This window comes from Mycetocola saprophilus (assembly GCF_000718085.1).
In the GTDB taxonomy this organism is placed as follows: Bacteria; Actinomycetota; Actinomycetes; order Actinomycetales; family Microbacteriaceae; genus Mycetocola; species Mycetocola saprophilus.
This window is the reverse complement of the sequence record NZ_JOEC01000002.1, coordinates 1,379,844-1,435,624: the sequence shown is the minus strand read 5'-3', so window position 1 is coordinate 1,435,624 and position 55,781 is coordinate 1,379,844. Positions and strand designations below refer to the sequence as shown.

Annotated in this window: 56 protein-coding genes, 2 tRNA genes and 1 riboswitch (1 of these 59 only partly in view); of the genes, 23 read left to right on the top strand and 35 right to left on the bottom strand. The window is 67.0% G+C overall.

The features are described from left to right. Positions 1-262 precede the first annotated feature (262 nt). Positions 263-1,063, bottom strand: coding sequence for a GNAT family N-acetyltransferase (locus IE92_RS0112450; protein WP_030148822.1), 801 nt, complete (start codon positions 1,061-1,063; stop codon positions 263-265). A 91-nt stretch (positions 1,064-1,154) separates the two neighbouring features. On the opposite strand from IE92_RS0112450, the gene IE92_RS0112445 reads away from it, so the two are divergent. From IE92_RS0112445 to IE92_RS18405, 3 genes are all read left to right on the top strand, one after another. Further along, positions 1,155-1,829 (top strand): VOC family protein, encoded by a 675-nt coding sequence (locus tag IE92_RS0112445; RefSeq protein WP_051701544.1) that lies wholly within the window; start codon positions 1,155-1,157, stop codon positions 1,827-1,829. A 115-nt stretch (positions 1,830-1,944) separates the two neighbouring features. Beyond that, positions 1,945-2,511 carry a hypothetical protein gene (locus IE92_RS0112440; RefSeq protein WP_051701545.1) on the top strand — a complete coding sequence of 189 codons (567 nt, stop codon included), beginning with the start codon at positions 1,945-1,947 and terminating at the stop codon, positions 2,509-2,511. A 145-nt stretch (positions 2,512-2,656) separates the two neighbouring features. Beyond that, a complete protein-coding gene (locus IE92_RS18405; protein WP_156027526.1) occupies positions 2,657-2,827 on the top strand; it encodes a hypothetical protein in 171 nt (56 codons plus the stop codon). Positions 2,828-2,905: 78 nt separating this feature from the next. On the opposite strand, the gene IE92_RS0112430 is transcribed toward IE92_RS18405, so the two are convergent. Further along, positions 2,906-3,436 carry a gamma carbonic anhydrase family protein gene (locus IE92_RS0112430; protein WP_030148819.1) on the bottom strand — a complete coding sequence of 177 codons (531 nt, stop codon included), beginning with the start codon at positions 3,434-3,436 and terminating at the stop codon, positions 2,906-2,908. 224 nt (positions 3,437-3,660) lie between these two features. Between IE92_RS0112430 and IE92_RS0112425 the strand changes: the two genes are divergently transcribed. Continuing rightward, positions 3,661-4,146, top strand: a complete 486-nt coding sequence (locus IE92_RS0112425) for a Dps family protein (protein ID WP_030148818.1) — start codon at positions 3,661-3,663, stop codon at positions 4,144-4,146. Positions 4,147-4,296: 150 nt separating this feature from the next. Here the strand turns inward: IE92_RS0112425 and IE92_RS0112420 are convergent, their stop codons facing one another. After that, positions 4,297-5,664: a cation:dicarboxylate symporter family transporter gene (locus IE92_RS0112420; protein WP_051701546.1), complete on the bottom strand. Its 1,368-nt coding sequence runs from the start codon at positions 5,662-5,664 to the stop codon at positions 4,297-4,299. Between the two features lie 156 nt (positions 5,665-5,820). On the opposite strand from IE92_RS0112420, the gene IE92_RS0112415 reads away from it, so the two are divergent. From IE92_RS0112415 to IE92_RS0112400, 3 genes are all read left to right on the top strand, one after another. Further along, entirely contained in the window at positions 5,821-7,122 is a 1,302-nt protein-coding gene (locus IE92_RS0112415; RefSeq protein WP_030148816.1) for a sensor histidine kinase, read from the top strand. Next, the gene (locus IE92_RS0112410) at positions 7,119-7,823 is read left to right on the top strand and encodes a response regulator (protein ID WP_030148815.1); all 705 of its coding nucleotides are present in this window, start codon (positions 7,119-7,121) and stop codon (positions 7,821-7,823) included. The genes IE92_RS0112415 and IE92_RS0112410 overlap by 4 nt, the downstream gene beginning before the upstream one ends. 207 nt (positions 7,824-8,030) lie before the next feature. Then, on the top strand, positions 8,031-12,107 hold the full coding sequence (locus IE92_RS0112400) for an SCO7613 C-terminal domain-containing membrane protein (RefSeq protein ID WP_030148813.1): 4,077 nt from the start codon (positions 8,031-8,033) through the stop codon (positions 12,105-12,107). Positions 12,108-12,171: 64 nt separating this feature from the next. Here the strand turns inward: IE92_RS0112400 and IE92_RS0112395 are convergent, their stop codons facing one another. The 6 genes from IE92_RS0112395 to IE92_RS0112370 all read right to left on the bottom strand — a co-directional run bounded on the left by IE92_RS0112395 (position 12,172) and on the right by IE92_RS0112370 (position 16,636). Next, on the bottom strand, positions 12,172-13,170 hold the full coding sequence (locus tag IE92_RS0112395; protein WP_030148812.1) for an Fpg/Nei family DNA glycosylase: 999 nt from the start codon (positions 13,168-13,170) through the stop codon (positions 12,172-12,174). 6 nt (positions 13,171-13,176) lie between these two features. Then, positions 13,177-13,680, bottom strand: a complete 504-nt coding sequence (locus tag IE92_RS0112390) for a ribose-5-phosphate isomerase (protein WP_030148811.1) — start codon at positions 13,678-13,680, stop codon at positions 13,177-13,179. A 16-nt stretch (positions 13,681-13,696) separates the two neighbouring features. After that, on the bottom strand, positions 13,697-14,299 hold the full coding sequence (locus tag IE92_RS0112385) for a mycothiol-dependent nitroreductase Rv2466c family protein (protein WP_156027525.1): 603 nt from the start codon (positions 14,297-14,299) through the stop codon (positions 13,697-13,699). 80 nt (positions 14,300-14,379) lie between these two features. Continuing rightward, on the bottom strand, positions 14,380-14,901 hold the full coding sequence (locus tag IE92_RS0112380) for a hypothetical protein (RefSeq protein WP_030148809.1): 522 nt from the start codon (positions 14,899-14,901) through the stop codon (positions 14,380-14,382). A gap of 311 nt (positions 14,902-15,212) precedes the next feature. Continuing rightward, positions 15,213-16,259: a DUF1648 domain-containing protein gene (locus IE92_RS17410; RefSeq protein ID WP_030148808.1), complete on the bottom strand. Its 1,047-nt coding sequence runs from the start codon at positions 16,257-16,259 to the stop codon at positions 15,213-15,215. Then, entirely contained in the window at positions 16,256-16,636 is a 381-nt protein-coding gene (locus tag IE92_RS0112370) for a GntR family transcriptional regulator (protein ID WP_030148807.1), read from the bottom strand. Before IE92_RS0112370 ends, IE92_RS17410 begins: the two co-directional genes overlap by 4 nt. A gap of 159 nt (positions 16,637-16,795) precedes the next feature. Between IE92_RS0112370 and pepN the strand changes: the two genes are divergently transcribed. From pepN to IE92_RS0112355, 3 genes are all read left to right on the top strand, one after another. Then, complete coding sequence (pepN, locus tag IE92_RS0112365; protein WP_030148806.1) at positions 16,796-19,345, top strand: aminopeptidase N; 2,550 nt, start codon at positions 16,796-16,798, stop codon at positions 19,343-19,345. A 97-nt stretch (positions 19,346-19,442) separates the two neighbouring features. Beyond that, the gene (locus IE92_RS0112360) at positions 19,443-20,561 is read left to right on the top strand and encodes a mechanosensitive ion channel family protein (RefSeq protein ID WP_030148805.1); all 1,119 of its coding nucleotides are present in this window, start codon (positions 19,443-19,445) and stop codon (positions 20,559-20,561) included. Between the two features lie 59 nt (positions 20,562-20,620). Further along, on the top strand, positions 20,621-21,037 hold the full coding sequence (locus IE92_RS0112355) for a globin (protein WP_051701547.1): 417 nt from the start codon (positions 20,621-20,623) through the stop codon (positions 21,035-21,037). Between the two features lie 2 nt (positions 21,038-21,039). Here IE92_RS0112355 and IE92_RS0112350 read toward each other — a convergent pair whose 3' ends face one another. From IE92_RS0112350 to IE92_RS0112340, 3 genes are all read right to left on the bottom strand, one after another. Further along, complete coding sequence (locus IE92_RS0112350; RefSeq protein WP_051701548.1) at positions 21,040-21,588, bottom strand: GNAT family N-acetyltransferase; 549 nt, start codon at positions 21,586-21,588, stop codon at positions 21,040-21,042. Beyond that, entirely contained in the window at positions 21,585-22,148 is a 564-nt protein-coding gene (locus tag IE92_RS16775; protein ID WP_051701549.1) for a GNAT family N-acetyltransferase, read from the bottom strand. Before IE92_RS16775 ends, IE92_RS0112350 begins: the two co-directional genes overlap by 4 nt. A gap of 92 nt (positions 22,149-22,240) precedes the next feature. Beyond that, positions 22,241-22,918 (bottom strand): DUF8185 domain-containing protein, encoded by a 678-nt coding sequence (locus IE92_RS0112340; RefSeq protein ID WP_030148801.1) that lies wholly within the window; start codon positions 22,916-22,918, stop codon positions 22,241-22,243. 97 nt (positions 22,919-23,015) lie between these two features. Here IE92_RS0112340 and IE92_RS0112335 point away from each other — a divergent pair, with 97 nt between their 5' ends. Further along, positions 23,016-23,888: an acyl-CoA thioesterase gene (locus tag IE92_RS0112335; RefSeq protein WP_030148800.1), complete on the top strand. Its 873-nt coding sequence runs from the start codon at positions 23,016-23,018 to the stop codon at positions 23,886-23,888. A 51-nt stretch (positions 23,889-23,939) separates the two neighbouring features. Here IE92_RS0112335 and IE92_RS0112330 read toward each other — a convergent pair whose 3' ends face one another. From IE92_RS0112330 to msrA, 4 genes are all read right to left on the bottom strand, one after another. Beyond that, positions 23,940-24,410: an acyl-CoA thioesterase gene (locus IE92_RS0112330; RefSeq protein ID WP_030148799.1), complete on the bottom strand. Its 471-nt coding sequence runs from the start codon at positions 24,408-24,410 to the stop codon at positions 23,940-23,942. 73 nt (positions 24,411-24,483) lie between these two features. After that, positions 24,484-26,166 carry an energy-dependent translational throttle protein EttA gene (ettA, locus tag IE92_RS0112325; protein WP_030148798.1) on the bottom strand — a complete coding sequence of 561 codons (1,683 nt, stop codon included), beginning with the start codon at positions 26,164-26,166 and terminating at the stop codon, positions 24,484-24,486. A 103-nt stretch (positions 26,167-26,269) separates the two neighbouring features. Further along, on the bottom strand, positions 26,270-26,719 hold the full coding sequence (locus IE92_RS0112320) for a DUF6993 domain-containing protein (RefSeq protein WP_245601273.1): 450 nt from the start codon (positions 26,717-26,719) through the stop codon (positions 26,270-26,272). Positions 26,720-27,018: 299 nt separating this feature from the next. Then, positions 27,019-27,546, bottom strand: a complete 528-nt coding sequence (gene msrA, locus IE92_RS0112315; RefSeq protein WP_030148796.1) for a peptide-methionine (S)-S-oxide reductase MsrA — start codon at positions 27,544-27,546, stop codon at positions 27,019-27,021. A gap of 167 nt (positions 27,547-27,713) precedes the next feature. Between msrA and IE92_RS0112310 the strand changes: the two genes are divergently transcribed. The 3 genes from IE92_RS0112310 (at position 27,714) to IE92_RS0112300 (ending at position 31,543) form a co-directional block, all read left to right on the top strand. Then, a complete protein-coding gene (locus IE92_RS0112310) occupies positions 27,714-27,950 on the top strand; it encodes a hypothetical protein (protein WP_147441692.1) in 237 nt (78 codons plus the stop codon). A gap of 175 nt (positions 27,951-28,125) precedes the next feature. Then, positions 28,126-28,803, top strand: coding sequence for a hypothetical protein (locus IE92_RS0112305; RefSeq protein WP_081863858.1), 678 nt, complete (start codon positions 28,126-28,128; stop codon positions 28,801-28,803). Positions 28,804-28,849: 46 nt separating this feature from the next. Next, complete coding sequence (locus tag IE92_RS0112300; RefSeq protein ID WP_030148793.1) at positions 28,850-31,543, top strand: tetratricopeptide repeat protein; 2,694 nt, start codon at positions 28,850-28,852, stop codon at positions 31,541-31,543. Here the strand turns inward: IE92_RS0112300 and nadE are convergent. Further along, on the bottom strand, positions 31,540-32,367 hold the full coding sequence (nadE, locus tag IE92_RS0112295; RefSeq protein ID WP_030148792.1) for an ammonia-dependent NAD(+) synthetase: 828 nt from the start codon (positions 32,365-32,367) through the stop codon (positions 31,540-31,542). The genes IE92_RS0112300 and nadE overlap by 4 nt on opposite strands. A gap of 181 nt (positions 32,368-32,548) precedes the next feature. On the opposite strand from nadE, the gene IE92_RS0112290 reads away from it, so the two are divergent. Continuing rightward, complete coding sequence (locus IE92_RS0112290; protein WP_052367300.1) at positions 32,549-33,016, top strand: MarR family winged helix-turn-helix transcriptional regulator; 468 nt, start codon at positions 32,549-32,551, stop codon at positions 33,014-33,016. Then, a complete protein-coding gene (locus IE92_RS0112285) occupies positions 33,013-34,398 on the top strand; it encodes an MFS transporter (protein WP_030148790.1) in 1,386 nt (461 codons plus the stop codon). The genes IE92_RS0112290 and IE92_RS0112285 overlap by 4 nt, the downstream gene beginning before the upstream one ends. Before the next feature lie 66 nt (positions 34,399-34,464). On the opposite strand, the gene IE92_RS0112280 is transcribed toward IE92_RS0112285, so the two are convergent. From IE92_RS0112280 to IE92_RS0112255, 6 genes are all read right to left on the bottom strand, one after another. Beyond that, positions 34,465-35,463, bottom strand: coding sequence for a GlxA family transcriptional regulator (locus IE92_RS0112280; protein WP_051701551.1), 999 nt, complete (start codon positions 35,461-35,463; stop codon positions 34,465-34,467). After that, complete coding sequence (locus IE92_RS0112275) at positions 35,463-35,804, bottom strand: DMT family transporter (RefSeq protein ID WP_030148788.1); 342 nt, start codon at positions 35,802-35,804, stop codon at positions 35,463-35,465. Before IE92_RS0112275 ends, IE92_RS0112280 begins: the two co-directional genes overlap by 1 nt. After that, positions 35,801-36,271, bottom strand: coding sequence for an SMR family transporter (locus tag IE92_RS0112270; RefSeq protein WP_081863859.1), 471 nt, complete (start codon positions 36,269-36,271; stop codon positions 35,801-35,803). The genes IE92_RS0112275 and IE92_RS0112270 overlap by 4 nt, the downstream gene beginning before the upstream one ends. 143 nt (positions 36,272-36,414) lie before the next feature. Continuing rightward, complete coding sequence (locus tag IE92_RS0112265) at positions 36,415-37,536, bottom strand: magnesium and cobalt transport protein CorA (protein ID WP_030148786.1); 1,122 nt, start codon at positions 37,534-37,536, stop codon at positions 36,415-36,417. 98 nt (positions 37,537-37,634) lie between these two features. Then, positions 37,635-38,618: a macro domain-containing protein gene (locus IE92_RS17405; protein ID WP_051701552.1), complete on the bottom strand. Its 984-nt coding sequence runs from the start codon at positions 38,616-38,618 to the stop codon at positions 37,635-37,637. A gap of 69 nt (positions 38,619-38,687) precedes the next feature. Beyond that, complete coding sequence (locus IE92_RS0112255; RefSeq protein WP_030148784.1) at positions 38,688-39,911, bottom strand: MFS transporter; 1,224 nt, start codon at positions 39,909-39,911, stop codon at positions 38,688-38,690. A 92-nt stretch (positions 39,912-40,003) separates the two neighbouring features. On the opposite strand from IE92_RS0112255, the gene IE92_RS0112250 reads away from it, so the two are divergent. Continuing rightward, complete coding sequence (locus IE92_RS0112250; protein WP_030148783.1) at positions 40,004-40,666, top strand: TetR/AcrR family transcriptional regulator; 663 nt, start codon at positions 40,004-40,006, stop codon at positions 40,664-40,666. A 56-nt stretch (positions 40,667-40,722) separates the two neighbouring features. On the opposite strand, the gene IE92_RS0112245 is transcribed toward IE92_RS0112250, so the two are convergent. Further along, a tRNA-Arg gene (locus tag IE92_RS0112245) sits at positions 40,723-40,798 on the bottom strand. Between the two features lie 155 nt (positions 40,799-40,953). Beyond that, entirely contained in the window at positions 40,954-41,169 is a 216-nt protein-coding gene (locus IE92_RS0112240) for an SCO4848 family membrane protein (RefSeq protein ID WP_030148782.1), read from the bottom strand. A gap of 57 nt (positions 41,170-41,226) precedes the next feature. Between IE92_RS0112240 and orn the strand changes: the two genes are divergently transcribed. The 4 genes from orn (at position 41,227) to IE92_RS0112220 (ending at position 43,932) form a co-directional block, all read left to right on the top strand. Further along, positions 41,227-41,847: an oligoribonuclease gene (gene orn, locus IE92_RS0112235; protein ID WP_030148781.1), complete on the top strand. Its 621-nt coding sequence runs from the start codon at positions 41,227-41,229 to the stop codon at positions 41,845-41,847. 84 nt (positions 41,848-41,931) lie between these two features. Beyond that, positions 41,932-42,007, top strand: a tRNA-His gene (locus IE92_RS0112230). A 212-nt stretch (positions 42,008-42,219) separates the two neighbouring features. Continuing rightward, on the top strand, positions 42,220-42,567 hold the full coding sequence (locus tag IE92_RS0112225) for a metallopeptidase family protein (RefSeq protein ID WP_030148780.1): 348 nt from the start codon (positions 42,220-42,222) through the stop codon (positions 42,565-42,567). Positions 42,568-42,699: 132 nt separating this feature from the next. Further along, complete coding sequence (locus IE92_RS0112220; RefSeq protein WP_030148779.1) at positions 42,700-43,932, top strand: serine hydrolase family protein; 1,233 nt, start codon at positions 42,700-42,702, stop codon at positions 43,930-43,932. 110 nt (positions 43,933-44,042) lie between these two features. Here IE92_RS0112220 and IE92_RS0112215 read toward each other — a convergent pair whose 3' ends face one another. The 10 genes from IE92_RS0112215 to IE92_RS0112170 form a co-directional block, all read right to left on the bottom strand. Further along, complete coding sequence (locus IE92_RS0112215) at positions 44,043-44,645, bottom strand: nucleoside/nucleotide kinase family protein (RefSeq protein WP_051701553.1); 603 nt, start codon at positions 44,643-44,645, stop codon at positions 44,043-44,045. A gap of 1 nt (position 44,646) precedes the next feature. Next, complete coding sequence (locus IE92_RS0112210) at positions 44,647-45,447, bottom strand: energy-coupling factor transporter transmembrane component T family protein (protein WP_081863861.1); 801 nt, start codon at positions 45,445-45,447, stop codon at positions 44,647-44,649. A gap of 43 nt (positions 45,448-45,490) precedes the next feature. After that, positions 45,491-46,969 carry an ABC transporter ATP-binding protein gene (locus IE92_RS0112205; protein WP_030148776.1) on the bottom strand — a complete coding sequence of 493 codons (1,479 nt, stop codon included), beginning with the start codon at positions 46,967-46,969 and terminating at the stop codon, positions 45,491-45,493. 1 nt (position 46,970) lies between these two features. Next, a complete protein-coding gene (locus IE92_RS0112200) occupies positions 46,971-47,591 on the bottom strand; it encodes an ECF transporter S component (RefSeq protein ID WP_043321499.1) in 621 nt (206 codons plus the stop codon). Between the two features lie 38 nt (positions 47,592-47,629). Beyond that, positions 47,630-47,741, bottom strand: a riboswitch (TPP riboswitch). A 97-nt stretch (positions 47,742-47,838) separates the two neighbouring features. Further along, complete coding sequence (locus tag IE92_RS0112195) at positions 47,839-48,183, bottom strand: spore germination protein GerW family protein (RefSeq protein ID WP_030148774.1); 345 nt, start codon at positions 48,181-48,183, stop codon at positions 47,839-47,841. Positions 48,184-48,296: 113 nt separating this feature from the next. Beyond that, a complete protein-coding gene (locus IE92_RS0112190; RefSeq protein WP_030148773.1) occupies positions 48,297-49,304 on the bottom strand; it encodes a transporter substrate-binding domain-containing protein in 1,008 nt (335 codons plus the stop codon). A gap of 45 nt (positions 49,305-49,349) precedes the next feature. Next, entirely contained in the window at positions 49,350-50,111 is a 762-nt protein-coding gene (locus IE92_RS0112185; protein WP_030148772.1) for an amino acid ABC transporter ATP-binding protein, read from the bottom strand. Continuing rightward, entirely contained in the window at positions 50,108-51,082 is a 975-nt protein-coding gene (locus IE92_RS0112180; RefSeq protein ID WP_043321501.1) for an amino acid ABC transporter permease, read from the bottom strand. Before IE92_RS0112180 ends, IE92_RS0112185 begins: the two co-directional genes overlap by 4 nt. After that, complete coding sequence (locus tag IE92_RS0112175) at positions 51,079-51,798, bottom strand: GNAT family N-acetyltransferase (RefSeq protein ID WP_211250783.1); 720 nt, start codon at positions 51,796-51,798, stop codon at positions 51,079-51,081. The genes IE92_RS0112180 and IE92_RS0112175 overlap by 4 nt, the downstream gene beginning before the upstream one ends. Then, entirely contained in the window at positions 51,785-52,909 is a 1,125-nt protein-coding gene (locus IE92_RS0112170) for an LLM class flavin-dependent oxidoreductase (RefSeq protein ID WP_030149566.1), read from the bottom strand. Before IE92_RS0112170 ends, IE92_RS0112175 begins: the two co-directional genes overlap by 14 nt. Before the next feature lie 177 nt (positions 52,910-53,086). Between IE92_RS0112170 and IE92_RS16770 the strand changes: the two genes are divergently transcribed. Together IE92_RS16770 and IE92_RS0112155 are read left to right on the top strand one after the other, a co-directional pair. Next, positions 53,087-55,420, top strand: coding sequence for an FAD/NAD(P)-binding protein (locus IE92_RS16770; protein WP_081863862.1), 2,334 nt, complete (start codon positions 53,087-53,089; stop codon positions 55,418-55,420). Continuing rightward, positions 55,417-55,781, top strand: partial view of an FAD-dependent oxidoreductase gene (locus IE92_RS0112155; RefSeq protein WP_030148767.1) — the start only. Its footprint extends 799 nt past the window's final position; only the first 365 of its 1,164 coding nucleotides appear in the window; the start codon lies at positions 55,417-55,419; its stop codon lies beyond the right edge, outside the window. The genes IE92_RS16770 and IE92_RS0112155 overlap by 4 nt, the downstream gene beginning before the upstream one ends.

Here is a 55,781-nt window from a genome sequence, read left to right as displayed (position 1 = left end):
TTATCGACACCATAAAACACGATCAAACAACGCAGTATCAAACTTCCAAACTAATGATGCGGGTTCGATTCCCGTCATCCCCTCCACATAAAGGCCCGGTTCTTGTACTGAGAACCGGGCCTTTTGCCGTTGACGATGGTGAATAGTCAGGCACCGTGGCGACGCGGCCCCGGCGCTCGCTCTCGGCTGAATATCGCCGGCGGGGCCGAGATGAGCCGGGTGGATTCGTGAGGATACGTCAACACCCGGCCCGTCTCGATGGTTAGCGCTCCCAGATATAGGGAGTGGTTTCGGTCACCTTGACCAGACCCGAGCGCTCCAGGATCGGGCGAGAGAACTCGGTCGAGTCCGAGTGCACAAATTTCTTACCGGAGGCGAGGGCCGCGCGCGCCCGGGCCGCGGTCAACGCACGATAGATGCCGCGGCCACGGTATTCGTGCAGCGTGGATCCACCCCAGATACCCACAAAATCGGTCCCGGGAACGGGTTCCAGCCGTCCGGCGCTGACGAACTTTCCGTCGGCCTCGGCGACCCAGAACTCGACATCGCTGCCGGCCGTCAGCTCCCCGAGCATTTCGCCCAGGCGGTCCTCATCCTCATCCTCCTCAAAGGCGACGGCAGCCATCGCGCTCATGGCTCGCAGGTCGGCCTCGGTGGTGATCCGCCGCACGGTGATACCGTCGGCCGCGAGTAGATCGGCGGGATCGTTGGTGGTGAGCGATTCCAGCGCACCGATCATGACCGACTCGGACTCCTCGGCAGCAAAACCGTGTTCGATCAGCGCCTCGTGCAGCCCCTCGACACCGTCATGCGCGCGGGTCTTCCACTCCACGTCCACGATTTCGGGGCGACGGCTAAAGATCTCCAGGGCTTCACCGACCAGGGTCGATACCTCCACGCCCACGAGCCCGTCGAGATGTGCATAGGTGATAAACCCGTGACCGCCGGAGAAGGTTGCGAGAAAGAGCGGTCCGTGGCGTTCTACGGATTCGGCGGTTCGGACCTCGGAGTCGGTGCGGAGCTGGGAGTCATATGCGTCTAAGTGCGCTGCGATTGTAGTCATCGCGATCAGCGTAGCAGCGCGCTTCTCCGGGATTCCAGCGGAAAAACTGCACACTTGACCTCAACCAAGGTTGAGCTGTTTGGCTGGGGTCATGGAACTCACCCGAATTGCCACCACCGTCCAAGACCGCGATGCCGCCACGGCGTTCTACCACGATGTATTGGGGATGCCGGTGCGACATTCGCCCCTGCACACGGTGGTCTCTATCGGCGCATCCGAACTCCTTCTCACCACCGACCCGGATGCCGACGCGCGCGGTCTCCATCTTGCCCTCGACGTCCCCGCCGACCGACTCGATCTCGCCGCCGACTGGCTCGATAGCCATATCGGACGCATCGTGTTGGACGGGGAGGACACCTTCGATGGCCCCGCCGGGTGGAACTCTCGCTCCGTCTACTTCCTCGGTCCCGAAAACTCGATCCTGGAATTCATCGGTCGCCGCGATCTGAATCTTGAGCCCGGCAGCGGGGCATTCCACCCGTCCGAGGTGATCGGCATAAGTGAGGTCGGGGTGGCCGTCGAAAGCGTTCCCCTGAGCGTCGATGTCCTCACCACCGAGGCGGGACTTCCGCGCTTTGGGAGCGGATCGGACGCGTTCGCGCCGGTGGGCGATGCCTCCGGGCTGCTGATTATGGTGCAGACCGGGCGAGTCTGGTTCCCCACCGAGTCCCAGCGGGCTCTGCCTGTTCCCCTCCATATTGAGGCACGCGGCGGCGTCCCCGGCGTCTACCCCCTCTCCCCCGATGCGACCCTGACCATCCGCTAGCGTCCTGACCGCGTTGGCACCCGGCCTCAAGCCGGGGCCGTCGCGCGGGCGCGTGGGGAGAAAAATCGGGCGATAATAAGGGAGTCCCCAACGCCCGTTCGAAGGTAGTGTGCCCGTGTCCGAAAACCCGTCCTCGTCTCCGGTCAGCCCCGAGGCGGCGGAGCAGACCCCCGCCGACGCCTGGGAAGCGCCGCAGCAGGGCGTGCGCCCCGATCCCGTCCGCACCCCGCACGCCGGCATCTTTGGATATGTGGCCGCGGTGATCGGCATCGCCGTGGCGCTGTGGATCGTCGCCGGGCGCACCCTGGTCGGCATCGATGGAGACCTGGTGCGCTGGTTCGCCTACAGCCTGGGGCCGGTCTATGCGATTCTCAACATTTTCGTGGGCCGCAACATCATCCTCACGGCCAAGCGCGGCTACAACCTGCGCCCCTCGGCCGTCGCCACGCTGATCATCTCCTGGGTGAGTGGCATCGGGTTCGGATTCCTGGTGCCGGACATCACCGAACACGGCCTGGTGTCCATGGTGTCCCTCAGTGGAGGCGAGGTCGCCCAGGAGATCGGGATCGGCGTGGCCAACCCGCTGGCCACCGTGAGCGTGACCCTGGCCATCTTTGCCCTGGTCCTCAGCGGTCTCTCGGCCCGCGGGCCCAAGCCTCCCGTGGACGAGGAGGATTACTAGACACCTGCGCGAACCTAACGATCAGGTCACAGCCCACTCGAATCGGCCAGGCCCCCACTCCCCCATGTGCCAGACTGGCGCACAGGGTACGGGGCAATGGCGCCCCGCACTCGCCTACTTCCCTCCGAAAGCCGGCCACTCCGCCATGAAACTCCGCTCCATCGCCGCCGTCTACACCCTGGTGGGTGCCGTGGTGTTCCTGATCGGGGGCATCCTGCTGGGCCTTGGCCGATTCGGGCCGGGTGTGCTCATGATGATCGTCTGTATCATCTTCCTCGCCGCGAGCGGACGCGCCCAGCGCCGATCCAAGCGCTAGGTTCCGCGCGAACTCCCCCTCCAGCTCTTCCTCGAGCTCCTCCTCGAGCTCCTCCTCGAGCTGGCCTTCGAGCTGCCCCTACAGCGCCGCGTAGCGCGCCGCATTCGCCCGATAGCGGGCGGCGTTATCCCGGATTCCGGCGATCTCCTCGGGGGTCAGCGCACGCCGCACCTTGCCCGGGACACCGGCTACCAGGGATCCCGCGGGAATCTGCGCACCCTCCAGTACCACCGCACCACCGGCGATCAGCGAGTTCTCGCCGACCACCGCGCCGTTCAGCACCACCGCGCCCATGCCCACCAGCACACCGTCTCCGATCGTGGACCCGTGGATGACCGCGTTATGCCCCACCGAGACATCGCGACCGATGAGCACCGGGGACCCGGGATCCGCATGGACCGCGACACCGTCCTGCAGGTTGCTTCCCGCGCCCAGCTCGATCGAGGCACTGTCCCCGCGCAGCACCGCGTTAAACCACACGCTGGATTCGGGTGCGAGCGTGACGTCCCCGACGATGCGTGCGCCGGGGGCGATATACGCATCCGCGGCGATGCGCGGGGCGGGCAGATCGGGCAGGGCGAGGATCGAAAACTCCGGGGTCTCGGACATGGTTTCAGCCTAGCCTCGAACCTTTTTTGATGAATTTTTGATGCTGGGCGCGGGCTGAAGGAATCATGAATTCCAATCGAAAACACGCGTCATCTCGCGGCCAAACGACCCCGCATTGGGGGCCCAAAAACCGCTGAAACACGGCGTAAGACGAGCCTAATCTTGCTTGCGGAATGTTTTTATCCGCGTACCGTTGTATCTAACACCGAGGAAAGAAGGAAAAAATGACCAACATCCAGACCGTCGCCACCAGTTCCGTCAGCGCAGAGGTTGCCGCCGGAGTTGCCCAGTTCCTCAGCCCGGTCGTTCTCGACCTCCAGGCTCTTGTCATCAACGGCAAGCAGGCCCACTGGCACGTCCGCGGAGCCAACTTCGTGGGTGTCCACGAACTCTTCGACACCGTCGTGGAGCACGCCCAGGACTGGTCCGACCTCGCCGCCGAGCGAATCGTTGCACTCGGCCTCCCGGTAGATGCCCGCCTGGCCACCGTAGCCGCCAAGACCACCACCGGTGAACTGACCGCCGGATTCGTGCAGTCCGACCAGTCCATCGCCGAGGTTATCGCCCAGATCGACGCCGCCCTCGTCTCGGTCAACACCGCAATCGACGAGCTCGCCGAGATCGATGCCACCAGCCAGGACGTCGCGATCGAGATCGCTCGCGGCCTGGACAAGGACCGCTGGTTCCTGGTCGCTCACCTCAGCAAGTAATTCCCCGGGTTTTCGCCGCGCTTTCGCCTTCGGGCGGGGGCGCGGCGCTCGTTAACGGCGTATCGCCCCCGCGCGGAAGAGCCACGGGGGCGATACGTCTGCCGCCGGAATGCCCCGCGCCGACTCTCGGCGCGGAGCATTCCACACGACCTAGCGCGCGGGTGCCGGTGCCGGCTCCTGTTCGGGCCGCTCGGCGGCGTCTCCGTGTCCGTCGGCGGTCATCGTCGACTCGTCGAAGGGCAGCTCCCCCGCCAGCACGCTGCGGGCGCGGTTGCGGTCGATCTGTCCGGTCCAGGTGCCGATCAGGAAGGTCGCGACGGCGTTCCCGGTGAAGTTGGTCAGCGCGCGTCCCTCGGACATGAACCGGTCGATCCCCACGATCACCCCGACCCCGTCCACCAGGTCCGGACGGTACGCCTGCAGGCCGCCGGCCAGGGTCGCAAGCCCCGCCCCGGTCACCCCGGCGGCTCCCTTGGACGCGATGATCATGAAGACCAGCAGACCGATCTGCTCGCCGATGCTCATCGGCTGCCCCATCCCGGTCGCGATAAACAGCGAGGCCATGGTCAGATAGATCGCGGTCCCGTCCAGGTTAAAGGAGTACCCCGTGGGCACCGTGATGCCCACCACGGGCTTCGAGACCCCGGCGTGTTCGAGCTTGGCGATCAGTCGCGGCAGCGCCGACTCGGAGGAGGAGGTGCCCACGATCAGCAGGTACTCCCGGCCAAAGTACTTAAGCATCTTGAAGATGTTGAGCCCGGTCACGAAGTACAGCAGCGAACCCAGCACCCCGACGATGAACAGCACGCAGGTGATGTAGAACGCGATCATCAGAATGCCCAGTCCCCAGATCGCCGCCGCCCCGGTCTTACCCACGACCGCGGCAATCGCGCCGAAGGCACCGATCGGGGCCAGCCAGAGAATCATGCTGAGGATGCGGAACACCAGGGTCTGCAGCTGCTTGATCGCGCCGATGATCGGCTCGCCGCGCTTGCCCAGCCCCTGCAGGGCGAAGCCGGTGAGCAGGGCAATAAAGAGGACCTGGAGAACGCTCTCCCCGGTGAAGGCCGAGAAGAAGGTCGGCGGGATGATCTGCAGGATAAAGTCCACGGTTCCCGCGGCCTCGCCCTTGGTTTCATAGTGCGAGCCGCGCATGTCCAGCCCCTCGCCCGGGTGGATCAGGTTCCCCACCACCAGGCCGATGGCCAGCGCGAAGGTCGACATGACCAGGAAGTAGATCAGCGCCAGGCCGCCGATCTTGCCGACGGTTGCGGCCTTGGCGATCGACCCCACGCCGATCACGATGGTGCAGAAGATGATCGGGGCGATCATCATCTTAATCAGGGAGACAAAGGCCTTCCCGAGGGGCTCCAGCGCGATGGCCACGTCGGGGACGATCAGCCCCAGCAACGCGCCGGCTACCACGGCGATAATCACCGAGACGTAGAGCCAGGTGTGTCGGTCCCATGAGCGCCGCGGCCGGCGCGGGATGGTGCGATGTACGGTGTTGTGTGCCACGAGTTCCTCCTGAAACGACTCTGTTCGGATGCGGTGCGGGCAGGGCACCAGATCAATTTCCCTCACGCTACGACCGCATCCGGATGAGCCCCGAGTTTTGGTCATATTGGTCGCGACAAAACACCGAGGGGGACGCCCGCGTGGCACAATGACGGAATGGTCCAAAAACGTACCCGCAGCGCATCATCGAGCGTGTTTCTGGCGCTCATCCTGATCGCCATACTCCTCGGCCTCGCCGTGGGCGGGCTGCTGATTTGGGACCGTCAGCGGGCCGGGGAACACGAGGCCGAGCGGGCCACCGAGGCCATCGCCACGACCCTCGCCCTCTCCCCCACCACCCGCGTGGCCCTGGCCGGAGTGGAATCGGGGACACGAGGATTCACCGATGCATCCGATCTTCTCCAGCCGATCACCCGCACGCTGATCGACCGGGCGGGCATCACCTATGTCACCATCATGACCCCGGCCGGAGTGCGCCTCACCCACCGCGAGGAATCGCAGATCGGCGAGTACTACCTGGGCACGATCCCCGACTCCGCCACCGAGCTGACCGAGGTATTTGACGGAACCCTCGGCCCCTCGATCCGCACCATCGTACCGGTGCTCGCGCCGGGCGGTACCGAAATCGTGGGGTGGGTGTCGGCCGGGGTAACGCTGGGCACGGTCGGGGCGTCGATCCGGGATGAGCTGCCGCTGATCCTGACCGTCACGGCCGGCCTCCTCGCCACCGGGATCGTGGGGGCGCTACTGGGACGTCACTACACGCGCAGGCTCGCGGGCAATCTCAGCGCCGCCGATGTGCGCGACGCGACCTCCTCGTTTGAATCGCTGCGTACCCTGGGCGCGGCGCTGCGTGCGCAAAACCATGAGCATGGCAACCGGCTCCACACGGCCGTGGCGATGCTTGAGCTGGGACGCACCCGGGAGGCCATCACCCTGCTAACCGAAACCGCCGATCACAATCAGGAGCTGGTGGACAGTCTGGCGGTGCCGGCGACCTCCGAATCCACCATGAACGCACTGCTGCTGGGCAAGAGCGCCCAGGCCTCGGAGCGCGGGATCCGCTTCGAGACCGTGATCGATCCCGAGGCCCCCGCACTCGCGCTGAGCCCGATCGATGCAATCGCCGTCGTGGGCAACCTGATCGACAATGCGTTTGATGCCGCCGCGGCCGGCGAGCGCCCACACACCGTGCATCTGGAAATGCGTCCGTCGGGTGCCGAGACCGTGGACATCTCGGTGACCGATAGCGGGGCGGGATTCACCGAGGACTCCCGGGCTCGAATGTTCGAACACGGATTCTCGACCAAGGCGGCACCCTCGGCCACCCGGGGTATCGGGCTCGCCCTGGTCCACCAGATCGTGACCCAGGCGGGTGGTCACATCACCGTGGATGAACATCCCACCACGCTCAGGGTTTCCCTCCCCGCCGCCCCCACACGGGAGGATGACCGATGACTAAGCCGCGCGATATCCGCGTCCTGATCGTGGATGACGATCCCCTGATCGTCGAGCTCCACCGGTCGTTTGTGGAACGGGTGCCCGGGTTTGTGGTGGTCGCCGAGGCCGTCGGGGCCTTTCAAGCCGTGGCGATCCTGCGTGATGATGCCCGTCCGATCGACCTCATCCTGCTGGATATCACGATGCCCGACGGCAGCGGCCTGGACGTGCTCCGCCACATTCGGGCCCGCGGCACCGACACCCACGCGATCGTGATCAGTGGGGTGCGGGAGGCCGAGAGCGTCCGTCGCACGCTGGCCCTGGGTGTGGCCCAGTACCTGATCAAACCCTTCACCTTCGCCACCTTCTATGAGCGGATGGCTCAGTTCCGCGACTTCCACAGCCGTGACCTCTGCGCCACCGGCCAGTCCACCCAGCAGGAGGTGGACTCGCTGTTTTCGGCGCTACGACCGCCCACCCGGGAGGCACCCGCGAAGGGCATCGCACCCGAGACGCTGAGGCTGGTGACCGACGCGCTGCGCACCCACGGGGCCTGTTCCGCCGCCGAGATCGCCGAAGAGGTGGGGATGTCGCGGGTGGCAGCCCGGCGCTACCTGGAGCATCTCACCGCGACCGGCAGCGTGGAACGCGCCCCTCGGCTGGGTGCTCCGGGACGCCCCCAGAGCGAGTATCGGTGGCGGTCCGCCATGTCCGATTAGCGGCGCAACCGAAGTATTTTTCCGGCTGTCAAGGAATCACCGACTCGGTCCCCCATAGGGAGGACCGCGTTGCCGTTTTGCACCATCGATGCGACGAATTCGGCGATATCTTGCGGCAATCTGGGCAAAATTGGGCACTCAGAGGCGAGGTAGTCCGTAGTCTGCCAGGCAGGCAAAACTCCCTTTGCCTCGGTACCAAAGGACACGATGACCATCACTCGATACCCCGCGTGGCCCTCCGGCATCATCCAGCTACGGGATACCCAGGTGTGTCCCTCGTGCTTTGGGATCCCGGCAATCGGAGTCTGCGGGCGATGCAACATCGATGTCCGCACCGGCGTGGCCGGGCTGATTCGTCTGCGTAGCCAGACCCTGGACGCGGCTCTCCTGGAACGCGCGGGACTGATCGCCGCGATGCGGTCCCGTCAAAACCTTCCCGCCGGCACCGCGGTGACCCTCGCCTGGCCGCCCACGGCATTGGCGCTGATGGACCCCGCGCGCTGTCCCGGATGCTTTGCCACCCTGGCCGGCTCGCGCTGCGAGGCGTGTGGACTCTCGCTGAACCAGGACGACGCGGTTGAGCTAACCCAGGTAAGCCGCGCGGCCGGGGATCTGGCCGAGGAGCGCCGGCGCGCGGTGCTGGCGCTTCCGGTGGCGGCGTATGCACCCCCGGGCGTGAGTCCTTCGGCTCACCCGGTTGTCGCCCCCGTGCCGAGCCCGATTCCGGTCGCTAATCCGATTGCCAGCCCCGTGCCAAGCCCGGTGGTGAGCCCGATCCAGAGTCCCGTCACGGCGATGGTGCCGTTCGATACGTCGGTGGCCGCCGCGGACCTGGTCCAGGCCCCCGCGGCCGCGATGCCCGCGCCACCCGCGCCGCCGGAATCACCACGACGAGTCGCCGCGGCCCCCGCTTCCGAGCGGGTGCCACGCCGTTCGAGCATCCAGACCACGCTGCTGACCCTGGGCGTGGTGCTCCTGGTAGCCGCGGCACTGTTCTTTGCAACCCTCGCCTATCTGGGGACCACCCCGCCGGTACGCGCGCTGATCCTGCTCGGTGTCGCCGCCGCGACGGCCGCGGTGGCCGGATTCATCGTGAGGCGGCTGCCCTCCACCGCGCACGCCCTGGCGATCCTCAGCACGATCATTGCGCTGATCGATGCGGGCCTGGTGCGGGCCTTTGATGTGGCGGGGATCTCGGGCCTCGATCCGATCTTCTCGGCCGGCCTCGGCCTGGGCCTCGTGGGGGCACTGGCGGTGCTGGCCGAACGACTCACCCGCGTGCGCAGCTATGCGTTCATCGCCGCACTCCTGCTCCCACTGTCGGCGTTTGGGCTGATCGGGTCGCTCGGCACCACGGCCTTCCAGACGGTGTGGCTGGGATCGCTTGCGGGCCTGGTGATCGCGGTTGCCGGATCCCGCGTCCTGCGGTCCCGTGCGGCACGCGCCCCCGAGCGCCTGCTGGTGGAATCGCTCGGACTGGCCCTGGTCGTTGTCGCGACCGGAAGTGTGCCCGGGGTTGCACAGGCTGGTGTCGTCCTGCTGGTGTTCCTCCTGGGCGCGACCGCGCTCGCCTGGCTGGGTTTTGCGGTACTGACCACCTCGCACCCCCTGCGCATCACCGGCCGCACCGGTGCCATGCTGCTTGCGGCGCTGACGCCGCCGGGACTGCTCGGGACCACCATCACCGAGGTTGCGCTCGCATTCTCGCCTCCGACACTGCCCGCGCTGCTCATGGTGGTGCTCTCGACCACGATGACCGCCACCGGGATCTGGGTCCTGACCCGCCGCAGCGAGCACCCGAGCCTGGCAACCCTGCTGCCCGGCTGGACCGCGTGGATCGCCTCGGCGATCCTAACCGGCTGCGCCCTGGGCTGGTTTGCCACCGAGCGCGCGGCCGAATCCTCGATGCCCAACACGGGCACATTCCTCACCGTGGCCCTGCCCGGAATGGCGGCGCTCCTACTCGCCCTGGCACCCCTGGGGTTTGCCGCACACCGCCTCCGGGCGCTGCGCGATGTCCTTCCCTGGCTCCTGGGCGCGGCAACCCTGGCCGCAACCCTCAGCGTATTCCCGCTGGAATCCCGTTTTGCCCAGTCGATCATCATCCTGGCAATTGCCCTGGCCCTGGCCGAAACCTCGATCCGGCTCCCCCGTCGCCTCCCCGGGCTGACCTTCTGGCTGGTGCCGGCCGTCCTCTCCGCGGCGAGTATTGTGTTGGCACTGGTGCGCTCGCCCTCGCTGACCGCCGCCGACATCGTGATCCACGCGCTGGCACTGGTCGCGTTTATGGCCTGGCGGGTCCGCGCCGAACAGGATCCGCGCGCGGCCACGCCGCCGACCCAGCGCGTTCTCCTCTCGATGGGTGCCTTCCTGCTCGGCCTCACGCTGGTTGGGCGCATCGTGGCGACGCAGTCCCCGATGTCAATGACCGCGCTCGGGGGTTGGGAGTTGGTCTATGCGGCACTCATCGGGATCCTCCTTGGGGTAGTGCCCGCGCTTTCCGACCGCTTCCGAGTGAACCCGTTTGGTACAGCCGAGGGACGCCTGATCGGCGCGGCCGCGGCGGTCCTGTTGGTTCTCGCCGGCGCATACTTCTGGGCCGGTCTGATCCTGGAGCCGCGTCCCGGCCTGCCGATCGCTCTGCTGCCGATTGTGGGGACCCTCGGCGCCCTGGTTCCGGTGCTGCGTCCCGCCCGGATCGGCACCGGCATCCGTCTCCTCCTCAGTGCCTCGGCGATCCTGCTCGCGGCGCTGTCGGTCACCTCGATCTCGATGCAGGCAGACGTGCGCGAGACAATCCCGGTCGCGCTCCTGCTCCTGGCCCTCACGATCATCGGGCATACCCCGCTGCGAACCCGCGTGCTCGGCGGACCGAACTCGACACCACGCCGCCTCAGCCTGCGTCTCAATCCGCCAGAGACCCTACTGGGTGCCCTTCGTCACGTGCGCATCGCGACCGATCTCGCCCTGCTCCTGATCGCAATCCCGGTGTTTATTGACGGGGTAAACCTCGTGTCCAGCTGGCCGGCGCTGCCGATTCTTGCGGTCGCCGCCGCGGTCTCCTCCGGGGCTCACGGCAACCCGCTGTTACGCACCAGCGGGCTCCGACGCTTCCAGCTGGCACTCGCCCTGGGGATCGCCAGTACCTCGCTCTGGGTGGCCCTGGATCGGGCGTATATCACCTCGACCAGCGCCTATGTGGTGCCGGTGGCGGCGATGCTTGCGCTGCTGATCCTCCTGACCAGTGCGATCAACCCGGTCCATCCCCGGCCGCACGTGGCGACCCTGGGCCTCGGCCTGGCCGGAGCCTCCGCCGCCATCGGTGTGATTGCGGATGGACTTCGGTTCGGATCCACCGGTGCCCTCATCATCGGGCTGGTAGCCCTGGTGCTGGCCGGATCAGCTCGTCTGCTGCGGCGCGAGTGGCGCAATCTTCCGGTGCGCGCCCTGGCGCTGGGGCCAACCGCGGGCACGCTCATTGTGCTGACTCTGGGACGAGTGTTCCTCGTGACCGGCGGCTATCGGATCGCATTCCCCGCTCCCGCCGAGCTCTGGGCCATCATGCTGTGTGTTCTGGTGCTGGCGTTCATTCCCTGGCTGCGCCGCGAGTCGTTCTCGAGCATCGACTCGGTCATCGGACTGGCGGCGTTTAGTGCCCTGGTGCTCATCGGATTCCCGCTGCTCGCCGGATCCGACCACCTCCGCGCCTCGCTCATCCTGCTCGCCTCGCTGTTTGCGATTCTTGCCGTCGCGGGCGCTGGCTACTCGCGCTGGGGATCACCGTTCTGGATCGGCGCGCTGGGAATCTCGGGTTTCTACGGTGTCTTCGCCTGGGTGCGTCCGGGAACCGCCGTCGAGCTGGCCCTGGCTCCCCTGCTGATCGCCGCGGTGCTGATCGGCATTCTCAAGCTGCGTCGGCACCCGGACCTGCGCAGCATGCCGGTGCTGGGGATCCCGCTGGCGGTAGGGACCCTCGCCTCATTCCTCGCCGGGTGGGGCGATCCCCACCCGATCCGCATCGTGGGGCTCGGGATCGTCACCATCGCGCTGATTCTCTGGGGTGTGTTCGGCCGGCTCCAGGCGCCGTTCGTGATCGGCACCGGCGTGCTCCTGATCCACGTGATCGTGCAGGCGTTCCCGCTCATCCGCGCCATTACCGACACCCTGTCCTGGGCGGTGTGGGCGGGACTAGGCGGCGTCCTCCTCCTGGTGGTGGGAGCCACCTATGAGGCCCGGCTGCGCCAGGCCAAAAACCTGGTGCACGCGATCTCCGCGCTGCGCTAAACGGTTTTCGTACCACGCTAAAAACACGAACCCCGGTCCGAGTGGGCCGGGGTTCGTTTTGCGTCTAGAGTTGGCAGCCGGGACACCAGTAAAGCTTGCGGGCCTGCATCACCTCGAGGGCGATATTCGTTCCGCAGCGTCGGCAGGGCAGACCGGCCCGGCGGTAGACCCAGTGCCGGTCGGCGAGGTTTCCCATCGCCGCCACATAGGCCTCGGGATCCAGATCGTCCATGGTCATCATCTGGCCGGTTTCCACGCCGATCCGCAGCAGCACACCCCAGTCGTGCCAGAGCCCGCGCACCACCTCCTCGGGAACATGCTTGCCCGGGGTATGCGGGTTCAGCGCGGCCCGGAAGAGCATCTCGGCGCGATAGACGTTGCCGATCCCGGCCACCACTGACTGGTCCATCAGCAACTGCCCGATGGCCACCTGCCGCTTGCGCACGGCGGCCACAAACTTCTCCTCGGCCGCGGCCGAGTCATCGGTCAGCGGATCCGGACCCAGGGAGTCAATCTTCGCCTGAACCGCGTCCGGAGTCATGACCTCACACGCGGTCGGGCCACGCAGGTCTGCCACCGCGGTCTCGGTGAGGAGGCGCAGGCGTACCTGGCCCACCGGTTCCGGTGGGAACGTCTCGTTCTCGGCGCCGGCCAGCGCCTTGGTCTGCTCGGACATGCGCATCCGGGCGTTGCGCGGGGCGCCGATCGAGGCGATCGAGTCCTCCCCGCCGCGATCGACTAGCAGGCCGGGATCCAGCGTGGTTCCACGCTGGTTGGTCTGCCCCATCCGACCCGATGCGCTGGCAATCGTGGGATCGGTGGAGATGCTCCCGGCAAAATCCCACGCCCCGTAAAGCCCGAGGTGCACCCGCAGCCAGAGGTCCCCATCAAACTCGGCAAACATCTGCTTTCCGACCGCGTTGACGCGCAGCAGTTCGTGACCGCTGAGCACCTCGGCACCCTCGGCAAAGCGCCCCTGCGGGCTCGATGCGAACACCGGGGTATTCAGAAAGTTGCGTTCAAACTGCCGCGCGATGCGGTGTACTGAGTGTCCCTCGGGCACGGTCGACTAGCCGCGCGAAACCGGGCGCTCGACACCCTTACCGGCGATATCACCGGTGGTCTCATACTCGGCCAGCTGCGCAATGCGGCGCACGTGACGCTCATCCTGCGAGAAGGGTTCGGCGATGAAGGCCTCGACAAAGGCGAGCACCTCGGACTCCTCGTGCTGGCGCGCACCGATCGAGATGACGTTGGCGTCGTTGTGATCGCGAGCCAGGGTGGCGGTGGAGTGGTTCCACACCAGCGCGGCGCGCACACCCTCAACCTTGTTGGCGGCGATGGCCTCACCGTTACCGGATCCGCCAAACACCACACCGAGCGCCTGAACACCGGCACGCTGGTCGGCCACGGTCGCGGCGGCCGCGTTGATGCAGAAGGCCGGGTAGTCATCCAGGGCATCGTAGGAGGTGGGACCGTGGTCCACCACCTCGTGGCCCAGGCTCACCAGGTGGTCCTGCAGCGCGCGACTAAATTCGAGGCCGGCGTGATCGGTGGCGACGTGAATACGCATGATTCGTGAAAATCCTTTAGTTGAAAATGGGGCCGACGGTGCGCGAGCGCTTGAGCTCAAAGAAGCCCGGGTACGAGGATACAGCGAGCACCCCGTCCCAGAGGCGCAGGGCTTCCTCTCCGGCGGGGGCCGGGGAGATGACCGGACCGAAGAAGGCGGTGCCGTTGACGGCGATAATCGGGGTGCCCACATCCTGACCCACCAGCGCGATTCCGCTGCCGTGGCTCTCGCGCAGCGCGACATCGTGAGCCTCGGAGTCGGCGAGGGCTGCCAGACCGGCATCCAGGCCCACCTCGGCGAGCGCCTCGGCGATGATCGCATCCTGATCGGTGCGTCCACCCGGGTGAATCCGGGTGCCCAGGGCATCGTACAGCGGCTTGATGTGCTCGGGGCCGACCTCCTCGGCCACGCCAGTCACCAGGCGGTTGTATCGCAGTACCTTGGCCAGGCCCGCGCGACGCTCATCGGTGAGGTCGGCGTTGTTCTCGTTGAGCACGGCAAGGCTCATCGGGTGCCAGGTGACGTTCAGCTCACGCTGCGCGGACACATTATCTACCCAGCGGGAGGTCATCCAGGCCCAGGGGCACGACGGGTCAAACCAGAAATCTACGGTATCCATGTCCCTATTCAATCGCATTCCCGAACGCCACGCATGCGCAATCTGCAAGGCTGGGAATTTGCGCAGTAGCAAAGGGGAATTTAGGCGGATTCGACCCGCGCCGCACGCAGCGTGGGGATGATTCGGCGCACCCGTGCCGCACTCACGCTGGCGACGATGCACCAGAGCGCCCCGGCGATCAGGATCGGAAGCACCGAATTCGCCCAGGTTTGGCCCTCAAGGTTTTGCTGCATCACGGTGATCGAGAGCAGGATGACCACCCCGGCCCCGGCGATGGCCGTGCCGATCCCCTGCTGCACGGCAATCGTGTTGGCCGGGGTGCCGCCGCGGATCACCCAGAACGCCGGAACCGCGATTATCAGCGTAATCAGCAGGGCAAACAGCAGCGGAAACAGGATCGTCCAGCCCAGCGGAATGGTGCTGGTGGCCTCGCCCGTGATCATCGACCACTGCGACACCACCTGCGCGGGCAAACGCGGGGACCAGAGGGCCAACACCACGGAACCGATCAGCCCGGGAATCATCGGTGGTACCACAAACAACAGGCGAGCCCGGGTGCGCACACGCGACCCGGTCGGGGTGGCTGCATCCTCTGCACTCATCACGGGCTCCTTGCTCGGCGGGTGCTCCGAGCCTACCGGGAATACACCGGTGGCGAGAAGGGGGTTCAATCGCCACCGGTGCGGATGATCTCGGCCTGCAGGTGGCGCGAATCATCGGAGTGAACCCGATTGACACGGGTGGGTGTCGGGTTCCCCCTCACCGTAGCCCTCGGGTCTGCGCCAAGCATGGCCCCAGTCGCATAATGGCGCATTGACCGCGCGGGGCTAGTCCGCGGCAGATGCGGAATGGCGTATTGATCGCGCGGAGTTAGCCCGCGGCAGGTGCGGAATGGCGCATTGACCGCGCGGGGCTAGTCCACGGCAGATGCGGGCCGCTCGCCTCGCTCCACCAGGGTGTTGAGCAGGGCCGCGGGAGTCTGCGGGTCGGCCAGGGTGATCACCAGGCGCCGCCCGTCCCGCCGCTCTACCTCGAGGGCGGAGCCGGAACGCAGGATGATCCCCAGTCGTCTGTTTGCGCCCACGCGCCATCCCCATCCCCCGAAGTCGGCGACCGGGTTGACCTCCACCACGTGTGCGCCCACGATCTCGTCGAGTGGAATCTCCACCCGAGGCCAGCCGAGGGTCGCGTGCGCGCGGAAGCCCGCCCGATCGGCCCGCAACCGCCACGAGAACATCGAGAGGACCGACACCAGCACCACCACGATGACCGCGGTGATGATCGCGGCGACCGGGTTGAATTCGGAATCCACCAGCATCTGCCAGGCCAGCAGCGTGATCAGGCCGAGCAGGACCACACCGAGTACCACCCGCATCAGGGTGCCGATGGACGCGGAGGCGATCCACACCGCACGGGCATCGGCGGGGAGGTCCAGGGTCGGGGCGTTCGTCTCGCTCTCGGGCGTCGCGACGTCGGCGGGAAGCGCACGCCGGATGAGGACGGCTCCGAGGACGCTGAGCGCTACCCAGGCGACGGCAACCACAAAAAATGGAATCAGCACCGACGGATCATCCTGGCCCGGTCCCGTGCGTTGACGGATCACGGTCGCGGGAAGGAGGGTGGCCAGGAGCCCACCAAACAGGCAGGAAAACCCAGAGAGCAAGGCAATGCCCAGCCGTCCACCGCGCGCGGCGCTGGGAAGCAGAATCAGCAGGCCCAGGAGCAGCGCGACCCCGAGTATCGGGAGTCCCACCACCACGGGGAGCCAGGCGGCCGAGCTCCAGCCATTTGCCTCGCCGGCGAGACCCCAGTGGGTGATCACCTCGGCGGGCAGGTCATCGCGCCAGGTGCGAATCAGCCCCGCCGCGGCGAGACCGGCCAGGGCGGGAAGGATCAGGGCAAACAGCGCCACCAGCCGGGTCTGGGCCGCGGTGCGAGTGGGGGTGACGGTGAGGTTCATCGGGGGCCTTCCTGGGTGGTCTGGGTGGATGATAAGCGGGCGCGGACAAGCGAGATGAGGGTGTCGGGGCCGATTCTGGCGGCGCTCGCGGCGCCGATCAGGGCGTCCAGTGCCGCCGTTACCTCGGCCAGGTCCCGGCTGGGCGCGGTGATGACGGCACCGCGGCCACGGCGCAGATCGAGCAGCCCCTCCTCGCGCAGAGCCTGGTACGCACGCAGCACCGTGTGCACGTTGAGGTCGAGGGATCCGGCGAGTTCGCGAGCACTGGGCAGGCGCTCGCCGTGCGCAATGCTCCCGTCTAGGATGCCCGCGCGTACGCTCGCCGCGAGCTGCTCATAGAGCGTGATCGGCGATTGTGGGTCCACCGTCAGAAACATTCAACCTCCACTTGTTCTACTTCAACTAGAACAATACCCGGCGTGTCTTTCCTCCACAAGTCGTCACACACCGCGGGCTTTCCACAACCCCGGTATTCCGGGCCGATCACGCGGTACGCTGAATGTTGGACACAATCCCATCCACTGCAAGGAGTGAAATTGCCCGGAGAAAACCTGACCCGGACCGAGGCCGCCGAGCGCGCCTCCATCGTCTCGGTCGAGTCCTACGACATCAACATCGACCTCACCACCGGTGACGAGGTCTTCCGCACCGTGAGCACCGTGACGTTCACCGCGACCCCGGGCAGCTCGACCTTCATCGACGCCGTGACCCGCACCGTACACTCGGTCACCCTGAACGGCACCGCGCTGGACGTGGCCGCCATCAACGATGACAGCCGCATCGCACTGGCCGGCCTGGCCGAGCACAACGTGCTGGTGGTCGACGCCGACCACGCCTACACCAACACCGGTCAGGGCCTGCACCGCTTTGTGGACCCCGCCGACAACGAGGTCTACCTCTACAGCCAGTTCGAGGTTCCCGACTCCCGCCAGGTCTACGCGGTCTTCGAGCAGCCCGACCTCAAGGCGGCCTTCACCTTCACCGTGACCGCTCCGCTGGCCTGGCAGGTCATCTCTAACTCCCCCACCCCCGAGCCGGTAGACAACGGCAACGGTTCGGGCACCTGGAGCTTTGAGCCCACCCCGCGCATCTCCTCCTACATCACCGCCCTGGTGGCCGGTCCGTACCAGGTCTGGCGCTCGGAGCTCACCTCGAGCGATGGCCGCGTGATCCCGCTGGGCGTCTTCGCCCGTGCATCGATGGCCGAGTACATGGACGCCGACTACATCTTCGACAAGACCCGCGAGGGCTTCACCTTCTTCGAAGACAAGTTCGACGTGCCCTACCCCTTCGCCAAGTACGACCAGATGTTTGTGCCCGAGTACAACATGGGTGCCATGGAGAACGCCGGTGCGGTCACATTCACCGAGACCTACGTGTTCCGCTCCAAGGTCACCGACGCCATCAAGGAGCGTCGCGTGGTCACCGTGCTGCACGAGCTGGCCCACATGTGGTTCGGCGACCTCGTGACCATGCGCTGGTGGAACGACCTGTGGCTCAACGAGTCCTTCGCCGAATGGGCCTCGACCATCGCCACCGCCGAGGCCACCGAGTGGACCGAGGCCTGGACCACCTTCGCCGCCATGGAGAAGGCCTGGGCATACCGCCAGGACCAGCTGCCCTCGACCCACCCGATCGTCGCCGAGATCAACGACCTCAACGACGTCCTGGTGAACTTCGACGGCATCACCTACGCCAAGGGTGGATCGGTGCTCAAGCAGCTCGCCGCCTGGGTCGGCATCGACGCGTTCTACGCCGGTGTCTCCGCGTACTTCAAGAAGCACGCCTTCGGCAACACCGTGCTGGCCGACCTGCTGGTCGAGCTGGAGAAGGCCTCGGGCCGCGACCTCTCCGAGTGGTCGACCCTGTGGCTCGAGACCGCCGGCGTCAACACGCTGCGTCCCGAGATCGAGGTTGACGAGGCCGGTGTGATCACCTCGTTTGCGATCCTGCAGAGCGCAGCGGCCGACTACCCCACCATCCGCCCGCACCGCCTGGCCATCGGGTTCTACAACCTGGTCGACGGCAAGCTGATCCGCGAGAACCGCCTGGAACTCGACGTGGATGGCGAGCGCACCGAGGTGGCCGAGCTGATCGGTCGCACCCGTCCGGACCTCGTCCTGCTGAACGACGACGACCTGGCCTACGCCAAGATTCGTCTGGATGCCGCCTCCCTTGAGGTTGCTACCCAGCACCTCGCCGACATCAGCGACCCGCTGGCCCGCGCCCTGGTATGGAGCAGCGCCTGGGATGCCACCCGCGACGCCGAGACCCCGGCCCGCGACTACGTCGACCTGGTGCTGAACCACATCGCCACCGAGACCGAGTCCACCACCCTGCGCACGACCCTGAACCAGCTGCTGCTCGCAGCCGAGGCCTATGTGGCCGAGGACATCCGCGAGGAGACCCTGGCCAAGGTGGGCGACGGCCTGCTGGCGCTGGCCCGCGGTGCCGAGGCCGGCAGCGATGCCCAGTTCCAGTTCGTGAAGTTCTTCGCCGCCGTCTCCAACACCGACGCCCACCTCGACGTGGTCGCCGCCCTGCTGGACGGGAGCGAGGCCCTCGCCGAGCTGACAGTGGACACCGACCTGCGTTGGGAGCTGCTGAGCGCCCTGGCAACCGGTGGTCGCGTGGGTGACGCCGAGATCGACGCGGCCCTGGCCGCCGACAACACCGCCGGTGGGGCCAAGGCCGCCGCTCAGGCTCGCGCCGCCCTGCCGGGCGTCGCCGCCAAGCAGCGCGCCTGGGACAGCGTGGTGGTGGACGACTCCGCCGCCAACGCCATCGTCTCGGCCACCACGCTGGGCTTCCAGCGCCTGCACGATGCCGCCGACCAGGAGCCCTTCCGGACCCTGTACTTCGACGTCATCGCCGACCTGTGGGACAAGCGCGCCTACCACGTGGCCGAGCCGCTGATCTCGGGCCTGTACCCGTCCGCGCTGATCGACACCGATCTGCGCGACGCCGCCCACGCCTGGCTCGCGGCCAACGCCGAGCGCCCCGCCGCACTGCGCCGGATCGTTCTCGAGGCCGTCGCCGGCACCGAGCGCGCCCTGGCGGCACGCGAGCGCGACGCTCAGCACTAATCTAACGCCGGTGAGTCCGGCGGTCGCCACGCGCGACACCACCCGTTAGCGGCGGGCATCCAGGATCTCCCGGGTGCCCGCCGCTACACTTTCAGGCATGGCAACCACACCGGACACCCCCACCACCCCGGACGTCGTCGTGCTGAACATCTGGGACACCATCGGCGCCTTCATGCTGAGCCCTCTGGGCAAGCTCGTGCAGGTAGCACTGATCATCGCGGGCGCCGTCGTCGCATCGTGGATTCTGCGCCTGTTCATTCGCCGGGTAGTCAGCCAGATCGTCAATGGCGTCAAAAAGAATCAGGGTGCCGAAGACACGCAGGCGCTGAGCGTGTCCCCGCTCGCCGCGGTCCGTCTGGTCCAGCGCACCCGCACCCTGGGCACCGTGATGAGCAATATCGTCAACGTGGTCGTGGTGATTATCGCGATCGTGATGATCGTCAACGTGATCGATGACAAACTCATCGGATCACTCTCCCTCCTCACCGCGGCCCTCGGTGCCGGCCTCGGTTTTGGTGCCCAGAACATCGTCAAGGACGTCTTCAACGGCCTGTTCATGGTGATGGAGGATCAGCTGGGTGTGGGCGACGTGGTTGAACTCGGCGGCGCAACCACGCTGGCCACCGGCGTGGTCGAGCGGGTGGGAATCCGGGTCACCCAGATTCGCGATGTCAACGGCACGCTCTGGTTTGTGCGCAACGGCGAGGTACTCCGGGTCGGAAACACCTCCCAGGGGTGGTCCCGCGTGATCGTGGACCTCGCGGTGCCCTACACCTCCGATGTGGTCCACGCCCAGGAACTGGCACTGGAAACCGCAAATACCCTCGCCCACACGCCGAAGTGGCGCTCGCGCATCATCGACCGCCCCGAGGTCTGGGGCATCGAGTCGGTGTCCGCCGACGCCCTGGTGGTGCGCGTGGTGGTCAAAACCCGCACCGCCGCCAAGGACGATGTCTCCCGCGAGCTGCGCACCCGCCTGTTCCAGGACTTCCGCGAGCAGGAGGTGCCGCTCACCTCGCTCGAGGCCGTGGTCCTGTCCGGCTTCGACAGCGCCGGCAGCGTGCTCGGGGCCAAGCCCCCGCGCACCCGCCCGATCGGGACCGTCAATCAGAGCCTGACCAAGCCGCCGGCGGACGAGAAACCCGCTTCCAAGCGTGCACCGCGACGCAAGTCCACCGGGGAAAACCCGACGGGACAGACTCCGCCCACCCAGTAGGCTGGAGGGGCACCCCGGTGCCCGGCTGAACGTGAGCCGGAGGATTGAGAAGGAGCATTATGTCCACCCCCGAGGGCCAGTATCCCAAGAACCTGCTCGGTCGCACCGACTACGAGCGCTTCGGCGGCCGTCCGGCCTTCGAGATCCTGGTGAACGAGTTCTATCGCGGCATCGCCGACGATCCGATCCTGCGCCCGATGTACCCCGAGGAAGACCTGGGGCCGGCCACCGAGCGCATGCTGATGTTCCTGGAGCAGTACTGGGGCGGACCCACCACCTACTCCGAGCGGCGCGGACACCCCCGCCTGCGCATGCGCCACAACGCATTCAAGGTCAACCCCGCCGCCCGCGACCGCTGGCTGGTCCACATGCGCGCCGGGGTCGACAAGATGAATCTCTCCCCCGCCGATGACGCGATCCTCTGGGACTACCTCTCCCGCGCGGCCACCGCGATGGTCAACACGTTCGAGGAGTAGGGCTAGTCCTCCGCCAGGCGGGTATAGGTGTCCAGCGGCTCGGGTGAGCGGGCCCCGACTACCCTGCTGGCGGTGCGAATGAACCCGGATCGGCGAGCCAACGCGGCCGAGGGTTCGTTTGCCGGGTCGATCCGCAGGTAGACCGAGTCCAGGCCGCCCACCTCAAACGAATACTCAACGAGGGTGTCGAGCGCACGGGTAGCGATCCCGCGACCACGCAGCGGCGCGACAAGCCAGTAGCCCAGTTCGGCGCTGCGGGCATCCGCATCCAGATCGACAATCCCAAACCATCCGCTCGCCCGGTCCTCGACGGAGTCCACCAGGGCGAGATAGCCTCCGCGGCCCGCGTCCCAGGAGGCGATCGAACGTCCTACTACCCGCTCGGCATCCGCCCGAGTATACGGGGTGGGAGCGGGAGTCCAGCGCTGGATCTCCGGATCCTGGCACGCCTCAAAGACCGCCTCCACATCGGTGCCGAGCCACGGACGCAGCACTAGGCCACCGCCGACGAGAAGGGTGGGCGCGGCCGTGGGGAACCCCGCGCTCGTCACGCGGATTCCGGACGCACGCGTGCGGCGAACAGGGAATAGGTGTCCATCAGCTCGGGGGTCCGGGCGTCGGCCACCGCGGTCTCGGTGAGTTCGAACCCGGCGCGGCGAGCCACCGCCGCCGAGGCCAGGTTGAGCGGATCGATGCGCAGAAACACCTCGTCAAGCCCCACCAGGCCCAGCGCATACTCACTGAGCGCGATCACCGCGGCGGTCGCGTAGCCGTGGCCGCGCCGTCCCGCGCCGAGCCAGTACCCGATCTCGGCGGCTCGATGGTCGGCGCGGATGCTCACGAATCCGAAGGAGCCAAACGGCACGTCCTCACGCGGATCCACCAGTGCCAGCGAACCGCCGGCACCCGAGGCCCAGTCGCTCGCGGTGATCTCCAGGAAAAACTCGGCATTTTCCCGCGTGTAGGGGGTGGGGATCGTGGTCCATCGCTGAACCTCGGGATCCTGACATTCGGCCGTAATCACGTCCTCATCGCCGACTCGCCACGGGCGAAGCCGCAGGTCCTCGCGAATCGGAATCGTCGGGGCGCTGGGCGGCAGGGGAAGGTCCATCACCCTATTATCCGAGCAGGCTCGGCGACGAGCAAGGCTCGGGCGGATATGGAGCGCGGATTCGTCACGGCACGGTGCCGCCGAGGATGGCACTAGTTCACCAGCAGACCGCCGCCCGAGCGACGCACCAGGACGTGCCCGCGCAGGCTGGTAATTCGGGTCCAGGAACCGGAGGTGAAGATCGCGAGTTCCTCGGCGTCATCGGGGCCCAGGAATCCCAGCGCATCGGCGGCAAATGCGACCCCGCCGGGCAGCCCCGGCGCGTCCTCAAGGTCGCGTCCCCAGACCCCCATGCGCACCCCGGCCACGATCGGATCCCCGGCATTGGCGGGCAGCGCGGCGGCGATTTCGGTGACTCCGGCGCGGGCGCCGGCCCGCAGCACCCCCGCGCTCACGCTCCCGGTACGCTCCCATCCCCCACGCGGCGCGGCGATCCCCGACCAGGAGGCACGCACCTCGGCGGGGGGCAGGCGCACCTCGTGCAGGGCGGTCCCCAGTGCATCGAGCCGGGCCAGCCGTTCCAGGACCGAGGCGGGGGCCACCACGGTATCAAAGGAGGCGTCCTCGGCCAACGCAAACGTGCGCAGCCCGAGGATGGTGGGTCCGCTGGACAGGATGCCCCGCGGGACCAGAACCGGGCTGGACACCGCCAGCACTCCCCCGGTGCCCACCAGGCGCACGGCCTCCCGATCCACGCGTCCGGCGCGTTGCACAAACACGCTCAGGTCGGATCGGGTCTCGGAATCGGCCAGGGTAAAGGAGGTATCCATCACACCTCTAAACTATCCGGGACGCCCCGGCATTCCCAACCCGCCGTCGCGAGGCGGCCTAAACTAGAGCCCGTAGGTTTCACCAACAAGGAGTTCTATGTCTGCCCCTCTCGAATCGCTGCTACACGCGCTGGATCTGACCGATACCGGTGCCCGAACCAGCGAGGACATCTTCACCGGACCCTCGGAGTGGGCCCCCGGCGGACGCGTCTTTGGTGGACAGGTACTCGCGCAGTCGGTGGTGGCCGCCGCCCGCACCGTGGCGGATGACCGGTTTGTGCACTCGATGCACGGCTACTTCCTGCGGCCCGGCAACGTCGATCTGCCGATCACCTTCTCGGTGGACCGCATTCACGACGGTCGCTCCTTCAGCACCCGGCGCACCCAGGCCTATCAGGATGGACGTCCGATCTTCTCGATGATCGCCTCGTTCCAGGACGAGGATCCGGGCCTCGAACATCAGGATGAGACGCCCGTCGGCATCCCCGACCCCGAGACGCTGCCCAGCGCCGCCGATATGCTCGCCGGCATCGACAACCCCGTGGCCAAGCAGTGGGCCACCGGCCGCGCCTTCGATATTCGCCACATCCCCACCCCGATCTACTTCCGGGTGCCCGAAAAGACCCCGCACCAGGCCGTCTGGATGCGGGTGCTGGGAGACATGCCGGATAACGACCTGCTGCACCGCGCCGCCATCGCCTATGCCAGCGACTACACGATCCTGGAGCCGATCCTGCGCGCCCACGGGATCCCCTGGGTCACCCCGGGCCTGAAGATCGCCAGCCTCGACCACGCGATGTGGTGGCACCGGCCGGCCCGCGCCGACGAATGGCTGCTGTACGTCCAGGAGTCGATTTCGGCTCGCGGCGGCCGCGGCCTGTCCCGCGGCAAGATTTTTGACCGCGCCGGAAACCTCGTCGCCAGCATCGCCCAGGAGGGCATGGTTCGGATTCCCGACGCGCGCGACTAAGCGTCACACGCAGAAACGGCCCCTACCGATCGGGGCCGTTTCCGGTTGTGGCTAGCGTTCGCGGAAGACCACCGGATCCTCCAGCAGCGGCGTCCACGCGTCCCGCTGCTCGGCGGGGACCCGCATCAGGCGGCCCGAGGCGGCGTCCACCAGCACCATCGTGGTCGACGCGATCGCAAACACCGTGGCGTCCTCGGCGGCACCGTCCCGCACCTCGTAGTGCACCTCCATCGAGGCACCACCCAGACGCGCGATCCACAGGCGGATGATGATGGGCTTCTGGCGGTAGGACAGCGGTGCCAGATACTCGATTCGCTGCGACCCGATCAGGGTCATGATGCCCGAGCCGGCCTCGGCCGAGATGACCGCCAGGTCGGCCGGCAGATCGGATTCCCCGGGCTGCCGGGTCCAGAACACCCGCACGCGGGCCTCCTCCAGCAGGCGGAAAAACTCCACGTTATTGACGTGGTTATAGGCGTCCAGGTCCGACCAACGCAGGGGCAGCGGCACATCAATCTTCAAAACAGAACCTCCATCGGGGAATGAAAAACGGCGGCCTGGGCGGGTTTCCCCGCCGCAGACCGCCGAGAATCAGCTAGTCGCGGGTGAGCTTGCGGTACGAGGCGCGCGAGGGCTTCGCGGCGTCGGGGCCGAGGCGCTCGATCTTGTTCTCCTCGTAGGATTCGAAGTTACCCTCGAACCAGTACCAGGAAGCCGGGTTCTCCTCGGTGCCCTCATACGCGAGAATGTGGGTCGCGATGCGGTCCAGGAACCACCGGTCGTGGGTGATGACCACGGCGCAACCGGGGAACTCCAGCAGCGCGTTCTCGAGGCTGGAGAGGGTTTCCACGTCGAGGTCGTTGGTAGGCTCATCGAGCAGCAGGAGGTTTCCACCCTGCTTCAGGGTCAGCGCCAGGTTCAGACGGTTGCGCTCACCACCGGAGAGCACCCCGGCCTTCTTCTGCTGGTCCGGACCCTTGAATCCGAAGGTCGAGACGTAGGCGCGCGAGGGGATCTCGACGTTGCCCACCTGGATGTAGTCGAGCCCGTCGGACACAACCTCCCACAGGGTCTTCTCCGGGTCGATGCCGCCACGAGACTGGTCAACGTAGCTCAGCTTGACGGTCTCGCCAACCTTGAGTTCGCCACCATCCAGCGGCTCGATGCCCACGATGGTCTTGAACAGGGTGGTCTTACCCACACCGTTGGGGCCGATGATGCCCACGATGCCGTTACGCGGCAGCGAGAAGCTCAGGTTGTCGATCAGGGTGCGGTCGCCGAAGCCCTTGTTCAGGTTCTTGGCCTCCAGCACAACCGAGCCCAGGCGCGGACCCGCGGGGATCTGGATCTCCTCGAAGTCCAACTTCCGGGTCCGCTCGGCCTCGGCCGCCATCTCCTCGTAGCGAGCCAGACGAGCCTTCGACTTGGTCTGACGACCCTTGGCGTTGGAGCGCACCCACTCGAGTTCCTCGGTCAGGCGCTTGGCCAGCTTGGCGTCCTTCTTGCCCTGGACCTGCAGACGCTCGGCCTTCTTCTCCAGGTAGGTGGAGTAGTTGCCCTCGTAGGGGTAGAGGCGACCGCGGTCAACCTCACAGATCCAGCCGGCCACGTGGTCGAGGAAGTAGCGGTCGTGGGTCACGGCCATAACCGCACCGGGGTACTTGGACAGGTGCTGCTCAAGCCACAGCACGCTCTCGGCGTCCAGGTGGTTGGTGGGCTCATCCAACAGCAGCAGGTCGGGCTTCTGCAGCAGGAGCTTGCAGAGCGCAACGCGGCGCTTCTCACCACCGGAGAGGTTGGAGATCTCGGCATCGCCGGGCGGGCAGCGCAGGGCGTCCATGGCCTGCTCCAGCTGGGAGTCGAGGTCCCAGGCGTCGGCGGCGTCGATGGCCTCCTGCAGCTTGCCCATCTCCTCCAGCAGCGCGTCGAAGTCGGCGTCGGGCTCGGCCATCTCGGCGGAGATCGCGTTGAAGCGGTCTACCTGAACCTTGATCTCGCCGAGGCCGTCCTGCACGTTCTGCAGCACGGTCTTGGTTTCATCCAGTTCGGGCTCCTGCATGAGGATGCCCACGGTGAAACCGGGGGTGAGCTTTGCGTCACCATTGCTGGGGGTGTCGAGGCCCGCCATGATCTTCAGGATCGTGGACTTACCGGCACCGTTCGGACCAACCACACCAATCTTCGCTCCGGGGAGGAACGCCATGGTGACGTCGTCGAGAATAACCTTGTCGCCAACCGCCTTGCGGGCGCGGACCATCGAGTAAATGTATTCAGCCATATCGACAACAGTCTAGTGGTGATCGCCGCCCGCGTCAGCCCGAAACGACGGCGGGCCGCCGAGCATTCCTCACTTCCTCACCGACCGGTGAGAAATCGGCCACCTACCAGTCGATGGCGCGGGTCTTTCCGATCAGGCATCCACCATTGTCCAGCTTGGGCTGGACCGTGGAATGGTAGCCATCCACCGTGGGGCCGAACTGGCCCACCAGGCACTGGTCCTTCCAGAGCACCGCGAATTCGATCGCATCCACCGGGCGGCCCAGCGTGGTTTTGTCTTCGGACACCTGCATCGCCGACTTATCAAACCCGGCGGCGACCAGACCATCGATCAGGTCCTTCCCCACGGCCTCGGGCTTGGCGGACACGGTGGCGCGGTTCACCTGATCGAAGAAGGGCAGGTTCTCCTCGGCGGATCCATCGGGCTTGAGCTCGGCGGGCACCGCCGGGGCGTCGCTCGCCGAGGCGCTCGCGGTCGAAGAGGGTGTGGGGCTCGGGGATGCTGTGCACCCGGCCAGGGCGAGTGCGGCTGCCAGAACTACTCCAACGCGCAAACTCCGGGTCATATTCACGGGGCCACCATCTCTCTCTTGGAAATCCTCACCACCCGCCGGGTGGGGTCCCGGCACGCGTGCCTCCGATTGTACGCAAGAACCATGAGGGCGCGGGTGGACGCGGCCGCTACGGTGCGTTCGGCTGCTCCCGCGGAACCAGGTGTGTGCCGGATGGATGGGGAGCCCCGCGGGAGCAACCATCTTCAGTCTTGACGGGGGCGGGGCGAAAAACCACGGCGCGGCCACGGTTGGGGATAACCCCACTCGTGGCCGCGCCTGGGGATAACCCCGAGGGGTCGCTAGGCGACGATGTACTCGGCGAAGCGGCGACGCACCTTGTTCACCTTGGGCACGGCCACGGCCAGGCAGTATCCCTGTCCGGGATTCTTCGCAAAGAAGTCCTGGTGGTAGTCCTCGGCATCGAAGAACTCGCCCAGCGGCGAAATCTCGGTCACGACCTCGCCGTCCCAAATGTCCTCCGCACGTTCCCGAGCGGCCTCGAACAGCTCGCGCTGGGCCTCATCGGTGTAGAACATCGCCGAGCGGTACTGGGTACCCACATCGTTGCCCTGACGGTTGAGCTGACGCGGGTCGTGCAGGGTGAAGAAGGCGTCCAGGATGATGTCGGCCGGGATCACGCTCTCGTCAAACACCACTCGAACCACCTCGGCGTGGCCGGTGTGCCCGGTGCAGACGGCTTCGTAGCTGGGGTTGGGGGTCGTGCCACCGGTGTATCCGGATACAACCTCGCTGACGCCATCCAGGGTGCGATAGACCGCGTCCAGACACCAGAAGCATCCGCCGGCCAAAACAAAACTTGTGGTCATGATTTCAGTCCTTTCCCTGCGCGCCCGCGGGCACGTATCCTCTGCGACTATAACCCGCACCGGGGCCCACGCATTCCAGGCGTCATGCATTCACGGCCTTTCACCGGATTCGCCGGAATTCCTCGGGCGTGTCCACAATGTCGGAGGCCTTCCGTACCGTGATGGTCATGACAACTCCGACGCTCATCCAGGCCCACGGTGGCCTGCGCCTGCACCCGGTACGCCCCGCCCTGTGGCGCGTCATCGCGCGCGATGACCGCATCGTGGGCCATCTTGAAGCCCGGGACACCCCCGAGGGCGAGGTGTTTGTGGCCAAGCGCTTCAGCGCCCTCGCCGGCTCGTTCACCCCGCTGGGTGAGTTCTGGTCCGCGGATGACGCGGTCGACTGCCTGCGCTGTGCCTAGCAGTCCACGCGTCACGAGTCGCGCGCCTCGACCTACCCGCACGAGGCCGCGGGTGAGTAACCGCACCTGCTGATCGGGCTCCGAAACGTGCCTGGGTGGGAAATTCCCGCAAAATTTCGCGACACGGCCGCCTCGGCACGGCCCGGGCGGCGAGATCGCGGGTAGGGTGCGAACTATGGACACCTGGCACGACTTTATCTCCTGGGTTGGCTCGGACGCAGCCCACCCGACCCTGTTCTCCGCCGCCGTCACCGCGGTCGCCATTCTGGTGTCGGTGATTGTCTCCGGCCTGATCGTGCGCGGAGCCATCCGTGCGCTGATTAATCGCCGCGACCGTGACGCGAAGACCGCGGCCATCGCGGCCCTGGTGGACGCCTCCACCGAGGCCGCCGTCTGGGCCTCGCTCACCCCGCAGGAGCAGGTCCTCGCCGACCGCGCCGTCGGTCAGGCCGACATCACCCTGCGCCTGCTCCCGGTCTACGGTTCGGCCCTGGCCGCCAACTGGTCCGCGCACCAGCTGGCCGAGCTTAAGCGCAACTCCTCCGCATTCGGATTCCAGCTGGACCCGGTGGTGGCCGAGTTCCGCGATCGCCTGATCGAGTGGCAGAACAAGCCGCGTCGCGCCAAGAAGGTCTTCGAGGAGGACCTGCTGCGCTGGCGTACCGACGTGACCGAGAGCCCGCGCGTCTCCCCCGCCTCCGATGCCTGGGTCGCCACCCCGCCGGTTTCCGAGGGTGCCGCCCTCGGTGCCGACACTCGAACCCAGCAGCTGATCGATGATGTCGCGGCCATCGACCCCTCGGCACGCGCCGCCGGTGCCGACCCCGAGCGCAACACCCCGCACCCGCTCTAACCCGCTCGGAGTAGGCTAGGCGCACATCCCCCGCGAAAGGCCTCCGATGAGTTTTGATTCTCGAGAAGAACTCCTTCACCTGCTGCGTACCGAGGGAACCGGCCGCGCACTCGAGATTCTTGATGAACACATCGCGACCGCCTCACTCGGCGAGGCCGGGTCGGCCGAGGCCACCCGCGCCCTCGCCGCCAAGGCCGCGCTGCTCTACATGATCGATCGGGACGGCGAGGCCGCCGATCTCTGGGCCCAGGTTTCGCGCCAGTGGAGCGTGCTGAACGGTTCCGACTCCGCCGAGGCTCTGGGCGCCCGGGTCGAATGGGTGCTCGCCACCGCCTTCTCGGGCGATCAGGATTCGGCACTGGCCGAGAGCACCCACCTGCTGACCGACATCGAGCGGGTGGCCGGCGAGGACGCCGTCGAGGCGTTTCGGGTGCGCGAGATTCGGGTGCGACTCACCGCCGATCTCAACCGCTATCCGCAGGCCCTGGACATGGCTCGCGATCTGCGTGATCGACGTCTCGCCGCCCTGGGTCCACTCAACCCGGACACCGTGCGTTCGCACCGGATCGTGGCGGGGATTGCCAGCACAACCGGCGACTACGAGGCCGCCCTGGATGCCTACCGGGCGGCGCTGATCGCGCTCGAACAGGCCGATGGACCGCGGGCGGTAACCACCCTGGATGTCCGGGAAGACGTGGCATTCCTGCTGGGCATGCTGGGCCGCTATTCGGACGCCGAGATCGCCTATACGGACCTGCTGGATGATCTGCGCGACACCCCCCAGCCGGACCTACTGGGCACGATCCTGCGGCGGCGCATCGTGATCACCGAACGCGGCGAGCAGGAGGGCGCCCTGCCCGAAAGCACGCTCGATGAGGTCTTCACCTCCTCGATCGAGCGCCTCGCCACCGAGGCGGCCGCCGACGATGAGGCCGTGATCCTGATGCGTCAGCGCTGGGCCGCCCGCCTGATCGACACCCTGCGTCACCCCCAGGCCCTCGAGCAGTATCGACTCCTGGACGATCTCATCTCCCAGTCCGGAACCCCCGACGACATTCTCGAAAATCGCGACCGCATCGCCTTCACCCTGCGCACCATCGGTGCCACCGACGAGGCCATCGCCACGTTCCAGGCCGCGCTTGATATCCCCGAGATCTCCCCCGACTCTCGCGATGTGGTGCGCCGTCGCCTGGCCATGACCCTGACCGATGTGGGCCGGGACGAGGAGGCCATCGCGATCCTGCGCGAGCTGATCTCCCCCGAGGATCCCGCCAGCCAGAATGACCTGGCCGTGGCCTATATCCGCGCGGATCGCTACGTCGAGGCGCGACGCCTACTGGAACCGCTGCGCGCCCAGGCCCTGGCCGAAAACACCCCGGCACATCGACGGGTGCTGGGAAATCTGGCACTGATCGCCTGCGAGCTGGACCAGCATGAGAGTGCCCGGAACGAGTGGATCCACCTGCTGCGCAGCCAGATGGCCGACATCGAGGTGACCGATGAGACTCGCCGCCAACGCACGGCCGATGCGGATCCGGACATTCTCACCACCCGACACAATCTGGCCCGGGAGCACGAGCACCTGGGCGACTACGATCGAGCAATCGCCGAGTTTGATCGCCTGATCGAGGCCCGCACCCAGACCCTGGGACCCGACAGCGCCGAAACCCTCTCCTCCCGCAGCGCCCGCGCCTGGACGGCGTTCCGCGCCGGCCAGTTGGAGGATGCGGCGCGACGCTATCGCGCGCTCCTGGCCGACCGCACCCGGGTCTTCGGGGCCGATGATCCCCGCACCCTGGACACCGTGGACAGCCTGGCCGATGTCGAGCGTGCCCGCGGCAACACCGAGGCCTCGGCCGCGGTCCTCGCGGACTCGCTGGACGCGCTGGGTTCGGATTCGGCGGGCCTGTCGGGGGCCCGCGTATCGCTGCGCCGGGCCATCCTGCTGGCCGATCAGCGCCGATTCGCCGACGCCCTGGTGGCCTTCCGGCGGGCGGCCGACACGTTTAGCGAGGCCGCCGGCCCCACCCATCCCGAAACCCTTCAGGCCAGGCGTGGGGTCGCCGACGCGGTATTCCAGATCGGCTCCCCCGCCGAAGCGATCGCCGAGTACCGCGAGCTCCTGCCCTACCTGGATCCCGACGCCGACCCGCTCGGATACTCGCTGCTGCAGGGCAGACTCGCCCAGGGCCTGTTCCAAAACGGGGACATCGAACAGAGCATGATCGAGCAGCACGCGGCCATCGATCGCGCCGGTGCCTTCGCCCCGGATTCCGCCGAGGCCCTGGGGCTGCGCTCCCGCCTCGGCCGACGGTTGACGATTCTCGGCCGGCACGAGGAGGCCGAGACGATCTATCGCGAGGTGGCACGGGACCGCGCACGCGTACTCGGTCCCACCCATCGCGACACCCTGGATTCGCGCAGCGATGTGGCCGAGGCGCTGCTCGCCCGCAAACGATACTGGGCCGCCAGCCGCGCATTCAAGCCGCTGGTGCCGCTCATGCAGCGCGAGCTCGGATTTGATGATCGCGATACCCGGCGGGCCCAGGCCAAGCATGCCGAGGCGCTCAAGCCCGTGCTGCGACGGGTGTTCGGCGTGCTGATTCTGGCGGTGCTGATAGCCGTGCTGGTGCTGGTTGCCCTGTTCCCGTGGGGGAACCTGGCGTCCGATGCGGGGATGACAACAGCCCCCGCGAGCGTACTCGCGGAGGCTGTCGGGGATGTGGGTTCCGGAACCTAGCCGGCCACCCACCAGGTGTCATCCGGGGTGACCGGAAGGGCCCGCTTATGGCGGGTCAGCAGGAAGCGGGCCTCGAGGGCGGCGGCCACATCGGCATCCACCTCGTGTCCCTCCAGGTAGTCGTCAATCTCCGCATAGCGCACGCCGAGACTGGACTCGTCGGTCTGGCCGGGGACCTCGTCCAGGAGGTCGGCCGTGGGGGCCTTTTCGTACAGGCGAGCCGGGGCATCCAGCTCGCGCAGCAGGGCGGCACCCTGACGCTTGCTCAAGCCCGAGAGCGGCAGCACGTCGGCCCCGCCGTCACCAAACTTGGTATAGAAACCGGTGATGGCCTCGGCCGCGTGGTCGGTACCCACCACCAGGTACCCATCGGCCCCGCCCACGGCGTACTGGGCGATCATGCGCACACGCGCCTTGATATTGCCCTTGTTGAAGTCGGAGAGGGGCTCCTCGGTGCCCTCGCGGAAAGCCTCGGCCACGCCGTCCACTCCCGCGCGAATGTTCAGAATCACCGAGCGGTCCGGGCGGATGAACTCCAGCGCGAGCTGCGCGTCATCCTCATCGTGCTGCACCCCGTAGGGCAGGCGCATCGCGGTGAAACGAGCGTCCACGCCCTCGGCCCGCAGCTTCTCCACGGCCAGCTGGGACAGACGTCCGGCGAGGGAGGAGTCCTGACCGCCGCTGATGCCGAGCACGAGGCCACGAGCCTTGGTGCTGCGCAGGTAGTTGGCCAGGAAATCCACCCGGCGGGTGATTTCTTCGGCCGGATCGATTGTGGGCCGAACCCCGAGTTCGGAGATGATCTGTTGCTGTAGCTCACTCATGTCTCTAATCTACCCCCGGTTGGGCCCGCCACGGTCATCAATGTTTCGTGGCGTGAAATCCTCGTGGCTGGCAACCCCCGACAGGGTGCGCGGCGACTGGTTTGGTGTCCGTTGAAAGCACCACCCGCCAAATTCGACAGGTAAACTTGCAAGATTGCCTGTCAAAGCCTACGCTGAAACCATGTCCCCCGCGATGAACGTCCCCGATCCCGACCCCCGGTCCCTGGAAACCGCCCAGCGATTCCGGCTCAACGTGGATCGGCTGCGCCGCACCCTGCGCCGAATTGAAACGGTCGAGGACCTGGGACGCACGCATGAGGCGGTCCTGAGCCTGCTCTTCCGGCACGGCCCGCTGAGCATCGCCGACCTGGCCCGGCGCGAGCAGATCCGTCCCCAGTCCATGGGCAGCGTGGTGGGCGACCTGGTGACCCGCGAGCTGGTCGACAAGGCCCCCGATCCCACCGACGGCCGCCGTGACCTGATCCGGCTAACCGAGGCCGGGCAGCGCGTCCTGGACACCGTCAACCGGGTACGCGATCGCGATCTGGCCCTGCTCATGGATACCGACCTGAGCGCCGAGGAACGCCGAACCCTGCGCGCCGGCGTCGAGCTGATGGAGCGGGTCGCCTTTGGTCTTGATCGCAAATGAGCGCGGTCATCACCCGGGCCGAAACCATCGGGTTTGGCCCCAAGTTTGCGATCCCGATTCTGATCGGCCCCGCCCTCAACCCGATTAACACCACCATGATCGCGGTCGCGCTGACCCCGATCGCCCACGCCGTGAATGTCTCGGCGGCCACGGTGATTTGGCTGGTTGCCGGGCTCTACCTGGTGAGCGCCGTGAGCCAGCCGGCGATGGGCAAGCTGGCCGACACGTTCGGGCCGCGCCGGGTGTATCTCACCGGACTGGCCATCGTCGCGGCCGCGGGCATCATCCCGACCCTGCTGCCCACCTTCGGCGGCGTGCTGCTGGCCCGGCTGCTGCTCGGGCTGGGCACCTCGGCCGCGTATCCGTCGGCGATGACGCTGATCTCTGATCAGTCGGCCCGACTCGACAAACCCACCCCGCAGGTGCTGCTCTCGGGACTCTCCATCTCCAGCCTGGTGACCTCCTCGATTGGGCCGGTGCTGGGTGGGGTGCTCATCCACGCGTTCGGGTGGCAGTCGATCTTCCTGGTGAACATCCCGCTCGCGCTGATCGCGTTTGTGCTGGCCTGGCTGTGGCTCCCCGGCGACAAAACCCGGGTACGCGGCGCCCGCACGGTATCGGCCTGGAAGGCGATTGACCCACCGGGGCTGCTGCTGTTTGCGATCACCGTGGTCGCACTGTTGCTGTTCCTGCTGGATCTCAGCTCGGGACTCTACTGGCTTCTGCCGATCGCCGCCGCGGCGCTGGGCACGCTGATCTGGTGGGAGTATCGCGCACTGGTGCCCTTTATCGACGTGCGCATGCTGGTACACAACGGTCCGCTGGCCCGCACCTATCTGCGCCTGATGCTGGTGTATACCGGTTCGTATCTCGTGGTGTACGCGATGAGCCAGTGGCTGCAGACGGACGTGGGGCTGGCGCCCTCGGCCGCGGGGCTCTATCAGATCCCCACCGCGATCGTCGCCGGCATCTGCTCGGTTCTGGTGGCCCGCGCCAAGCGCATCCGGGGGCCGCTGATCATTGCCGCCGCCGCACCGATGGTGGGTGGGCTACTGCTCTCCAGCATTTCATCGACTGATCCCACCATCTACATCCTGGTGGTGCTCGCGGTGTTTGGTCTGCCGCAGGGACTCGCCTCGATTTCCAACCAGGCGGCGCTCTACCGCCAGGCGCCGGCGGGACAGATTGGTGTGGCCGCCGGGCTCTCCCGGACGTCGATTCAGCTGGGCGCGATTGTCGCCTCAAGCATCATCGGGATCGTCTACGGGCAGGCCCCGAGCGATGCGGGACTCAACACGATCGGATGGATCGTGGCCGGGTTGACCGCGAGCGCGCTGATCCTCACGATCCTGGATCGATCGCTGCGCTCCCCCAAGCGGTAGCCGTGGCGCGCCCGGCCCGTCACGCCTGCCTCGCGGCTGCCTCGCCGCTGGGCGAGGCAGGCGTTACTAGACGCGCGACCTGAACGCGCCGCGATAGGCGGCCGGGGAGGTGTGCAGGCGCTCGGCGAAGGCCTGACGCAGGCTGGTCGCCGTGCCGAATCCGCTCTGCCGGGCCACCTCGTCGATCCCCAGATCGGTCTCCTCGAGCAGCTGCTGGGCACGACGCACACGCTCCAATCGCAGCCAGTGGCTGGGGGTCAGCGCGTACTCGCGGTCGAAGCGACGAATCAGGGTGCGCACACTCACGTGGGCACGGTCGGCAAGGTCGCCCACGCCGATGCGGCGATCCAGGTTGGTGCGCGCCCATTCGATCACCGGCCAGAGGCTCTCATCACTGCACTCGGGAACCGGGATCGGCACAAACTGCGCCTGATCGGCGGCCCGATGCGGGTTCATTACCAGCGTCCGGGCCAGCTCATTGGCGACCGTTCCGCCGTGATCGCGGCGCACAATTTCGATACACAGGTCGATCGCGGCGGCCGTTCCCGCCGAGGTGAAGACGCGATCGTGGGACGTGTAGAGCACCGCCGGGTCCACACTCACCCGCGGATACCGCTCGCCCAGCGCATCGGCGTATCGCCAGTGCGTGGTGGCGGTCTGGTCGTCCAGGAGTCCGGCCGCGGCCAGGGTGAACGCCCCGGTGCAGAGTCCCACAATCCGGGCACCGCGAGCATGGGCGCGCCGAATGGCCTCTCTCAGGGCCGCCGGGGGCGGCTCCTCGAGGTTTTCTCCGGCGGGGATAACCAGCGTGTCCGAGTTCTCAAACTCCGCGATGCTTCCCCGTCCGGGCAGGAAGAGTCCGCCGGCCACCTCGACCCCCGCCTCGTTCCCAAAGGCGTAGGCGGTCACCAGATACGGTGCCTGTCCACCCACCCGCACCTCGCCAAACACCTCGTCGGGGATCGCCAGGTCAAACAGTGCCACGCCCGGCGGCACCGCCACCGCAACCCGGTGGGGTGCGGTGGCGGTGCCGAGTTCGGGGGTGAGTATCTCGGGAGTGCGCATCAACCGAGCGCCGCGTGGGCGGTGGCCGAGCCCACCTCGACCAGGACCACGCCGCCGATAATCAGCAAAATGCCCAGCGACATCAGCGCGGTCAGCGGCTCCTTGAAGAGGTACTTGGCAAGCACCGCGGTGATGGCCACACCGCTGGCGGCCCAGATCCCGTAGCCAACCCCGAGCGGCATACCCGAGCTCAGCGACCCTGCAAACAGGGAGAAGGCGGCCAGGTAACCGCCGACGGTCAGGATGTACCAGCGGCGGCTGCCGTCCACTGCCGCGCGCAGTGACGCTGTGGCCGCCACCTCGCTGCCCACGGCGAGCGCCAGCAGGATCGCGGCGATCATGCGGGAGCCTCGGTGGGTGCGCCGGTGGACGTGGTTGCGGCAGTCGTCGTAGTCGCGGCGATTGCGGATGCAGCACCACCCGCGCTCGTCGAAGCAGCGGCACCGGCGCTCGTCGAAGCAGCGGCGGCCCGCTCGGCCGCACCGTGGGCGCGCTGAGATCCCAGCTCCACCACCAGCACCCCGGCGATGATCAGGATCAGCCCGCCGATCATCAGCGGGGTCAGCGGTTCGCCGAAGAACAGCACGGAGGCGAGCGCCGTCAGCGCGACGCCGGTGGCCCCCCAGATACCATAGGCCACCCCGAGGCCCAGGCCGAGGCGCAGCACGCGGGAAAGAAGATAGAAGGACGCGACGTATCCGAGGACCACGAGCGGGTACCAGATCGGATGCGTTTGAGCGGCTTTGAGGCTGACCGAGGCGGTGACCTCGGTCAAGATTGCGGCCAGAAGCAGCAGCCAGGTTTTCATATGTGTGTGACTCCATGAACAGGCGTTCGGCCATATGCCGAACATCCCTAGTTCACCGTACCTCCCGCGCCCTCACAATTGGCACGCGTGTCACGATACGAAAGATTCACGCCACCGCCGCGTGTGCGTCATCTGGGGCGGCGCTACATCCACTTTTTGTACTTGAATACCCCGTACAGCGCCAGGCCAAACGCCACCATCGATCCCAGCGCCAGCGGGTATCCAAACGCCCAGTGCAGCTCGGGCATTTGGTCAAAGTTCATCCCGTAGATCGCGCCGATCAGCGTGGGGGCGAAGAGGATCGCCGCCCAGCCCGAGATCTTTTTCATGTCTTCGTTTTGCCGCTGGGCTACCAGGGTCGAGTTGACGCTGAGGATCTGCGACAGCGCGTCGCGCAGTTCGGACACCCGGGTGCTGGCGTGGGCGAGGTGATCGGACACGTCCTGGAGGTAGGCCTGGAGGGGACCGGGCACCTCATAGCGGTCGAATCCCTGGCGCAGCGCCACCAGCACATCCGCCATCGAGGAGGTGGTGTGCTGCAGGTCGATGACCTCCTGGCTCAGTCGATAGATGCGTTCGGCCACGGCCGGGTCGCCGCTGAACACCTGGCGTTCGATCTGCTCCTTATCGATCAGCAGGCCACGCAGCACCGGCGTATACCCGTCCACGATGGCATCAAGCAGGCGGTAGGCCACGGCCTCGGGACCGAGGTTGAGCAGGTGCTGGTCATCCAGCAGTGTGCGCCCACCGCGGTCGGCGATGTCGGAGGGATCCCCGGCGATGGTTGCCTCGTCGGTGCCGTCGATCCAGCGTCGATCCTGGCAGAGCACGGCGATCGCGTGCGGGCGCACCAGCACGTGGAACTCGGAGAAGTCCACGTCCTCGGCGGCATCGTCATAGCGGGCCGAGCGCAGCACCATAAACAGGACGTTCCCGTAGCGCTCCAGCTTGGGACGCTGCTTGGCGTGCTGGAGATCCTCTACCAGGAGCGGATGCAGGTCCCAGGCGGCCGCCAGCTCGTCCACGTCCTCGGGTGTGGGCGCGGGAAACAGACTCAGTGCGATCCGATTGGGCGCCGCATCGGCGAATTCCAGCGCCTCGGCCACCGAGACGTTTTCGGGCGAGGGACGCAGGCTCCCGTCGATCACATACCGGGTGCGCAGGGTGGATCCGCCGCTCGCCGAAGGGGACGGCGTGGCCGGCTCCCGACGGTGAAAGAGCGGGTTTCGGTGCCGAACGGGCTCGTCATGATCGCGTTTGGGCATCCGTCTGTCCTCGTCTACGCAGTGGTTCTTGGGGCTCAGCTCAGCTTAGCCGGGACGGAATCGTTCGGCCCGCGGGTGCCCTACCGCGACGCGGATCCCTACGGGGACGTCGAACCAAACGTGGCATCCGCCACGGGCGCGGGATCCGGCGGCAACGGATAGCGCACTCCCGAACCCCAGCCAATCTCCCACCCCAGGCTGTCTTCAAAGTAGTCGGCGTAGCCGACGGGCACGCTGATTTCACGCCGGCACAGGTTTTGCAGGCCCGCGAACCAGGCGGCATACTCGGCGTCATCCCGCAGCGGCCGAACGTGTGGGAGCGCTGCGATAATACGATCGGCGAGCGCGTCGGGATCCGCGAGTGGAGGCACCTGGGTGTCCAAAAAGTTGGGTCCCATCCCGTCGGTGTAGCGCAGGACATATCCCTCGGGATTAGCCGGGATGAAGCCCGTACCCGAGGAATCATCCCAGATGGTCACACGCCAGTTCGAACCCGATCCGTTCATCCCACAGGACACCCGTACCCGGTGATAGCCGCGGGCGTGAACCACTCGGACGGCGTCGAGAATACTCAGACCGGTGTGACGCGCAAGCACACCGTTGATGCCGTAAATGGTCGACGAATCGGGGCTCACCAGGATCGCCTCCTGCACGCCGGTGTCGAGCGCAAGGATCGTGTCGATGGCGTCGATCACCGCCCAGCTGAGCGGCCAGCCCGATGCGCCGGCCCCGATCACCGGCAGGCTCAGCGTTCGCACGCCGAGACTATCGGCCACGGCAAAAATTCGGCGATATCCGGCGACCAGGTAGGCTCGGTCCTTCTGGGCTGTCGTAAACGGCGGCACGGTCACGTGAATCACCCAGCGGGCCGGCAGCTTCCCGGCGATGCTCCAGACCGCGTTTTCGCTCCCCATCCCCTTGGGGAATCGTTCACGCACGTTTGCCCTGAACGATGCGCCACCCGCACGATGAATGGCCGCATCCACCCCGCCGGAACCAACCATGGCCGGCGAGGTGGGATTGACGATTGCGTCGGCGTGGACGGCCGTAATGTTCCCCAGTTGTGCGCGAATCTTGATCACCGTTAACCCCCGTGCGTTGTGTGTCCCCTCCACGCTACCCGGGATCATACAGGCATCAGGTATCCGACCCTAGACCGTGGCGCGGAATCGCGGATGGGTGAGTACAAACACCAGCACGGCGCTGCACACCAGGGCACTGACAATCAGCGGGAGCGGCGGCCACCACGTGTAAAACAGGGTCGCCAGGGTGGGGGTCAGGACAAAGGTGAGGGCGTTATTGGCGGCGATCAGTCCGGCGATGCCTCCCTGTTCCTCGGCGCTCATCAGCAGCGAGGGGCCCGCGGTGTAGCCGGGCATTGCCAGCCCGAGGCCCAGGCCGATCAGGAACAGCGCGATCACCAGCGGCGGGATTCCAGCATTGGGGATCAGGACCAGGAATCCGGCGAGAGACACGGCCGCGCCCACCCGCAGCAGCGTGCCCGGACGCCATCCCAACCGGGGCACCAGGATCGCCTGCGCGATGACCATCCCCGCCCCGGCGGCCAGCAGCGCGGCCCCGGTGATCCCGGCGGCGGCCCCCGCACTCAGCGAGAAGCGATCCTGAACGATGAAGCCGGTGATGATCTGCACAAACCCCAGACCGGTGAACAGCCCGAATCCGGCCAGCAGGAACGGCCAGGCGCGCGGATCCCAGGGACTCACCCTCGGCGGGTTTTCGATCAGCTCGTGACGCTGTTCGCGGCGCAGGAACAGCATCACCGCGATCAGACCGATCCCGATCATCACCGGCACACACAGCAGCGGAACCATCAGCCCAAAGCTCGCCAACGCGCCGCCCACCACCGCGCCGCCGATCATCGCCAGGCCCTGCACCGCACCGACCCCGGCCATGCCGCGCACCCGGGATTCGGTGGTGGTGGTCACATCGGCAATATAGGCCTGGGCGGTGGGCGGAACCGCGGCGATGGCCAGCCCAAACAGCAGCCCGCGGGTGATCAGGAGCAGGATAAACAGAGCGGTTCCGCGCAGGGTGCCCTGCATCCCCAGCTGGGCGAGGAGGGCGAAGAGCGCCATCGCGCCCACAGCGGTGCCCATGGCCGCTACGAGAACGGGTTTGCGTCCACGGGAAAGAGAGGCGCGCCCCCAGAACTGGCTGCTGAGGACCACGCAGACCGCGGCCAGGCTGATCATCACCCCCACCTGCCATTCGGCCAGCCCCACCTCACGCGAGAGCGGGGCGATGATCGGATTGAGGGTCATCTGGCCGAGGTAGACCAGGAAAACTGCGCTCAGAACCAGCGGGATCTGAGGCTTGGTTGCGGTGGACGGGGTGTCCGAAACCTGGGGCTGCATGGGTGCCTTTCCATTGTGTGTTCTGCTGGGTACGCTAGGTCCGCGGCACACAGTTTCGCAACGGCGTTCTCGTTATTAACCGATTGGACAGCATGCCCGACTCTCCTCCCCCACGCAGGCCCGGTCGTCCGGTCGAATTCAACCGCAACCGGGTCCTCGATACCGCGGGTCTGATGCTGATGAACGGCGGAATCGAGGGCCTGACGATGCGCCGGTTGGCGAGCGGATCGGGCACCACGCTGGCGGCCATCTATCGACACCTGGGCGATAAGGAGGGGGTGCTGAGTGCGGTCCTCGATCGCTTCTCCGAGGACATTCCGCGCACCCCGACCCACGGCACCCCGCAGGATCGGATGTTGGCGATCGGACACGGGATGTACGCGGTTCTGGTGACCCGCCCCTGGATCGTCGATATCCTCCGCCGCGGCGGTAGCACCGGCACCGGCGCGCTGTGGTTCGCCGAGGAATTCATCGCCGCCGCCGAGGAACTGGGAGCCACCCCGGTGGACGCCCTCAATACCTACCGGGCACTCTGGAACTATGTGCTGGGCGCCCTGCTCACCCGGGTGGAACCCGAACGCACCCTGGAGGCGGACACCCCGCTGGCCCGGAAGATCCTCGCCGCCGCCGAGCGCGACAACCTCCCCCGCGTGCGCGCCTACATCGACGGCCCGATGGGCACCTCCGAACGTCTCTTCCGCCGCGGCCTGCTCGCGGTGGTCGCGGGGCTGGCGGCGCAGTGCCGGGCGGCCTAAACACAAAAACGGCTCCGCGCGCACCGAAATACGGTGAGCGCGGGGCCGTTTTGATGTGGTGCCCCCGACAGGAATCGAACCTGCGACCAAGAGATTAGAAGGCTCCTGCTCTATCCTCTGAGCTACGGAGGCGGACGAAACAAGTGTAGCGCGAACGTCGGGTGCGGTGATTCAGGCGCGGGAATGTGCCGCCCGCGGCGGACCCGCCGGGCGCGTCGGATTCCGGGTGCGATGCGACAGCGCAGCAGTCAGAAACCACGAGCCATCTCGGCCCCGCACGCAGATCGCTAGAGGAAGAAGCCCAGCACACCCGCCACCGCGGAGGCGGCGGCGATGACCAGGGCGATTGCGATCAGGATCGCGTGCACCCGCAGGAAGGCGGTGGCCTTGCCCTCGGCGTCGCGAGCGCGGGGATCGTTTTTCACGCGGGTCCAGAAGCGCGGCCAGACAATCACGTTGTAGGCGGCGTTGATCAGAAGCAGGATGCACAGGAGCGGGGTCACCCCCTCATTCTAGGCGAGAATCCGCCATCTGTCGGCGGGGCGGGCTAACATGAGGGCATGGCAAATCTGGCGGACCGACTGGTCTGGATCGACTGTGAAATGACCGGACTCGACCTGGCGGTCGACGAACTCGTAGAGATCGCGGTGGTGATTACCGACTTCGACCTCAAACCGGTCGCACCCGGAATCGACCTCGTGATCAAGCCCAGCGCCCAGGCGCTTGAGCAGATGGGCGAGTTTGTCACCAACATGCACACCACCTCGGGGCTCATCACCGAGCTCGACGGCGGGCTCTCGCTCGAGGAGGCCGAGCGTCAGGTCTTGGAATACGTGCGCACGTATGTACCCGAGGCCAAGAAGGCCCCGCTGGCCGGAAACTCGATCGGCACGGACCGTTCATTCCTTGCCAAGTACATGCCCGAGCTCGACGGCCACCTGCACTACCGCAACATCGACGTGTCCTCGATCAAGGAGCTTGCCCACCGCTGGTACCCGCGGGTGTACTTCCGCTCCCCCGAGAAGGACGGCGGCCACCGCGCCCTCGCCGACATTCTCGAGTCGATTCGCGAGCTGGCCTACTACCGTGCGGCCGCATTTGTGGCCGAGCCCGGACCCACCTCCGAGGAGGCCAAGGCCATCGCCGAGGACGTGGTGTCAAAATACGCTCCGGAGATGTAATAGACTAAACATGTTGCACCGCACGACACGAAAACTTCGATTCGCAGCCAGCGAAAAGAAGCGCTAGTATCGAGTAGTGACATGGTGGGTATAGCTCAGCTGGTAGAGCGCCTGATTGTGGTTCAGGAGGTCGCGGGTTCAAGCCCCGTTACTCACCCCAAGTAAATATGAAAAGAGGAGCATATACATGCTCCTCTTTTTGTTTTAACCGGAGAAATCGGGTGCCGAACGACACGCCCGAGTCGATGAATTCCCGTTCTTGCGGCATCAAATTTTGACCCTCCCTCCCCCGAAACGACACGCCGACACCGGGCCAGCGCCACGCCCGAGATCCTCGATTCGGCCGAGATTCTCGATAGGATTTTTCTCGTGATGGAATTGGATCCGGATACCTTCGACACGCTCGTCAACGACGTCTTTGAGGCGCTGCCCGAGGAGGTCACCGAGGGGCTGGAGAACGTGGCCATCGCAATCGAAGATCTCCCCGAGGACGGCAGTCTCGACCTCCTGGGGCTCTACCACGGCGTGGACCTCACCGAACGCGGCCAGTACGGTTTCGGCGAGATGCCCGACCTGATCAGCCTCTACCGGCTCCCGCTGCTGAACTTCTGCGAGGACGAGGAAGACCTGCGCGAACAGGTCCGCATCACCCTGGTGCACGAGATTGGGCACTACTACGGCATCGACGATGAGGAGCTGCATCGTCTGGGCTGGGGATAGCGGTCCCGCCGTCAAACCGCCGCATATTCGGCCGGTCACGATGCACGGGCCGGATGCCTGGATTACGCTGATCACAACGCGGCACGCACTCCCCGGACGCGGCAGATCACCCCGATCGATGAAGGGACCGTCATGGCCAAACGCGGCATCAGTATCACCCTCGGCACCCTGGTGTTGATTGGTGTGGTGGGGTACGGTCCCGCGGTGCTGCTGGGTCCGCTGCCCGAGCCCGATGTCACGGTCGCCGCGGCCCCCGCGCCGGCCGCCCCGGTCCATCCCCCGGTGCTGCCCGAAACCGGTGCCACCGCGGTGGCCCAGCAGACCACCGTCCTCGCCCACGCCGGGGACGCCTCGGCCCTGCCGATGTCCGGGATCGCCCGCCTGGTGACCGCGCTGGTTGTCGCCCAGCGCTATCCGCTCACCGATGGTCCGGGCGAAAACATCACCATCAGCGAGGACAACTACAACGACCTCGTGGCACGGGCAGCCTCCGGGGCCTCCACCGTGTCGTTCTACCCCGGAGACGTGTGGACCCAGCACTCGATGCTGCAGGCCATGCTCCTCGGCGGCAGTACCAACCACGCCGACGCCCTGGCCACCTGGGCCTACGGTTCCCTGCCCGGCTACCTCGAGGCCGTGCGGGCGTGGGCGTCCAAGGAGGGGCTGAACAGCCTGACCATCACCGACGCCGGCGGGGTCGACCTCACCAACGTCGCCTCGGCCTCGGACCTGGCGCGCATCGCCGCACTGGCGGCGGCCGATCCCGGGATCACCGCCGCGCTCACCCAGGCACCCGATCCGCTCGCCCTGCAGCGCGGCATGTCGGTGCCCGCCGCGTACCTGCCCGATGCTCACATTCAGGTGCTCTATCGCGGGTACACGGATCAGACCGGCATCATCCTTCTGTTTGCGCGCACCATGAAAACCGATGCCGGGGACTTCACCTTCGGCTCGGCCTCGCTGCGATCGGCCACCTGGAAAACCCTGGAAACCGAGACCCAGGCCCTGCTGGCCAGCGCCGATGCCGGGGTAACCGCCGCACCGGACCTCGCCACGGGCACCCCCCTGCTGACCGTCTCCACCGCCTGGGATCAAAAGGCCCGCGGGCTTTCGGGGGAAACTCCCGCCCGGCCGCACTGGGCCCAGACGGCCCCCAAGCTCGACGTTTCACCCGGCAAGGTGCCGGTTCCGGTAGCCGCGGGGACGCCGGTGGGAACCGTGAATGTGGCTTCCAGCGATCCCGAGATCGCCGAGCAGAAGATTCCGGTGCTGCTGGATGCGGCGCTGACCGAACCGGATGTGCTGTGGCGGCTGAGCCATCCGCTGCCGATGATCCGGGCACTCTGGACCACGTACGTTCGATAGCGGGATCGGTAGCGGCGCGAGAGTCTTCATCCGCGCGGGATCGGAGGCGGCGGCCAGGCGAACCGCGTCACCCGCGCGGGATCGGTAGCGGCGCGATCGGGCGAGCGGCGTCAGCTGCGCGAAGCCGACGAATCGGCCTCCCTGTCCGGCGGCACCACACGATCCGGCTCGGCCCGCAGCAGCAGGCCGGCCCGGGCGCGCGGATCCCAGCGCGCCACATAGTCCTCGAAGTCCGCCTGCCAGGCGTCCCAGTGCGGAACGTACCCCTCGCCGTCGCGGGCCAGGGCTCGGGCCTTGCGGAAGGTGTCCTCGGCGTCGATCCAGATCCCCAGATCGGCCAGGTTCCCGGCGGGGCCCAGCGTGCCACAGCCCTCGATAACCAGCGGACGTCCGGGCTCGACCCGGGTCGCCGCGGTCACCACACCGCGTTCCCAGTCGTAGCCGTGCCAGAACCCGGGTTCGCCGCGGCGCAGCGGCACCAGTAGGTCTCGGGCCAGGGCCTCGGCGGCGGGCTCCAGGCCGTCCCAGCCGGGATACATCCAGTCCATCCGGATCAGGGTGGGTGTCCCCTCGACCGGCCAGTGCGTGATCAGCTCATCGGCGAAGGTGGACTTCCCCGCGCCGCTGGGACCATCGATCAGCACGATCGGGTTTTTACGCCCCGCCAGGAGCGCAAAAACCCGATCAATCGCCCGGTGGGAGGCGGCCGCCACCCTATCCAAAGAGGAAGTTCCAGTGGCCGGTCGCCACGCTTGTCCACACCACGATCACGCTGACCACAATACCAATCGCAAACAGCGCGAGGTCGGTGCGACCGAGGCGTGACTCCCGCGCCCAGGTGCGGGTTGTGGTGCCGCCAAACCCGCGGGCCTCCATCGCCGTGGCCAACTTGGTGCCCCGGCGGATCGAGAGCACCAGCATCGCCAGGGCCATGCCGGCGAAGCGGCGGATCTTGCCCCGGTCGGCCACACCGCGGGCGCGACGAGCCAGTTCCAGCGCGCGCCAGTCATCCAGAAACAGCCCGATCATCCGGATCCCCGCCAGTGCCCCCAGGACAAAGCGGGCGGGGAGCTTGAGGATCTGGGCGAGACCGTCGGCCAGATCGGTGGGGTCCACGGTCACAAACAGCACCACCGCGGGCAGCGCGATGGCCAACACCCGCAGCACCGTGGCGATCGCGATCGTGATCGAGCCGTCGCTGATCTGCGCCAGCCCGAACTCCCAGTACACGGTCCCGTCGGGCCGGCCGTAGAGCAGCATCGTGATGCCGGTCAGCGGCGCGGCGATCCACACCGGGAGCGTGCGCAGCCAAAACTGGCGCGGGGTCAGGCCGGCAAACGGCAGCAGCACCGCGAGCGCGGCCAGCGCCGTGGCCGCCGAGACCCAGTCCAGGGTGAGCAGCAGCACGATGGTCAGTGGGACCGGGACAATCAGGCGCGTCACCGCATTGGTGCGGTGGATCACCGCGGTACTGCGCGCGGTGACCGCGGGTGCGGTTCCGGCGAGCGCGCTCATGACACCATCTCCGACACGATTTTCACGGTGATTCCCCGGGTACTCATGCGGCCACCTCCGCGGATCCGGCCGTCAGGGTGAGGGTGCGATCGGCCAGGGCCGCCACAAACTCGGCATCGTGACTGACGGTAATAATCGCCGAGCCCTCGGCACGCAGCGCACCGATCAGCTCGACCAGCCGTGCCCAGGTCCCGGCATCCTGCCCGAAGGTTGGCTCATCCAGCACCAGGATGCGTGGGCGCGAGACCAGGGCGGTCGCCACCGACAGCCGGCGCTTCTCCCCGCCGGACAGGGTGAACGGATGGGCTCGTTCGAGCCGGGTCAGCCCGAGCCGGTCCAGCACGTCGTCAACCCGAGCATCTACCTCGGCCGGGTCGAGCCCCAGCGCACGCGGCCCCACCTCGAGTTCGCGGCGCACGGTGGTGGCCAAAAACTGGTGTTCGGGATCCTGGAACACGGTTCCGATGCGTTCGAGAAGCTGCTTGGATTTCCAGGCGATGGGGGAATCCCCGAGGCCGCGGGCAAGCTCGGCGGTCGCCCGCAACCGTCCGCCCTCGGGTCGCAGCAGGCCCGCCAGGGTCAGCGCCAGGGTGGACTTTCCCGCACCGTTCTCCCCGGTGATCGCCAGCACCTCCCCGGCGCGCACGGTGGTAGAAACCGGGGATCCCACCGGAATCCCGCGCACGCGCGAGGTGGCCAGATTCTGGGCGTCCAGAAGGTCGGCCCCCGCGGGCAGCGCCGAGGGCAGGGACACCCGCGGCGGATGACCCGGCACCCAGACCCCCTCGCGGGCGAGCTCGGCACCGCGCTCGGCGAGCACCACCCCGGGATGTCCATCGGCGATCACCGCGCCCCCGGCACCCAGCACAACCACGCGGTCCACGAGCGGCAGCCAGGTGTCCACCCGGTGTTCGATCACCACGAAGGTGGCCCCGGTCTGATCCAGGACCCGACCCACCGCATCACGCACCTCGGCGACGCCGGAGGGGTCCAGATTCGCGGTGGGCTCGTCCAGCAGCAGCAGTCCCGGACGCATCGCGATCACCCCGGCCAGAGCCAGGCGCTGTTTCTGCCCGCCCGAAAGGGCCTGGGTCGAGCGATCCAGCGGAACATCCAGCCCCACCGCATCGAGAGCCTCGCGCACGCGGACCCAGATTTCCTCACGCGGAACCCCGAGGTTTTCGCAACCAAAGGCCACATCGTCGCCCACCCGGGCGAGGATCATCTGCGAGTCGGGATCCTGCAGCAGCAGGCCGCTGCGGCCTCGCTGATGCGCGGGATCCTGCCCGTCCACGGTCAGCGTGCCCTGCGAATCACCCTCGTCGTCCCCGCCGAGCACCCCGGCCAGGGCCTGCAGCAGGGTCGATTTTCCCGCACCGGAGGGGCCAAGAATCAGCACCCGCTCCCCCGGACTAATCTCCAGCGTCACATCCTCCAGCGCCCAGGCGAGCCGGGAGGCGTGCCGCCAGCCCCAGTTCTGGATGCTGACGGCCGCCGGTATCACCGAAGTTTCAGGGCTCACACTAAACCCGAACGCCCAGGCTGCGCCCCACCGCAAATCGGTTGAGCGCGCCGGTGGCCGCGAGGCCCTTGACCGCGAACCAGACAAGCAGACCCGCGATCAGGGCACCACCGATGATCTGGGCGCCCACATACACGGTGATGAAGCCCCAGCTGGCACCCGGGCTCCAGAAGATGATCGAGTTGACGGCCCCGAAGATACCGGCGGTGGCCCCGGCCAGCAGGGTGACCGGCAGGTTCCACACGCGGTAGGCGAAGAGCAGGAAGATGATTTCGGCACCGAGGCCCTGCACCAGCCCGGCCTCGATCGTGGAGAATCCACCCCACTGGTTACCCACCAGCGCCGAGACCAGCGCGGCAACGGTTTCCACGTAGATGGCGGCACCGGGCTTGCGGATGACCAGCGCACCCAGGACACCACCGATGTACCAGACGGGTTCCAGGAGCCCCTGGAATCCGGGCAGGACGGCCTCAAACGGGGCCTTGATCCCGCTCCAGCCGAGGTTAAACGCCACAAAAATCAGGGCGACGGCCACACCCAGGACGCTGGCCACGACGATATCAACAACCCGCCAGCGGAAATTCGGTCGCGACGAAACCGTCGCCTTTTCGTTAATAGACACTGTGAACGTGCCCCTTTCTAATGAGAAATGGAGGCACGGGTTAGAGAAACTTATCCTCCCTGCGCTGGCATGATCCAGATCAGGTTTGACGGTCGAAGGTACGTACCTTCCTCTCAGCCCGGTGGTTCCCGGACTCCCGTGTTACCCCGAGTATAGCGCGCGCCCGGCCCCACGCGGGGACCGGGCGCACAACGCCTTCGGGGCGGCCATGATCCGGGGACGCTGCGTCCCCTCACGGCCGGAGATACTACTTCTTGAGCACCTTGATCAGCCGGGTCAGGATGCGCCCGGACACCCACACCAGCGGGACCGACACCACGATGGTTGCGAGCAGGTTGGGCTCGAAGCGCCAGCCGTTACCGCTGCGTACATACACGCCCACGGGGATGGACAGGCCTCCCCCGCCGCCACCGCTGCCGGCGGGCTCGCCATCGGTGCCCTCGGCGAACTCGCCCTCCCCGGCACCAAACCCGAATCCGGTGAGTGCCACGGGGATCAGGGTGGCACCCTCGACGGTGACCGGGTCACCATAGGAGGTCTGCACGCCCAGCTTCTGAAAACGGTCTGCGAGGTCCAACGCGATTTTCGTCATGCCCCCACGCTAGCGTGCCGGGCCGGATCCGGATACCCCGCTGCGCAACTGTGTGGGTTGATGACGCACACGGCCCCCACACCGATGGGTGCGGGGGCCGTGATCGGCGAACGCTAGTTGTTATCCAGCGGGAGTCCCGGCGGGTTCACCAGCGACTTCGTGACCGCCTCGTTCTTCAGGCCCCAGGCGTCCAGCCACTGACCGTACTGGCCGTTTTCGATCAGATAGTTGATCGCGTCGGCGATGGGCTGGGCGAGTCCCGAGTCCTTCTTGACCGTCGCGGCAATCAGCCCCTCCAGGGTCTCCCCGGCCCCCGAGAAGATTCCGGCGGTGCGGGTGGGGTTGGCGCTTCCAGCGCTGAGCTTATTGCCGTAGGCGATGCCCGGGTTCGGGCCGAAGTAGGCGTCGATCTTGCCCGAGTTCAGGGCCAGGGTCGTGGCGTTGTTGTCGGGGAAATAGGTCACGGTGAGGGTCTTCCCCTCGGCTTCCAGCTTGGTTTTCCACTCCAGCAGGATCTTCTCCTGGTTGGTGCCCGAGCCCACGGCCACGTTCAGCCCGTTGAGGTTTTCGAAGTTGTTATCGAACTCCCACTTATTTGAATCCTTCACCTGGAACGCCAGGTTATCGCCGCGGTAGGAGGCGAAGTCGTACTTCTCCTTGCGCTTTTCGGTGTCGGTGATGTTGGAGAAACCCACGTCGGTGGCACCGGTATCGATGCCCACAAACAGGTTGTCCCAGGTGGCGTTTTTCACCTCGGGCTTGAGCCCAAACACCCCGGCGACCAGGCGGCCCAGGTCCGGTTCGGCACCGGTCAGGGTTTCGTTATCGTCGCCGGTGAAGGCCAGGGGCGGGAAGCCCGCGGGCAGCGCGCCGATTCCGATGGTGAGCTTCCCCGAGTCCAGCACCTTCTTGGGCAGGGTCTTGCGGATCTCCTCGACGGCCGAAACCTTGATCTTAGTCTCGGTTCCGGCGCCGTTGGAGAAGGCGGCAACGGTCACGGTTCCGGTGTCGGCGGGGGCGGCTTCGGTGCTGCTGGAGCAGGCGGCGAGCCCGGCAACCAGGGCGGCCGCGGCGGCGAGCGCGCCGAGGGTCTGGAGCCGCTTGGGAGTGATGATGGTCATGGTGGTTCCTCTGTGGTGGGTTCGGGTAGGGCGTGTGGTTGGGTGTTAGGCGAGCACCTTGGACAGGAAGTCCTGGGTGCGGGAGTGGGCGGGATGGTTGAGTACCTGCTCGGGGACGCCCTCCTCGACGATGGCCCCCTCATCCATGAAGACCACCCGGTCGGCCACCTCGCGGGCAAAGCCGATCTCGTGGGTCACCACGATCAGGGTTTTGCCGCTGCCGGCCAGGGTGCGGATGACGGCGAGGACCTCGCCCACCAGCTCGGGGTCGAGCGCCGAGGTGGGTTCGTCAAACAGGATCACGTCGGGATCCAGGGCCAGCGCCCGGGCGATGGCCACCCGCTGCTGCTGGCCGCCGGAGAGCTGGCGCGGATAGCTGGCTTCCTTATCGGAGAGGCCCACTCGGGCCAGCAGCGCGGCGGCGGTTTTGCGGGCCTCGGCGGGCTTGATCCCGTGCGAGATCGGTGCCTCGCTGACGTTTTCCAGGATGGTCAGGTGGGGAAACAGGTTGAAGTTTTGGAAGACAAACCCGATCTTGGCACGCTGACGCAGGATCTCGCGGGGGCGCAGCTCCTTGAGCCGATCCCCCTTGACGCGGACCCCGATCAGCTCCCCGTTGAGGGACACAAATCCCTCGTCGAGCTTTTCCAGGTGGTTGATCGCCCGCAGCAGGGTGGACTTGCCGGATCCGGACGGGCCGAGGATCACGGTCACGGTGCCGGCCTCGACGCTGAAATCCACCCCCCGGAGGACCGTCTTGTCCCCGTAGGACTTGGTGGCGTTATGCACGGCGATGGCCTGAGTCATGCCACACCCGCCGTCGCTCGGCGCGAACTCAACGCCCGGCGCACCCGCTGCAGCGGCGTCGGCGGGAGGACCCGAACCGTTCCACGCGCATAGAAGCGCTCGATGTAGTACTGCACCACGGCGATCACGCTGGTCAGGATCAGATACCAGATGGTGGCGACCACGAGCAGCGGAATCACATCGGTGGGATAGGTGCTGCCGAGGTTCTGGGCGATCCCAAACAGGTCCAGCAGCGACACGTAGTACAGCAGCGAGCTGGCCTTGATCAGCCCGATGATCTGGTTGACGTAGGCGGGCACGATCGAGCGCAGCGCCTGCGGCAGCACGATCCGGGTGAACTGGCGTCGCTTGGGGATGCCCAGCGCGTCGGCGGCCTCGTGCTGTCCCTGATCCACCGCGAGCAGCCCCGAGCGCACCACCTCGGCGCTGTAGGCGATCTCGGACAGGCTGAGTCCGATCACACCGAGCGCCAGCGGGGTCAGCGTCGCGACCGTGTTCACGGTGAACTGCGGTCCGAAGGGAATCCCCACGCCGATCTCGGGATAGAGGTTGCCGAGGTTGAAGAGGAACACCAGCACCAGCAGCAGCGGCACCGAGCGGAACAGCCAGATGTAAAACGAGCTCAGGGTGCTGAGCACCGGGTTGCCCGAGAGCCGGGCGACGGCCACCACGATCCCACCAAAGAAGCTCACGACCGCGCTGATCGCGGTGGCCACGATGGTGAGTTGGAGCCCCTTGAGGATTGGCGGGCTGAAGAACCACTTCCCCACCTTTTCCCACTCCCAGGAGGGGTTCGTGAAGAGGGTCTGCGCGAAGTTGAGCAGCAGCACCAGGACCAGCGCGGTGATCACCCAGCGCAGCGGATGCCGCAGCGGGAGCACGCGGCGCTCGGCCAGGCGATGCGCATCGATCCCGGGGGGCACCGAATCCGAGGGCGGCGAGTCGGTGGGGCGCTGGGCAAGGGCCGTCATGAGGAAGATCCGTTCGAGGCGGGGGCGGGCGTGGGTGTGGGTGTGGGTGTGGGGGCCGGAGCCGGTTTGGGCGCGGGCCTCGACTCGGGCGCGGAAGCGCCGGGCGGGGCATGCTCGGCCTCGTGACGAGCGCGGATGTCCGCGACGTCCAGCGGCTCGGGGGTGAGTGACTTGGCGAATCCGTGGATACCGATGCGCTCGGGCGGAATGCCCTCGTCAAACAGTGGGGTCCAGCCGGCCGAGCGGTAGAGCAGCACCGCCTCGGGCTGGCGGGGGCCGGTGGTCAGATAGGAGCGGGTGAACCCGCGCCGTCGCGACTCGTCCTCGAGTTCGAGAACCACCCGGCGGGCGAGTCCCCGACGCCGATGATCGGCGGCGGTCCAGATCCGCTTGAGCTCGGTGGTGTGGTCGTCCAGGGTCTTGAACGCACCCCCGGCGACCGCGATCCCGTCGCGCAGCAGCAGCACAAACGCGCCGCGCGGGGCGCTGAACTCGGACGCTGGGTAACGGTTGATTTCCACCGAGGCCGGTTCCTCGAAAACGTCGCCGTAGCGGGCGTCGTACTCGCGTTCCAGATCCCGCAGCAGCGGCAGGGCGCGGGGATCATCGGGACTCACATAGACGAAGGTTTCCTCGGCCGGGCGGATCTCGGTCACCCCCGCACCGGTTGATGCGGGAGACGCCCCGGCCCCCGGGGTCTGATCAAGCAGCGTCACGGGTTTTCTCCTGCACGCTCTGGGCCGCGGCGTCGCGGCGGGCCACCTCGTCCCGCACCAGCGGGATCACATAACGGCCGAAGTCGATGGTGTCATCCACGTAGTCATAGCCGCGGGCCGAGATGATGTCGACGCCGAGGTCGACGTAGTCAAGCAGCGCCGCCGCCACGGTCTCGGGGGTTCCCACCAGCGCATTGGAGTTGCCGCGTCCACCGGTGGCGGCGGCCACCTTCGTCCACAGCGCACGGTCGAAGCGGTCCCCCTGATCGGCGATCGAGAGCAGCCGCTGCGACCCGGCGTTTTCGGGATTGCGCAGGTCGCCCACAAACGAGGACGGGAGCGCGCTGGTGTGTCGCTCGATCTGCCCGAGAATGCGCTCGGCCTTCTCCCAGGCCAGTTCCTCGGTGGCCCCGAGAATCGGCCTAAACGCCACCTGGATCCGCGGACGCTCGGGCCGGCCGGCCGCGATCGACAGGTCGGTAATGGTCTTAATCTGCTCGGCGGTGTTCGCCAGCGGCTCACCCCACAGCGCGTAAATATCGCTCTGCGCGGCACCGATCTCATACGCCGCCGCCGAGGATCCGCCAAACGAAATCTTCGGGCCGCCGGGCTGGGCGGCCCAGATGTCGCTGACAAAGTTTTCGATCCGATAGTGAGCGCCGTCGAAGCTGAAGGGTTCGTGGCTGGTCCACGCCTGCTTGAGGATGCTGATGTACTCGCCGGTGCGGGCGTAGCGCTCATCCTTGGAGAGGAAGTCGCCCTCGGCTGCCTGGTCGGCGGTGGAGCCGCCGGTGATGATGTGCAGGTTCAGGCGTCCGTCGCTGATCTGGTCCAGGGTTGCCACGACCTTGGCCGCATAGGTCGGGGCCGAGACGTTGGGACGGTGGGCCAGCAGGAGCTTGAGGTGGTCAAGCTTCGAGGCCACATAGGCGGCGATGGTCGCGGGATCCGGGGAACCCGAGTGGTAGGCGAAGAGGATGCGGTCCCAGCCGTTGTCCTCGTGGGCACGGGCCAGACGCAGCGTATATTCCTTGTCGAAGCTGGAACCGCTGCGTGCACGGGTCTCGCTTCCATCGTTGAGAGCGGCGATGCCGAGAAATTCGATGGGCACGGTGTTTCCTTTCCAATTCGGTGAGTCGGTGCGTCGGGAAAGTCTGGCGCTATCCGGTGGCGTGACGCTAACACCGGCACATCCGGCCCGACAATGGTGGTGATTCACAGTTCGTCATGAGTGTGCACTCGGTGTCATACAACGCTCATCGGGGGTTTTAGTGCTTAGCCTGCAGACATGTCAGTCCCCACTTCCTCCTCCTCAACCGCGCCCTCGGCGTCCCTCGTTGTGCTGGGTGCCGGGCCGCGCGCGGTGGGCGTGCTTGAGCGTCTCGCCGCCAACCGTGCCGAGCTCTGGCCCGCGGGCGCACCCCTCACCGTGCACCTGGTGGATCCCCATCCGGCGGGACCCGGCAGGATCTGGCGCCACAATCAGTCGCCGCTGCTCAAGCTCAACTCGATGGCCGCGGACGTGACAATGTTCACCGATGAGACCTCGGTCATCGACGGCCCGGTCCTCCCCGGCCCCTCGCTGGTGGAGTGGGCCGAGCGGGTGCGCACGGGAGACATCGTCCTGCCCGGAGGCGACGTGGGAGGAGCGGATGCCGCCCTGTGGGACGATCGTCCTGGGCCCGAGGATACGTCGCCCGGCGTGGATGCCGCCCTCTGGGACGAGATACGAGCATTGGGTCCGGCAAGCTTCCCCACCCGGCGCCTGCAGAGCCTCTACCTGCGCTGGTTCTATGCCGAGGCCGTGCGCAAGCTCGGCCCCGGCGTGCGGGTCATCGAGCATCGTGCCCTCGCCCGGGCGGTACGCGAGACCACCGACGGATCGCGGCGTGTGCACCTGGATAACGGTGAGGTTCTCGACGCCGACCTGGTGCTCTACTCCCTCGGCCACACCGGGGTGAATCCGGCACCCGAGCACACTCGGCTTCAATCCTTCGCCGACGATCACGGCCTGTTTTATCTGCCGCCGGCATTCACCGCGGATGCCGATACCCGGGCGCTCCGACCCGGAGAAAACGTCCTGGTTCGTGGATTCGGGCTCGCCGCCGTGGACCTGATCGTGCTCCTCACCGAGGGCCGCGGCGGAACATTTGACCGCCCGGTTCCCGGTGGCCCTTTGCGTTATGTTCCCTCGGGACGAGAGCCCCGGATCGTCGTGGGGTCCCGTCGCGGCATTCCGTACCACTCCAAGATCGGTTCGGCGCTCGCCGGAGAGGCCCCGACCCCGAGGTTCTTCACTGCCGACGTCGCCGCCCGGCTGGAGGCCGAGCGTGACGCGCTGGATTTTGCCGAGGATATCTGGCCGCTGATTGCCAAGGAGATGCTCTGGGGCTACTATCGGGAACTCTTCACCGGCCATCCCGAGCGGGTGAGCTCCACGTGGGCGGTGTTCGCTCGGGCGTTTGAGTCGATCGATCCGCGGGCGGTGCTGATCGCCACCGGGTCGGGCGACCCCGCAACCGTGGGTCCCGACCCGGCGCCCGCGGGGGCAGCGCCCTCCGTGACCACGCGCTCGGACACGACCTCCCCCACGCGGCCTGACGCGTCCGTGTCCGCGGGATCCCCGGGGTATCCGCTCCCCCGGATTCGCGACGACCGGGACCGGACCGCGGTCGAGGCCGATGCCCGCACGCTGTCCGCGCTGATCCTGGCGTCCGTCCCCGACACCCTGGATCGGCTGTTCCTGCCCGAGTTCGATCGGCCCCTCGCCGGTGCCCACTTCGACCGGGTCGAGGACCTCCAGCGGGCCGTGCGCTCCTACATCGAAGACGATCTGCGCCTGCGCACCCGGCCCGAACACAGCGCCACCCTGGGACTGTTTCTCTCGATCCTCACCTCGATGTTCACCTTTGCCGAACTGGTGGCCTCCCCCAAGTGGACGGCCCGCTCCCGGGTCGCCGATATCAACGGCTGGTGGCAGGGCTACTTCAGTTTCATCGCCAGCGGTCCTCCGGCGCACCGCCTGGAGGAACTCCTGGCCCTCTCGGCGGCGGGCATTGTGGACTTCCTCGGTGGAGACATCCGGGTTGATACCGACAGCAAGACCGGTGAGTTCCGCGCCCGGGGGTCGAATCACGACCGCACGGTTTTCGCCCGCGCACTGGTGGATGCCCGCCTGCCCGATCCGAACATCGCCCGCAGCGATAGCCCGCTGCTGCGCGGCCTAATCGACACGGGTGACGGGATCGAGGAGATTGCCCGGGATCCCCAGGGCTCGGGCAAAGCCGAACGCGCGGTGCCCACCGGGAAGCTCACGGTTCGCCCCGAGGATCGCCGAGTGGTGCGCATCGGGGGCGACCCCGCCCCCCGCAGTTTCGCGATCGGCCCCTATACAAACTCACCGTTTGTCGGGGCGTTTTCCCGCCCGCGCACCAACGCCGTCTCGTTCCGTGAAAACGATCGGGTTGCGCGCGCCCTGCTGACCCACCTGGCCGAGATCACCGCGGACCGGGTAGCATCGGGAAAAGCCGTCCCCACACGCCGGGATGCCTCGGATTCCGGGGCATCCGAAGCCGACGTCACGGACCGGAAAGTTCAGGAATTTTTTGCGGAAGCTCGATGACCCACTCTGTGGACACCCTGGTGATCGGCGGCGGTGCCATGGGCTCGGCCGCGGCCCGGGAACTCGCCCGACGTGGGATCGATGTGGTCCTCTTTGAGCGATTCACACCGGGACATACCCGGGGTGCCTCGCACGGTGCCTCCCGCAATTTCAACCTCTCGTATGCCGAACCGGTGTACCTGCGCATGCTCGCGGCCGCGCTTCCGGCCTGGCGCGAGCTTGAGGCCGAAAACGGGACCGCGCTGCTGGATCAGGTGGGCATCGTGAATCATGGTTCGAACCCGACGTTTGACGCGGTGGCGCGGCTCCTTCCCGAGTTCGGTTTCACGGCCGAGTTCCTGGACCCGGCCGCCGCCGAAAC

Coding starts and splice junctions, on each gene's coding strand:
- IE92_RS0112220 (WP_030148779.1), top strand. CDS start 42,700: ATGGCCAAACGCGGCATCAGTATCACCCTCGGCACCCTGGTGTTGATT.
- IE92_RS0112185 (WP_030148772.1), bottom strand. CDS start 50,111: ATGACTCAGGCCATCGCCGTGCATAACGCCACCAAGTCCTACGGGGAC.
- nadE (WP_030148792.1), bottom strand. CDS start 32,367: ATGAGTGAGCTACAGCAACAGATCATCTCCGAACTCGGGGTTCGGCCC.
- IE92_RS0112270 (WP_081863859.1), bottom strand. CDS start 36,271: ATGAAAACCTGGCTGCTGCTTCTGGCCGCAATCTTGACCGAGGTCACC.
- IE92_RS0112360 (WP_030148805.1), top strand. CDS start 19,443: ATGGCAACCACACCGGACACCCCCACCACCCCGGACGTCGTCGTGCTG.
- IE92_RS0112445 (WP_051701544.1), top strand. CDS start 1,155: ATGGAACTCACCCGAATTGCCACCACCGTCCAAGACCGCGATGCCGCC.
- IE92_RS0112335 (WP_030148800.1), top strand. CDS start 23,016: ATGTCTGCCCCTCTCGAATCGCTGCTACACGCGCTGGATCTGACCGAT.
- IE92_RS0112415 (WP_030148816.1), top strand. CDS start 5,821: ATGGTCCAAAAACGTACCCGCAGCGCATCATCGAGCGTGTTTCTGGCG.
- IE92_RS0112355 (WP_051701547.1), top strand. CDS start 20,621: ATGTCCACCCCCGAGGGCCAGTATCCCAAGAACCTGCTCGGTCGCACC.
- IE92_RS0112180 (WP_043321501.1), bottom strand. CDS start 51,082: ATGACGGCCCTTGCCCAGCGCCCCACCGACTCGCCGCCCTCGGATTCG.
- IE92_RS18405 (WP_156027526.1), top strand. CDS start 2,657: ATGAAACTCCGCTCCATCGCCGCCGTCTACACCCTGGTGGGTGCCGTG.
- IE92_RS17410 (WP_030148808.1), bottom strand. CDS start 16,259: ATGAACCTCACCGTCACCCCCACTCGCACCGCGGCCCAGACCCGGCTG.
- IE92_RS0112400 (WP_030148813.1), top strand. CDS start 8,031: ATGACCATCACTCGATACCCCGCGTGGCCCTCCGGCATCATCCAGCTA.
- IE92_RS0112340 (WP_030148801.1), bottom strand. CDS start 22,918: ATGGATACCTCCTTTACCCTGGCCGATTCCGAGACCCGATCCGACCTG.
- IE92_RS0112310 (WP_147441692.1), top strand. CDS start 27,714: ATGACAACTCCGACGCTCATCCAGGCCCACGGTGGCCTGCGCCTGCAC.
- IE92_RS0112250 (WP_030148783.1), top strand. CDS start 40,004: ATGCCCGACTCTCCTCCCCCACGCAGGCCCGGTCGTCCGGTCGAATTC.
- IE92_RS0112305 (WP_081863858.1), top strand. CDS start 28,126: ATGGACACCTGGCACGACTTTATCTCCTGGGTTGGCTCGGACGCAGCC.
- IE92_RS16775 (WP_051701549.1), bottom strand. CDS start 22,148: ATGGACCTTCCCCTGCCGCCCAGCGCCCCGACGATTCCGATTCGCGAG.
- msrA (WP_030148796.1), bottom strand. CDS start 27,546: ATGACCACAAGTTTTGTTTTGGCCGGCGGATGCTTCTGGTGTCTGGAC.
- IE92_RS0112290 (WP_052367300.1), top strand. CDS start 32,549: ATGTCCCCCGCGATGAACGTCCCCGATCCCGACCCCCGGTCCCTGGAA.
- IE92_RS0112380 (WP_030148809.1), bottom strand. CDS start 14,901: ATGAGTGCAGAGGATGCAGCCACCCCGACCGGGTCGCGTGTGCGCACC.
- IE92_RS0112390 (WP_030148811.1), bottom strand. CDS start 13,680: ATGCGTATTCACGTCGCCACCGATCACGCCGGCCTCGAATTTAGTCGC.
- orn (WP_030148781.1), top strand. CDS start 41,227: ATGGCAAATCTGGCGGACCGACTGGTCTGGATCGACTGTGAAATGACC.
- IE92_RS0112285 (WP_030148790.1), top strand. CDS start 33,013: ATGAGCGCGGTCATCACCCGGGCCGAAACCATCGGGTTTGGCCCCAAG.
- ettA (WP_030148798.1), bottom strand. CDS start 26,166: ATGGCTGAATACATTTACTCGATGGTCCGCGCCCGCAAGGCGGTTGGC.
- IE92_RS0112385 (WP_156027525.1), bottom strand. CDS start 14,299: ATGGATACCGTAGATTTCTGGTTTGACCCGTCGTGCCCCTGGGCCTGG.
- IE92_RS0112410 (WP_030148815.1), top strand. CDS start 7,119: ATGACTAAGCCGCGCGATATCCGCGTCCTGATCGTGGATGACGATCCC.
- IE92_RS0112430 (WP_030148819.1), bottom strand. CDS start 3,436: ATGTCCGAGACCCCGGAGTTTTCGATCCTCGCCCTGCCCGATCTGCCC.
- IE92_RS0112425 (WP_030148818.1), top strand. CDS start 3,661: ATGACCAACATCCAGACCGTCGCCACCAGTTCCGTCAGCGCAGAGGTT.
- IE92_RS0112280 (WP_051701551.1), bottom strand. CDS start 35,463: ATGCGCACTCCCGAGATACTCACCCCCGAACTCGGCACCGCCACCGCA.
- IE92_RS0112195 (WP_030148774.1), bottom strand. CDS start 48,183: ATGACGAAAATCGCGTTGGACCTCGCAGACCGTTTTCAGAAGCTGGGC.
- IE92_RS0112275 (WP_030148788.1), bottom strand. CDS start 35,804: ATGATCGCCGCGATCCTGCTGGCGCTCGCCGTGGGCAGCGAGGTGGCG.
- IE92_RS16770 (WP_081863862.1), top strand. CDS start 53,087: ATGTCAGTCCCCACTTCCTCCTCCTCAACCGCGCCCTCGGCGTCCCTC.
- IE92_RS0112300 (WP_030148793.1), top strand. CDS start 28,850: ATGAGTTTTGATTCTCGAGAAGAACTCCTTCACCTGCTGCGTACCGAG.
- IE92_RS0112370 (WP_030148807.1), bottom strand. CDS start 16,636: ATGTTTCTGACGGTGGACCCACAATCGCCGATCACGCTCTATGAGCAG.
- IE92_RS0112265 (WP_030148786.1), bottom strand. CDS start 37,536: ATGCCCAAACGCGATCATGACGAGCCCGTTCGGCACCGAAACCCGCTC.
- IE92_RS0112190 (WP_030148773.1), bottom strand. CDS start 49,304: ATGACCATCATCACTCCCAAGCGGCTCCAGACCCTCGGCGCGCTCGCC.
- IE92_RS0112225 (WP_030148780.1), top strand. CDS start 42,220: ATGGAATTGGATCCGGATACCTTCGACACGCTCGTCAACGACGTCTTT.
- IE92_RS0112255 (WP_030148784.1), bottom strand. CDS start 39,911: ATGCAGCCCCAGGTTTCGGACACCCCGTCCACCGCAACCAAGCCTCAG.
- IE92_RS0112450 (WP_030148822.1), bottom strand. CDS start 1,063: ATGACTACAATCGCAGCGCACTTAGACGCATATGACTCCCAGCTCCGC.
- IE92_RS0112210 (WP_081863861.1), bottom strand. CDS start 45,447: ATGAGCGCGCTCGCCGGAACCGCACCCGCGGTCACCGCGCGCAGTACC.